The organism is Pseudonocardia parietis (assembly GCF_017876315.1).
GTDB lineage: Bacteria > Actinomycetota > Actinomycetes > Mycobacteriales > Pseudonocardiaceae > Pseudonocardia > Pseudonocardia parietis.
In genome coordinates, this window is sequence record NZ_JAGINU010000001.1 from 4,608,758 (window position 1) to 4,666,428 (window position 57,671).

Annotated in this window: 47 protein-coding genes and 1 pseudogene (2 of these 48 running past the window's edge); 16 read left to right on the forward strand and 32 right to left on the reverse strand. The window is 73.2% G+C overall.

Annotated features, from left to right (window positions below; all coding sequences use genetic code 11):
* Together JOF36_RS21795 and JOF36_RS21800 are read left to right on the forward strand one after the other, a co-directional pair.
* Positions 1-458: the 3' portion of an Lrp/AsnC family transcriptional regulator gene (locus tag JOF36_RS21795; RefSeq protein ID WP_210030229.1), read on the forward strand. The gene continues 58 nt to the left of window position 1, outside the view; 458 of the gene's 516 nt are visible here — the last part of the coding sequence; its start codon lies beyond the left edge, outside the window; it ends in the stop codon at positions 456-458.
* Positions 455-1,609, forward strand: a complete 1,155-nt coding sequence (locus JOF36_RS21800) for an aminotransferase class I/II-fold pyridoxal phosphate-dependent enzyme (protein ID WP_210030231.1) — start codon at positions 455-457, stop codon at positions 1,607-1,609. The genes JOF36_RS21795 and JOF36_RS21800 overlap by 4 nt, the downstream gene beginning before the upstream one ends.
* 7 nt (positions 1,610-1,616) lie before the next feature.
* On the opposite strand, the gene JOF36_RS21805 is transcribed toward JOF36_RS21800, so the two are convergent.
* The gene (locus JOF36_RS21805; protein ID WP_210030233.1) at positions 1,617-1,838 is read right to left on the reverse strand and encodes a DUF397 domain-containing protein; all 222 of its coding nucleotides are present in this window, start codon (positions 1,836-1,838) and stop codon (positions 1,617-1,619) included.
* A 211-nt stretch (positions 1,839-2,049) separates the two neighbouring features.
* On the opposite strand from JOF36_RS21805, the gene JOF36_RS21810 reads away from it, so the two are divergent.
* Positions 2,050-2,865, forward strand: coding sequence for an SAM-dependent methyltransferase (locus JOF36_RS21810; RefSeq protein ID WP_210030235.1), 816 nt, complete (start codon positions 2,050-2,052; stop codon positions 2,863-2,865).
* A gap of 57 nt (positions 2,866-2,922) precedes the next feature.
* On the opposite strand, the gene JOF36_RS21815 is transcribed toward JOF36_RS21810, so the two are convergent.
* The 4 genes from JOF36_RS21815 to JOF36_RS21830 form a co-directional block, all read right to left on the reverse strand.
* A complete protein-coding gene (locus JOF36_RS21815; RefSeq protein WP_443706274.1) occupies positions 2,923-3,861 on the reverse strand; it encodes a Sco1979 family transcriptional regulator in 939 nt (312 codons plus the stop codon).
* Positions 3,862-3,943: 82 nt separating this feature from the next.
* Entirely contained in the window at positions 3,944-5,128 is a 1,185-nt protein-coding gene (locus tag JOF36_RS21820) for a hypothetical protein (protein WP_210030237.1), read from the reverse strand.
* 54 nt (positions 5,129-5,182) lie between these two features.
* A complete protein-coding gene (aspS, locus tag JOF36_RS21825; protein ID WP_210030244.1) occupies positions 5,183-7,027 on the reverse strand; it encodes an aspartate--tRNA ligase in 1,845 nt (614 codons plus the stop codon).
* 100 nt (positions 7,028-7,127) lie between these two features.
* Positions 7,128-9,152: an intein-containing Rv2578c family radical SAM protein gene (locus tag JOF36_RS21830; protein ID WP_443706275.1), complete on the reverse strand. Its 2,025-nt coding sequence runs from the start codon at positions 9,150-9,152 to the stop codon at positions 7,128-7,130.
* Between the two features lie 130 nt (positions 9,153-9,282).
* On the opposite strand from JOF36_RS21830, the gene JOF36_RS41020 reads away from it, so the two are divergent.
* Complete coding sequence (locus JOF36_RS41020) at positions 9,283-10,779, forward strand: YibE/F family protein (protein WP_307862516.1); 1,497 nt, start codon at positions 9,283-9,285, stop codon at positions 10,777-10,779.
* A gap of 23 nt (positions 10,780-10,802) precedes the next feature.
* Here the strand turns inward: JOF36_RS41020 and JOF36_RS21840 are convergent, their stop codons facing one another.
* Entirely contained in the window at positions 10,803-11,348 is a 546-nt protein-coding gene (locus JOF36_RS21840) for a class I SAM-dependent methyltransferase (protein ID WP_210030253.1), read from the reverse strand.
* A gap of 8 nt (positions 11,349-11,356) precedes the next feature.
* A complete protein-coding gene (gene hisS, locus JOF36_RS21845; protein WP_210030255.1) occupies positions 11,357-12,670 on the reverse strand; it encodes a histidine--tRNA ligase in 1,314 nt (437 codons plus the stop codon).
* Between the two features lie 123 nt (positions 12,671-12,793).
* Between hisS and JOF36_RS21850 the strand changes: the two genes are divergently transcribed.
* Positions 12,794-13,636: a peptidylprolyl isomerase gene (locus JOF36_RS21850; protein ID WP_210030257.1), complete on the forward strand. Its 843-nt coding sequence runs from the start codon at positions 12,794-12,796 to the stop codon at positions 13,634-13,636.
* Positions 13,637-13,655: 19 nt separating this feature from the next.
* Here the strand turns inward: JOF36_RS21850 and JOF36_RS21855 are convergent, their stop codons facing one another.
* The gene (locus JOF36_RS21855; protein ID WP_210030259.1) at positions 13,656-14,426 is read right to left on the reverse strand and encodes an alpha/beta fold hydrolase; all 771 of its coding nucleotides are present in this window, start codon (positions 14,424-14,426) and stop codon (positions 13,656-13,658) included.
* Between the two features lie 73 nt (positions 14,427-14,499).
* On the opposite strand from JOF36_RS21855, the gene JOF36_RS21860 reads away from it, so the two are divergent.
* Positions 14,500-15,147: a TetR/AcrR family transcriptional regulator gene (locus JOF36_RS21860; protein ID WP_210030261.1), complete on the forward strand. Its 648-nt coding sequence runs from the start codon at positions 14,500-14,502 to the stop codon at positions 15,145-15,147.
* 463 nt (positions 15,148-15,610) lie between these two features.
* Positions 15,611-15,853: a hypothetical protein gene (locus JOF36_RS21865; RefSeq protein WP_210030263.1), complete on the forward strand. Its 243-nt coding sequence runs from the start codon at positions 15,611-15,613 to the stop codon at positions 15,851-15,853.
* Positions 15,854-15,869: 16 nt separating this feature from the next.
* Here JOF36_RS21865 and JOF36_RS21870 read toward each other — a convergent pair whose 3' ends face one another.
* The 8 genes and pseudogenes from JOF36_RS21870 to ruvC form a co-directional block, all read right to left on the reverse strand.
* Entirely contained in the window at positions 15,870-18,158 is a 2,289-nt protein-coding gene (locus JOF36_RS21870) for a RelA/SpoT family protein (RefSeq protein WP_245352343.1), read from the reverse strand.
* A gap of 129 nt (positions 18,159-18,287) precedes the next feature.
* The gene (locus JOF36_RS21875) at positions 18,288-18,857 is read right to left on the reverse strand and encodes an adenine phosphoribosyltransferase (protein WP_210030267.1); all 570 of its coding nucleotides are present in this window, start codon (positions 18,855-18,857) and stop codon (positions 18,288-18,290) included.
* The gene (gene secF, locus JOF36_RS21880) at positions 18,854-20,017 is read right to left on the reverse strand and encodes a protein translocase subunit SecF (protein WP_210030269.1); all 1,164 of its coding nucleotides are present in this window, start codon (positions 20,015-20,017) and stop codon (positions 18,854-18,856) included. The genes JOF36_RS21875 and secF overlap by 4 nt, the downstream gene beginning before the upstream one ends.
* The gene (gene secD, locus JOF36_RS21885; RefSeq protein WP_210030271.1) at positions 20,014-21,825 is read right to left on the reverse strand and encodes a protein translocase subunit SecD; all 1,812 of its coding nucleotides are present in this window, start codon (positions 21,823-21,825) and stop codon (positions 20,014-20,016) included. Before secD ends, secF begins: the two co-directional genes overlap by 4 nt.
* 167 nt (positions 21,826-21,992) lie before the next feature.
* A complete protein-coding gene (gene yajC / locus JOF36_RS21890; protein WP_210030278.1) occupies positions 21,993-22,370 on the reverse strand; it encodes a preprotein translocase subunit YajC in 378 nt (125 codons plus the stop codon).
* Between the two features lie 396 nt (positions 22,371-22,766).
* Positions 22,767-23,795: a Holliday junction branch migration DNA helicase RuvB gene (gene ruvB / locus JOF36_RS21895; RefSeq protein WP_210036128.1), complete on the reverse strand. Its 1,029-nt coding sequence runs from the start codon at positions 23,793-23,795 to the stop codon at positions 22,767-22,769.
* Between the two features lie 101 nt (positions 23,796-23,896).
* Entirely contained in the window at positions 23,897-24,505 is a 609-nt protein-coding gene (ruvA, locus tag JOF36_RS21900) for a Holliday junction branch migration protein RuvA (protein ID WP_210030280.1), read from the reverse strand.
* A gap of 252 nt (positions 24,506-24,757) precedes the next feature.
* A pseudogene (gene ruvC, locus JOF36_RS21905) lies at positions 24,758-25,309 on the reverse strand (crossover junction endodeoxyribonuclease RuvC); the annotation flags it as partial.
* A 127-nt stretch (positions 25,310-25,436) separates the two neighbouring features.
* Between ruvC and JOF36_RS39325 the strand changes: the two are divergent.
* The 4 genes from JOF36_RS39325 to JOF36_RS21925 all read left to right on the forward strand — a co-directional run bounded on the left by JOF36_RS39325 (position 25,437) and on the right by JOF36_RS21925 (position 29,326).
* The gene (locus tag JOF36_RS39325; RefSeq protein ID WP_210030283.1) at positions 25,437-26,612 is read left to right on the forward strand and encodes an alpha/beta hydrolase; all 1,176 of its coding nucleotides are present in this window, start codon (positions 25,437-25,439) and stop codon (positions 26,610-26,612) included.
* Positions 26,613-26,748: 136 nt separating this feature from the next.
* Positions 26,749-27,864: an acetamidase/formamidase family protein gene (locus JOF36_RS21915; protein WP_210030285.1), complete on the forward strand. Its 1,116-nt coding sequence runs from the start codon at positions 26,749-26,751 to the stop codon at positions 27,862-27,864.
* A gap of 17 nt (positions 27,865-27,881) precedes the next feature.
* Positions 27,882-28,397, forward strand: coding sequence for a hypothetical protein (locus JOF36_RS21920; RefSeq protein WP_210030287.1), 516 nt, complete (start codon positions 27,882-27,884; stop codon positions 28,395-28,397).
* A gap of 2 nt (positions 28,398-28,399) precedes the next feature.
* Entirely contained in the window at positions 28,400-29,326 is a 927-nt protein-coding gene (locus JOF36_RS21925; RefSeq protein WP_210030289.1) for an SCO6745 family protein, read from the forward strand.
* Positions 29,327-29,417: 91 nt separating this feature from the next.
* Here JOF36_RS21925 and JOF36_RS21930 read toward each other — a convergent pair whose 3' ends face one another.
* The 4 genes from JOF36_RS21930 to JOF36_RS21945 form a co-directional block, all read right to left on the reverse strand.
* On the reverse strand, positions 29,418-30,734 hold the full coding sequence (locus JOF36_RS21930; RefSeq protein WP_210030296.1) for a sensor histidine kinase: 1,317 nt from the start codon (positions 30,732-30,734) through the stop codon (positions 29,418-29,420).
* Between the two features lie 85 nt (positions 30,735-30,819).
* Positions 30,820-33,621, reverse strand: a complete 2,802-nt coding sequence (gene polA, locus JOF36_RS21935; protein WP_210030298.1) for a DNA polymerase I — start codon at positions 33,619-33,621, stop codon at positions 30,820-30,822.
* Between the two features lie 113 nt (positions 33,622-33,734).
* Positions 33,735-34,484, reverse strand: a complete 750-nt coding sequence (locus JOF36_RS21940; RefSeq protein ID WP_210030300.1) for a YebC/PmpR family DNA-binding transcriptional regulator — start codon at positions 34,482-34,484, stop codon at positions 33,735-33,737.
* Between the two features lie 162 nt (positions 34,485-34,646).
* Entirely contained in the window at positions 34,647-34,988 is a 342-nt protein-coding gene (locus JOF36_RS21945; protein ID WP_210030302.1) for a DUF488 domain-containing protein, read from the reverse strand.
* Positions 34,989-35,555: 567 nt separating this feature from the next.
* On the opposite strand from JOF36_RS21945, the gene JOF36_RS21950 reads away from it, so the two are divergent.
* Both JOF36_RS21950 and JOF36_RS21955 read left to right on the forward strand, forming a co-directional pair.
* On the forward strand, positions 35,556-36,824 hold the full coding sequence (locus JOF36_RS21950) for a hypothetical protein (RefSeq protein ID WP_210030305.1): 1,269 nt from the start codon (positions 35,556-35,558) through the stop codon (positions 36,822-36,824).
* 96 nt (positions 36,825-36,920) lie between these two features.
* Positions 36,921-39,197, forward strand: coding sequence for an HNH endonuclease signature motif containing protein (locus tag JOF36_RS21955; protein WP_210030307.1), 2,277 nt, complete (start codon positions 36,921-36,923; stop codon positions 39,195-39,197).
* A 239-nt stretch (positions 39,198-39,436) separates the two neighbouring features.
* Here the strand turns inward: JOF36_RS21955 and JOF36_RS40295 are convergent, their stop codons facing one another.
* From JOF36_RS40295 to JOF36_RS22000, 10 genes are all read right to left on the reverse strand, one after another.
* Entirely contained in the window at positions 39,437-39,568 is a 132-nt protein-coding gene (locus JOF36_RS40295; protein ID WP_281071654.1) for a hypothetical protein, read from the reverse strand.
* Positions 39,565-39,708: a hypothetical protein gene (locus JOF36_RS21960; protein ID WP_210030309.1), complete on the reverse strand. Its 144-nt coding sequence runs from the start codon at positions 39,706-39,708 to the stop codon at positions 39,565-39,567. Before JOF36_RS21960 ends, JOF36_RS40295 begins: the two co-directional genes overlap by 4 nt.
* 222 nt (positions 39,709-39,930) lie before the next feature.
* On the reverse strand, positions 39,931-41,181 hold the full coding sequence (locus JOF36_RS40300) for an electron transfer flavoprotein subunit alpha/FixB family protein (protein WP_210030315.1): 1,251 nt from the start codon (positions 41,179-41,181) through the stop codon (positions 39,931-39,933).
* A gap of 3 nt (positions 41,182-41,184) precedes the next feature.
* Complete coding sequence (locus tag JOF36_RS21970; RefSeq protein WP_210030317.1) at positions 41,185-42,000, reverse strand: electron transfer flavoprotein subunit beta/FixA family protein; 816 nt, start codon at positions 41,998-42,000, stop codon at positions 41,185-41,187.
* Positions 41,997-44,513, reverse strand: coding sequence for a GcvT family protein (locus JOF36_RS21975; protein ID WP_210030319.1), 2,517 nt, complete (start codon positions 44,511-44,513; stop codon positions 41,997-41,999). Before JOF36_RS21975 ends, JOF36_RS21970 begins: the two co-directional genes overlap by 4 nt.
* A 25-nt stretch (positions 44,514-44,538) precedes the next feature.
* On the reverse strand, positions 44,539-46,233 hold the full coding sequence (locus JOF36_RS21980; RefSeq protein WP_307862517.1) for a formate--tetrahydrofolate ligase: 1,695 nt from the start codon (positions 46,231-46,233) through the stop codon (positions 44,539-44,541).
* 32 nt (positions 46,234-46,265) lie between these two features.
* Positions 46,266-47,117: a methylenetetrahydrofolate reductase gene (locus tag JOF36_RS21985; RefSeq protein WP_210030324.1), complete on the reverse strand. Its 852-nt coding sequence runs from the start codon at positions 47,115-47,117 to the stop codon at positions 46,266-46,268.
* Positions 47,118-47,122: 5 nt separating this feature from the next.
* Positions 47,123-48,331 (reverse strand): glycine cleavage T C-terminal barrel domain-containing protein, encoded by a 1,209-nt coding sequence (locus tag JOF36_RS21990; RefSeq protein ID WP_210030326.1) that lies wholly within the window; start codon positions 48,329-48,331, stop codon positions 47,123-47,125.
* Positions 48,332-48,468: 137 nt separating this feature from the next.
* Positions 48,469-49,083, reverse strand: coding sequence for a pyridoxal 5'-phosphate synthase glutaminase subunit PdxT (gene pdxT, locus JOF36_RS21995; protein WP_210030328.1), 615 nt, complete (start codon positions 49,081-49,083; stop codon positions 48,469-48,471).
* A 75-nt stretch (positions 49,084-49,158) separates the two neighbouring features.
* A complete protein-coding gene (locus tag JOF36_RS22000) occupies positions 49,159-50,565 on the reverse strand; it encodes an NAD-dependent malic enzyme (RefSeq protein ID WP_210030331.1) in 1,407 nt (468 codons plus the stop codon).
* 121 nt (positions 50,566-50,686) lie between these two features.
* On the opposite strand from JOF36_RS22000, the gene JOF36_RS22005 reads away from it, so the two are divergent.
* A complete protein-coding gene (locus JOF36_RS22005; protein ID WP_210030339.1) occupies positions 50,687-52,816 on the forward strand; it encodes an elongation factor G in 2,130 nt (709 codons plus the stop codon).
* A 51-nt stretch (positions 52,817-52,867) separates the two neighbouring features.
* Here JOF36_RS22005 and JOF36_RS22010 read toward each other — a convergent pair whose 3' ends face one another.
* Positions 52,868-54,133 carry a DUF4032 domain-containing protein gene (locus JOF36_RS22010; RefSeq protein ID WP_210030341.1) on the reverse strand — a complete coding sequence of 422 codons (1,266 nt, stop codon included), beginning with the start codon at positions 54,131-54,133 and terminating at the stop codon, positions 52,868-52,870.
* Positions 54,133-55,164, reverse strand: coding sequence for a LacI family DNA-binding transcriptional regulator (locus JOF36_RS22015; RefSeq protein ID WP_210030349.1), 1,032 nt, complete (start codon positions 55,162-55,164; stop codon positions 54,133-54,135). The genes JOF36_RS22010 and JOF36_RS22015 overlap by 1 nt, the downstream gene beginning before the upstream one ends.
* Before the next feature lie 252 nt (positions 55,165-55,416).
* Between JOF36_RS22015 and JOF36_RS22020 the strand changes: the two genes are divergently transcribed.
* Together JOF36_RS22020 and JOF36_RS39335 are read left to right on the forward strand one after the other, a co-directional pair.
* The gene (locus JOF36_RS22020) at positions 55,417-56,712 is read left to right on the forward strand and encodes an extracellular solute-binding protein (RefSeq protein WP_210030351.1); all 1,296 of its coding nucleotides are present in this window, start codon (positions 55,417-55,419) and stop codon (positions 56,710-56,712) included.
* Positions 56,709-57,671, forward strand: partial view of a carbohydrate ABC transporter permease gene (locus JOF36_RS39335; protein WP_210030353.1) — the 5' portion only. It continues 3 nt past the right edge of the window; 963 of the gene's 966 nt are visible here — the first part of the coding sequence; it begins with the start codon at positions 56,709-56,711; its stop codon lies off the right edge, out of view. The genes JOF36_RS22020 and JOF36_RS39335 overlap by 4 nt, the downstream gene beginning before the upstream one ends.

The window sequence follows — 57,671 nt, forward strand, 5'->3', positions numbered from 1 at the left end:
CGACCATGGTCGGCCTGCCGGTGGAGGAGGTCGACGCCCGGATCGCCGAGTGGGAACGGACCGGCGTGATCCGGCGGCACCGCGCCGTCGTCGACTGGGCCCGGTACGAGGACGGCGGTCACGGCGTCGAGCCGGCCGGCCGCGGCGGCGCCCGGGTCACGGCGTTCATCGACGTCTCGGTGAGCCCGGCCCGCGGGGTCGGGTTCGACGACGTGGCCACCCGCATCTCCCGGTTCGACGAGGTCCGCGACTGCTACCTGGTCTCCGGTGGACACGACCTGCGCTGCACCGTCGTCGGCCCGGACATCCGGTCGATCAGCGACTTCGTCTCGCAGAAGCTGTCCACGATCGACCGGGTGCGCGCCACGGCCACCCACTTCGTGCTGGCCACCCACAAGCGCGACGGCGACTCGTTCGCCGAGCCCGAGCCGGACCACCGCCTGCCGGTGACGCCGTGAAGCCGCTCAACACGACGATCACGGCCATCCCGCCGTCGGGCATCCGGCGGTTCTTCGACATCGCCGCGGAGATGGACGACGTCATCTCGCTCGGTGTCGGCGAGCCGGACTTCGTGACGCCGTGGCGGATCCGCGAGGCCGGGATCTACGCCCTCGAACACGGCTACACGACCTACACGGCCAACGCGGGCCTGCCCCGGCTGCGCGAGCTGATCTGTGCCGACCTGGCGTCGCGCTACGACGCGCACTACGACCCCGGTACCGAGTGCCTGGTCACCACGGGTGTCTCCGAGGGGCTCGACCTGGCGCTGCGGGTGCTGCTCGACCCGGGCGAGGAAGTGATCGTCCCCGAGCCCTGCTACGTCGCCTACCAGCCGTGCGTGTCGTTCGCCGGGGGCACGCCGGTCGGGGTGCCGACGCGGGCCGAGGACGGCTTCGCGATCGACGTCGCCGCCGTCGAGGCCGCGGTGACGCCGCGGACGAAGGCGATCCTGATCGGGTCACCGGCTAACCCGACCGGCGCGGTGCAGCCGCCCGAGGTACTCCGCGCGCTCGTCGCGCTGGCCGAGCGACACGACCTGTACCTGCTGTCCGACGAGATCTACGACCGGCTCACCTACGACGGCACGCACACCTGTCTGGGCGCGGTCCCGGGCGCGCGGGAGCGGACGGTCGTGCTCGGCGGGTTCTCCAAGGCGCAGGCGATGACCGGCTGGCGGGTCGGCTGGCTCGCCGCACCCCGGCCGATCGCGGAGCTGTGCCTGCGGGTGCACCAGTACACGATGCTGTGCGCCCCGCACGTGTCCCAGGTCGCGGCGGTGGAGGCACTGTCGAACGCCGAGGGCGAGGTCGCCGGGATGGTCGCCGACTACGACCGGCGCCGGCGGGTGTTCGTGAAGGGGCTGCGCGAGGCGGGCCTGGAGTGCCCGGAGCCGGCCGGGGCGTTCTACGCGTTCCCGAGCATCCGTTCCACGGGCCTCGACGCCGAGACGTTCGCGGAGCGGCTGCTGCGGGAGGAGTCGGTCGCCGTCGTCCCGGGGAACGTGTTCGGCCCGTCGGGCGAAGGCCACATCCGCTGTTCGTACGCGACGGCGCTGCCCCAGCTGGAGCAGGCCGTCGAGCGGATCGGGAACTTCCTGCGACGCCTGTAGCCGCGGGTCAGCGCGCGATCAGGTCGTCGAACTCGCCGTCCTGCACGCCCTGCACGAACGCCGTGATCTCGGCACGCGTGTAGGTGACGTACGCGCCGTCGGGCCTGGTCGAGTTGCGCAGCGCGGCACCGCCGTCCGGCAGTGGCGCGACCTCGACGCACGCGCCGTTGGGGTTGCTCCGCGCGCTCTTGCGCCACCGAAGACCGTCCGGCAGTGCGATCTCACCCATGACTTTCCTCCCGACGTCCAGTACGAATGCAAATGCAACCGTAGCAGGCATTCGATCATCCGAATGGCTGTGTGCGAGGCCACCGGGTGGCAGGTCCGAGACCTCCGCCGACCGTTACCATCGGCACGCCCGGATCCGATGTGTACCGTGCGTGCGCGAGCGCGCGGATCCGGCGGGCGTGCACGTAGATCGAGGTGAGGAGCGGTACAGGATGGATCGAGCCCGGGCGACCACCCCGTCGGAGGTCGACGTCTCCACGCCGAGCGTGGCGCGGATGTACGACCACTATCTCGGCGGCAAGGACAACTACGAGGTCGACCGGCAGGCGTGTGCCGCGTTGTCCGAGGCCGCGCCCGGCACGGCGGCGCTGGCGATCAACAACCGCCGGTTCCTCATCCGCGCCGTGCGGTACCTGGCCCAGGAGCACGGCATCCGGCAGTTCCTCGACCACGGCTCGGGCCTGCCCACCCAGGACAACGTCCACCAGGTCGCCCAGGCCGTCGATCCCGCGTCGCGGGTGGTCTACATCGACAACGACCCGATCGTGCTGGCGCACGGCCGGGCGCTGCTCGAGCAGAACGAGGCGTCGACGGTCGTCCAGGCCGACGTGCGCGACTTCGCCACCATCTACAGCGACCCGGAGGTCACCGGGCTGCTGGACTTCAGCAGGCCGACCGCGGCGTTGTTCCTGTCGTTCCTGCACTGCATCCCGGACTCCGACGACCCGGCGGGTCTCGTCGAGCAGGTGATGGACCGGCTGCCGTCGGGCAGCGCCGTGATCATCTCGCACCTGGCGAGCGACGACCCGGAGGTCCGCCGGAGCCTCACCGACATGATGCTCACCAACACCCAGGGCAACTGGGGCCGGGTCCGCACGCCCGAGGAGGTCCGTGCGCTCTTCGGCCGGCTCTCGGTCGTGGACCCCGGGCTCGTCGAGGTCTCCACCTGGCGTCCCGACGGCATCGCTCCCGAGGTCCAGGAGACCAAGGAGTGGATCGAGTACGGCGGGGTGGCGTTCAAGCCCTGAGCGAGGTCGCGCCCGGTGCTCCGGCACCGGGCGCTCCGCTCGGAAGACCTGCCGCGCTCAGAACCTGCCGCGCAGCGACGCGATCAACGCCCGCGCCCGGCGCGGGGTGAGGGCCGCCGCGGCGAGCCGGTCGATGAGGACCAGGTAGGTCTCGACATCGGTGCGCTTGTCCAGGTACAGCGCGCTGGTCAGCTGCTCCAGGTACACGATGTCGGGCAGGTCGGCATCGGCGAAGCGCATCAGGATGAAGGGCCCGCCGGTCGCGGCGGCCCCGCTCTGGTTGAACGGCAGCACCTGCAGGGTGACGTTCGGCAGATCCGAGATCTTGAGCAGGTGTTCGAGCTGGTCGCGCATCACCTGGTCGCTGCCGACCGGGCGGCGCAGCGCCGCCTCGTCGACGATCGCCCAGAACTCCGGCGCCGACGGCGACTCCAGGATCTGCTGGCGCCCCATCCGCAGCGCGACCCGGCGGTCGATGTCCTCCGCCGGCCCGGGACGCCCGAGCTCGATCACCGCGCGCGCGTAGCCCTCGGTCTGCAGGAGCCCGGGGACGAACTGCGGCTCGTACGTCCGGATGGTGGCGGCCGCCTGCTCCAACCCGACGTAGGTGGAGAACCACTCCGGCATCGTGTCGTTGAACGGCTGCCACCAGCCCGGCTCGCTGGCCCGCCGGGCGAGCCCGAGCAGGTCCTCGCGCTCGGACTCGTCGGTCTGGCCGTAGAGGGTCAGCAGATCGGCGACGTCGCGCTGCTTGAAACCGACCCGGCCCGACTCCATCCGGCTGATCTTCGCCTCGGAACCGCGCAGCAGGTCGGCGGCGACCGCCCGGCTGACCCCGGCGGCCTCGCGAAGCCGCTTGAGGTGCGTCCCGACGAGGATCCGCAGTGCGACCGGCCCGGTCGAGAAATCAGCGGACGCCGGACCACCCGGACGAGAATCGCCGGTACCCATCAACCACCCCGGAACGTGGACGAACGTGTACGCAGAGTGTGTCACGCGGGCCGTCGTCCACGGACGGCGGCACCCCCTTACTGACGATCACGTCACACCGTCCGGCCGTCGGACCGCGGGGGTTCCGCTACCGCTCGGGTATCCGGAACGCCGGGAACACCGGCAGCTCGGACGGCGCGTCCGGGAACCGGTCGTCCATCGCGTCGACGACGGCGGCGGCCAGCTCCGCGGTCGCCGGACGGTGGGTCACCGCGGCGACCTCACCGAGGCCGCGCCAGTAGTGGCGCAGCGCGGTGGAGATCCGGGGTGAGCGGCCGGCATCGGTGCCGATCGGTCCGTCCCGCTCCAGCACCCGCGGCAGCAGCAGCCACGTCGACCACCACACCCACAGCAGCTGCGCATCGGTGAGCCGGGACCCGAGCATCTCCGGGTCGTCGAGCTCCGGCCAGACCGGGGCGACCTCGGCCCGCCACGCGTCGAGCATCTGGGCGGCCATCGGTCCGGGCAGCCCGAAGCTGGCGGAGCAACCGGGGAACGGGACGCGCACGTAGGCGGCGTCCAGCACCACGTCCCGGAAGCAGCCCCACTCGAAGTCGACGAACCGGACCCCGCGGCTGGTCACGAGGTTGTTGTCCGGGCAGGTGTCGGACGGGCTGAACGCCCGGAAGCCGGTACCGCCGAGCAGCCGGACGCCGCCCCGCGCCTCCAGCACCGCCACCTCCGGCACGTCGACGCCGAGTGCTCCGGCGAGCAGCTCCGGCAGTCCGGCGAGCGCGGCGCGGGCCTGGTCGGCGATCGGGTCACGACGGACCTTCTCCCCCAGCCGCCGCAACAGCGCACCGAAGTCGCCCTCCCGGCCGGCGGTCGCGGCCTGCATCCGGCCGAGCCCGCGGGCCCAGCCGAGCAGGCAGTTGCGCGCGGCCTCCCGGTCCGGGCCGAACAGCTTGTCGGCCAGCGTCATGCTGCGCCCGAGGTCCTCGAGCACGAGCAGCCGCTGCTCGGGATCGTGCGCGATGATCACCGGGCTGGGCCGGACGTCGGTCGGCAGCGCCGTGAACAGCTGGCAGGACGCGACCTCGTAGCGGAACGGGTCGGACGTGCCGGGGTCGCCCTGGTACTGCTTGATCACGACACTGCGCCGGTCCGAGAACGGGTTCTGCGCCATGCGGGCCCGGGCCACGACCGAGGTGCCGCTGCCGCCGAGATCCTCCGGCTCGCAGAGTTCCACCTCGGAACCCGCCCGCCGGGACAGCAGCCGGGCCGCCCCGGCCACCGCCGCGACCGCGCCGGGAGTCGCCTGCGGATCGGTCATCGCAGGAGACCCTACCCTTCGGAATGCGTGCGGCTGGTGGTCCGACGCCGTCGGCTACGCGGCCGGGCCGGGCTTCTCCGGTGCGCCCCCGCCGGTCTCGCCGGGCTTGCCGGGCGCCGATCCGCCGGGCGCGGGCTGCGCCGGCTTGGCGTCCACGCCGGCCTCCTTGCGCTGGGCCGCGGTGATCGGCGCCGGTGCCGCGGTGAGGGGGTCGAAGCCGCCACCGGTCTTCGGGAACGCGATGACCTCACGGATCGAGTCGACCCCCGCCAGCAGGGCGGTGATCCGGTCCCAGCCGAACGCGATGCCGCCGTGCGGCGGGGCCCCGTAGGAGAACGCGTCGAGCAGGAAGCCGAACTTCTCCTTGGCCTCGGCCTCGGTCAGGCCCATGATCTCGAAGACCCGCTTCTGGACATCGGCGTCGTGGATACGGATCGATCCGCCGCCGATCTCGTTGCCGTTGCAGACGATGTCGTAGGCGTAGGCCAGCGCGTCGCCCGGCGCCTGCTCGAACGTGTCGATCCAGTCCGGGGTCGGCGAGGTGAACGCGTGGTGCAGCGCGGTCCAGGCTCCGGCGCCGACCGCGACGTCGTCGGAGTCGGCGGCCGACTCGAACAGCGGTGCGTCCACGATCCACACGAACGACCAGGCGGACTCGTCGATCGCGCCGATCCGCCGCGCGATCTCGCCACGGGCGGCACCCAGCAGGGCCCGCGCCTCGCCCGGCTTACCGGCGGCGAAGAAGATGCAGTCGCCGGGGTTCGCACCGACGGCCGCGGCCAGGCCGGCGCGCTCGGCGTCGGACAGGTTCTTGACGACCGGGCCACGCTCGTCGACGGTGCCGTCCTCGCCGATCAGGACGTAGGCCAGCCCGCGGGCCCCGCGCTGCTTGGCCCACTCCTGCCAGCCGTCGAGCACCTTGCGCGGCTGCGTGGCCCCGCCCGGCATCACGACGGCGCCGACGTAGGGGTTCTGGAAGACGCGGAAGTTCGTGCCCTCGAAGTACGACGTCAGCTCGGTCAGCTCGATGCCGAAGCGCAGGTCCGGCTTGTCCGAGCCGTAGCGGCTCATCGCCTCGGCATAGCTCATCCGCGGGATCGGGCCCGGGATCTCGTAGCCGACCAGCTTCCACAGCGCGGCCAGCACCTTCTCGGCGAGCGCGATGACGTCGTCCTGCTCGACGAAGCTCATCTCGATGTCGAGCTGGGTGAACTCGGGCTGCCGGTCGGCGCGGAAGTCCTCGTCGCGGTAGCAGCGGGCGATCTGGTAGTAGCGCTCCAGCCCGCCGACCATCAGCAGCTGCTTGAACAGCTGCGGGCTCTGCGGCAGCGCGTACCAGGAGCCGGGCCGCAGCCGGGCCGGGACGAGGAAGTCGCGGGCGCCCTCCGGGGTGGACCGGGTCAGGGTCGGGGTCTCGACCTCGATGAAGTCCTCGCCGGCGAGCACGTCGCGGGCGGCCTTGTTGGCATCGCTGCGGAGCTTCATGGCCGCGGCCGGGCCGGCGCGGCGCAGGTCGAGGTAGCGGTGGGTCAGCCGGATCTCCTCGCCGACACCGGTGTGCTCGTCGATCGGGAACGGCAGCGGGGCCGACTCCGAGAGCACCGTCAGCTCGGTGACCGTGACCTCGATGTCACCGGTGGGCAGCTCCGGGTTCTCGTTGCCCGCGGGGCGGCGGATCACCTCGCCGACGACCTGCACGCAGAACTCGGACCGCAGCCGGTGGGCGCGCTCGGCCATCTCGCCCTCACGGAACACGACCTGGGCGGATCCGGACCGGTCACGCAGGTCGATGAAGATCACGCCGCCGTGATCGCGGCGGCGGGCCACCCATCCGGCGAGGGTCACGGTCTGGCCGGCGTTCTCGGCACGCAACGTGCCGACGGGGTGGGTTCGCATCACGGCGGTCAAGGCTATCGGCCCGCCCCGACCGCCCCGCGACCAGGCTTCGGATCGCCCGGCGGGGTGTGGCGCGGCGGCCGGGCGCAGCGGACACACAGCGCTACAGCAGGCTCAGCTGCCGGCACCCGGAGTCCCCCGGTGGTGGCTCGCCGGGGGCTGCGACCGGCGTCCCGGCGCCGACACCGCCCTGCACGGGCCGATCGGGCACCACCCGGTCCAGACCGTGCCGGGCGAGCAGCGGGACGACCCGGCGGTGCAGTGCCTCGCGGTAGTCCCGGCCGGCGTAGGCACCGCGCCGGTACAGCCGCTCGTAGCGCGGCAGCAGCGCCGGGTACTCGCGCCCCAGCCACTGCAGGAACCACTCCCGGGTCCCGGGCCGCAGGTGCAGCGCCAGGACCGTCGCCCCGGTCGCCCCGGCTGCGGCGATCTCGCCGAGCACCGCGTCGAGGGCCTCCTCGGAGTCGGTCAGCCAGGGCAGGACGGGTGCGACCATCACCCCGCACGGCAGGCCGGCGTCGGTGATCCGGCGGACCAGGTCGAGCCTGGCCTGCGGGCTCGGTGTCCCGGGTTCGAGCCGGGCGGACAGCTCGCGGTCCAGCAGCGCGATCGAGACCCCGGTACCGACCTGGACGTCGGCGTGCGCGGCGGCCAGGTCGGGCAGGTCCCGGGTCAGGACGGTCCCCTTGGTGAGGATCGAGAACGGTGTGCCGGACCGGGCGAGCGCGGCGATCACCCCGGGCATCAGCCGGTAGCGGCCCTCGGCGCGCTGGTAGGGGTCGGTGTTGGTGCCCATCGCGACGTGCTCGCGCCGCCAGCCCGGACGCGCCAGCTCCCGCTCCAGCACCCGCGCCACGTTGACCTTCACCACGATCTGCGAGTCGAAGTCGGCGCCCGCGTCCAGGTCCAGGTAGGTGTGCGTGTTGCGGGCGAAGCAGTTGTGGCTGACGACGCCGGCCGCGACGAAGTCACCGGTGCCGGTCGTGATGTCGAACATCGGCACCACCTCGCCGGTGTCGTGGACGTCGACGACGCGCGGGGCACCGTCCGGCGGTTCCTCCACGAGCGCACCCGTGACGTCGCGGACCCGGGCGACGGCCGGATCGGCGACCGCGACCAGCCGCAGCTGCTCGGCGGCGCCACCCAGCACCCGCAGTGCGCGGGTGCCCGCCCGGCCGGAGGGCTCGGACGCGACCCGGAACCGGAGGCGGCGCAGCGCGTCGACCGTCGCCCGGGTGAGCTGCTCGTCGCCGGGCACGACCCGTAGGACGCCCGCGCTCACCTCCCCGCACGCGTCGAGCACCCCACCGAGGAAACCCGCGCTCCACGCGGCGTCCGGCCGGGCCGGCCACGATGCCGGTGACGAGACGCGCTCCGGGGCCGCCGCCACCCCGCCCTGACCGGACACCGGTCCGGGCACGGCTCCGGCCACGTGCCGCGCCGTCAGCAGGTGATGCGCCCGGGCCAGTGCCTCCAGCTCCACCCACGCCGACGGGAACGGCTCGGCCCGGACCCGGGCGCGGACCGCGTCGGCCCGGACCAGGCCACAGAGGTAGCCGGCCCCGTAGCCCTCCGATCGCACACCGGGCGGCACGGTGGCGGCTCCGGGCCCGACGAGCGCCGTCCCGGGGCGCAGGTGCGGCCGGTCCACCGACGACCGGCACCGCCCGGGGCGGACGTGCGCCCAGCCGTCGCGGGTCAGGAAGCGGTGCTCCGCTGAGGTGACCAGCACCGTCCCGTCGTCGAGCGTGACCCGCTGCGCACGACGACGGGTGGACCAGTGGGCGAGCACCGGGGTGCGGACGAACCGGCGACGGTTCTGTCCGTCCGCCACCGTGCCCACGACCTCGTCGCCCGCGCGCAGGTCCGCGATCGGGCGGGACCGGCCGTCGGCGGCCAGCACCGGTGTCGCGCCGTCGAGGCAGTACGTGCACGCGTGCGAGCAGCCCCGGTACGGGTTCACCGTCCAGCCGAACGGCACGGGTGACGACGACGCCACCCGGTTCAGCACCGACCGCGCCTCCACCTCGTGGAACACCGCGCCCGCGAACTCCGGGGTGCGCACGGAGCGCAGCAGCCCGCGCATACCCGGCAGCGCCGCGTCCGCGCCGATCCCGTCGAATCCCACCTGCTGTCCGCTCCACCGCACAGCTCTACTCGAACACAAGTTCGAACACGAGGCAACCGGCCGTCGCCGGGCGGTGCCCTCCGGGCGAGCACCGGTCTCCGAGCCGGTGATCGACTGCGAGGATGGCGGAGTGCACCCGCCCGATCCCCGCAGACCGGCGCCGCCGGAGGGCGAGCCGCGGCACCCGGCCCGGCCGCGGCCGGACGCACGGCCGCCCCGGGGCGGGCGTCGCCGGGCGGAGGACCGGCCCGCCGGGCACGCCCCGGACCCGTCCCCCGGATCGGAGCTCGACCACACGGCGCCGATCGGGCCGCCGGTGCGACCGGGCCCGGGCGAGACCGGACGCCGGGCCGCCCGCCGCCGGGCGGAGGAGGACGACGCCCCCGCACCAGGTGACCCGTCGTCGTGGGCCGACTGCCCCGCGACCACCGGCGGACCTGAGCAGGCCACCGGTGACCGCCAGGATCACGGGCATGGCCACGGCCACGGGCACGGCGCCGCCACCCCGGCCGGACGCCGGGTCCGGAATCTGCTGGTCGCGCTGCTCGTCCCGTGTGCGCTCGCCACCCTGGCCGGGGTGGCGCTGCTGTGGCCGGGCCAGATCCCGGAACCGGACCTGCCGCCGACCCAGCAGGTGCACGGCGACGTGACCGCCGTCCAGGTCGCCGACTGCGCCCCCGGCTCGGGAGACGGTGCCTGTACCGGCGTCACCGTCACCATGACCGACGGGCCCCGCAGCGGCCGCGAGCTCGTGCAGCTGGTGCCGAACGAGCCGTCCAGCCCGCGGTTCACGGTCGGGGATCCGGTCTCGCTCGCCTGGTCCGGCGGGAACCCCGACGAGGCGGGCTCCTACCAGCTCAACGACTTCCAGCGCAGCTCCGCGCTGGCCTGGCTGGCGGCGGCGTTCGCGCTGTCCGTCGTGTTGCTCGGGCGGTTGCGCGGGCTCGCCGCACTGGTGGGTTTGCTGCTGAGCTTCGCGGTCCTGCTGTGGTTCGTGCTGCCGTCGATCCTGTCCGGGAACCCACCGCTCGCCGTCGCCGTCACCGGCGCGTGCCTGATCATGTTCGCGGTGCTGTACCTGACGCACGGGTTCAGCGCGCGGACGTCCTGCGCGGTGCTGGGGACGCTGGCCTCACTGGCCCTGATCGGGGTCCTGGGCTCCGCGTTCACCGCGGCCGCCCGGCTGACCGGGCTGGACGACACGACCGCGAACCTGATCGGCACGCTCGGGCCCGGGGTCCCGATCGACCCGCGCGGGCTGGTGCTGGCCGGCCTGGTGATCGGCGCGCTGGGCGCCCTGGACGACGTCACGGTCACCCAGGCCTCGGCGGTGTGGGAGCTCGGCGCGGCGAACCCGGGGCTCGGGGCGAGGGAGCTGTTCACCGCGGGGATGCGGATCGGGCGCGACCACGTCGCGTCCGCGGTGAACACCCTGGTGCTGGCCTACGCCGGTGCGGCGCTGCCGTTGCTGCTGCTGTTCACCGTCGCCGCCGGCGGGGTCTCCGAGGTGCTGACCAGCCAGGACGTGGCGACCGAGATCGTCAGGACGCTGGTCGGCAGCATCGGCCTGGTCGCCGCGGTCCCGGTGACGACCGGGCTGGCGGCTCTGGTCGTGGCCCGCCGCTGACCCCCAGGCCGACCGGGGCCCGCTCAGGACGGTCGGCGGGCCAGCAGATGGGCCTCTCCGGCGGCCTCGTGGTGCATCACGATCTCCAGCTCACCGAACGCCTGTGCCAGCTCACCGGGCGCGGCGCGGAACCGCCCGCCGGTGTCCCCGACCTCGGAGAGCACGGTGACCACCAGCAGCCCGCCGGGGGCAACGGCCGCCGCCAGCGCCGGGTACAGCTCCGGCACCCGGAACCGCTGGCAGACGACCACGTCGTAGGCGTCGTCCTCGGTCGGGAAACCGCCGTCGAGGTCGGCCTCCACCCACCGGATCCGCCCGGGCGGCTGCTCCGTGGTGGCCAGCGCCGCGCCCGCGGCCAGACCGGCCGGGGAGACGTCCACGGCGACGACGTCCAGGCCCCGCCCGGCCAGCCAGACCGCGACGGTGCCGCGACCACAGGCCACGTCCAGCGCACGCCCCCGGCCCGGCAGCAGGTCGGTCTGTCCGCGCAGCGCGTCCGGGGGCTGCGGGATCGGCGTACCGAGCGCGCGGTGCTTCGCGTCCCAGTGCTCGCGGTCGTCCCGGACCATCGCCGGTCTCAGCCGACCTCGGCCGCGACCGCGGTGACCACGGCGTCGAGCACGGCGTCGAGCGGCACGTCCTGCTGCTCGCCGGACACGAGGTCCTTGAGCCCGATCGAGCCGGCGTCGATGTCGCGGTCCCCCAGCACCAGCGCGAACCGCGCACCGGAGCGGTCGGCGGACTTCATGGCGCCCTTGAGGCCGCGGCCGCCGTAGGACAGGTCGACCCGCACGCCGCGGGCGCGCAGGCCGGCGGCGATGGTGACCAGACGGCGCTTCGCGGCGTCGCCGAGCGGCACCCCGAACACCTCGGCACGGGCGGACGACCACGGCGCGACGCCCTCGACGCCGCAGGCCAGCAGCGTCCGGTCGACGCCGATGCCGAACCCGACACCGGAGAGATCCGGCCCGCCGAGGGTCGCCATCAGGCCGTCGTAACGGCCACCGCCGCCGATCCCGGACTGGGCGCCGAGGCCGTCGTGGACGAACTCGAAGGTCGTCTTCGTGTAGTAGTCCAGGCCGCGCACCATCCGCGGGTTCGGGGTGTAGGCGACGCCGAGGTCGTCGAGGTGCGCCAGGACCGCGGCGTGGTGTTCGGCCGAGGCGTCGGACAGGTGGTCCATGAGCAGCGGCGCGTCGGCCATCGCCGCACGCACCTCGGGACGCTTGTCGTCGAGCACGCGCAGCGGGTTGATCGTCGCGCGCGCCCGGGTCGGCTCGTCGAGATCGAGCCCGTCGAGGAACTTCCGCAGCCGCTCGCGGTAGGCGGGCCGGCAGTCGGCGTCACCGAGCGAGGTGATCTCCAGCCGGTAGCCGGTGAGGCCGAGTGCCCGGAAGCCCTCGTCGGCGACCGCGATGACCTCGGCGTCCAGCGCCGGGTCGTCGATCCCGATCGCCTCGACACCGACCTGCTGCAGCTGCCGGTAGCGACCGGCCTGCGGGCGCTCGTAGCGGAAGAACGGCCCGGCGTAGCGCAGCTTGACCGGCAGGCCCTGCTTGTCGAGGTTGTGCTCGATCACCGAGCGGACGACGCCCGCGGTGCCCTCGGGCCGCAGTGTCACCGACCGATCGCCGCGGTCGGCGAAGGTGTACATCTCCTTGGAGACGACGTCGGTGGACTCCCCCACCCCGCGGGCGTAGAGCCCGGTCTCCTCGAAGATCGGCAGCTCGATGTGGCCGTACCCGGCACGGGCCGCTGCCGTGGCGAGCGTGTCGCGGACATGCGTGAACCCCGCCGACTCCGTCGGAAAGTACTCCGGGATGCCCTTCGGCGCGGCGAACGGCTCGGGCTTGCGCGCCCGGTCGCCCGCCCGCTGCTCGGTGGCGGTCACAGCAGTTCCACGTCCTCTCGTCACGGAACCTCCAGCCTAGAACCGCCGTCTCTCAGAATCCCTCTCAGGTCGCCCCGCTACCCTCCGGACGCGAACGAATGATCAAGCGGGGAGTGGCGGAGCGTGGCGACGAACGAGCAGCGCCGGGAGGCGGCGAAGCGGAAGCTGGCCGCCCAGCAGGCCAACCGGGCCCAGCAGGCGGAGAAGCGGAAGCGGAACACGACGATCGCCGCGGTGGCGACGGTGCTGGTGGTCGCCCTGGTGGCGAGTGGTGTCTACCTGCTGACCTCGGCCTGGGCAGGCCCGGACGACGCGGACCCGGCCGCCGCGGCCCAGGGCGGCGGCCCGGACACCTCCGGCCTGCCGGCCGTGCCGCTGCCGCAGCGCCCGACCGCGCTCCCGGCATCGGTGAACTGTGAGTACCCGGCCTCGCCCGACCCTGCGTCGAAACCGGTGGACCCGCCCGCCGGTGGCCAGGTGTCTGCCGAGGGCACGGTGCCGGCCACGGTGACCACCAGCGCCGGGACGATCGACCTGACGCTGGACCGCGCGCTCGCGCCGTGCACGGTCAACAGCTTCACCCACCTCGTCGAGCAGGGCTACTTCGCCGACACCTCGTGTCACCGGCTCACGACCAGCCCGGGCCTGCAGGTGCTGCAGTGCGGCGACCCGACCGGACAGGGCAGCGGTGGCCCCGGCTACTCGTTCGCCGACGAGGTCTTCCCCGAGCTCACCTACGGCCGCGGCCTGCTCGCCATGGCGAACGCCGGCCCGGGCACCAACGGCAGCCAGTTCTTCATGATCTACGGCGACGCGCAGCTCCCGCCGAACTACACCGTCTTCGGCTCGATCGGTCCGGAGGGTCTGGCGACCCTGGACGAGGTCGCCAAGGGCGGCGAATCCACGGGCTCCGGCGACGGCACCCCGAACATCCCGGTGGACATCCAGAGCGCCACCGTCGGCTGACGCCCGCGGGCGTGCCCGATCAGCCGGCCCGGCAGAACTCCGCGACCACCGGCCCGAGGGTCTCGACGGGCACGCCGTGCCAGCCCCCGGGCAGGCTGCGGTGGCGGGCGTTCGGCAGGGCGGCGGCGATGTCCGCTGCCCACCCGGTCAGGTCATCGCTGCTGCCCTGGCTGTCGAGCACGAGCGTGGGTGTCGCCACCGTAGCCAGCAGCGCGGTGGTGGTCGCGTGTGAGATCAGGCAGTCGTAGACCAGCGTGGGCGCGACCGCCTCGAGCACCGGCATCGACTCCTGCAGCCCGGCGAGCACCTCGGGCCCGAGGTCACCCAGGAAGCGCTCCACCGCCTCGCGACGACGGTCGGTGGCCACCAACTCGGCGATCTCGGCGGTGAAGGCGGCATCATCCGGGTCGTCGTCGGCACCGATCGGGGGCTCCATCAGCACCAGCTTCTCGATGCCGGACCCGACCGCGCCCGCCTGCAGCGCGAGAAGCGCGCCGGAGGAGAACCCGTAGACACACGCGTTCCCGCCGGCCTGCGCGATCACCGCGGCCAGATCGTCGACCTCGCGCTGCACCGTGTACGGCAGCGTGTCCGAGCTGCCGCCGCGCCCTCGCCGGTCGTAAGTGAACACGGTGAACTCGTCCGCGAGCCACTTCCCCAGCCCGCGGACGTTGTCGAAGTCGCGGTAACCCAGCGCCGGGTCGACCAGGACCAGCGCCGGCCCGCTGCCGACGCGCTCGTAGGCGAGCACGGTGCCGTCACTCGACCGGACAGTGCCTGAAACGTCCATCGCCAGCCTCCTCGGCGGGTACTGGACCGTACAGTACTCCCACGGTACTGGACCGTCCAGTACTGTCAGCGGGATGAGCGAGGCGGTGGCACCCGAGACCGGCCGGTCGGCGCGCAAACGCCGGGCGATCCTCGATGCGGCCCGCCCGCTGTTCCTGGCCCACGGCTACGCGGCCACGAGCATGGACGAGGTGGCCGCGCGGGCCGCGGTGTCCAAGCAGACCGTCTACAAGCAGTTCGTGGACAAGCAGCGCCTGTTCGCCGCGATCATCACCGGTGACATCGAGGAGGCCGAGGAGCTCACCCGGTCACTCGTCGACGCCCTGCCGCAGACCCAGAACCTGGAGCGCGACCTGCGCGAGTTCGCCCGCCGGCACGTCGTCGAGGTGCTGGCGCCGCACCTGCTCCGGATGCGCCGCCTGCTCATCGGCGAGGCCGACCGGTTTCCCGACCTCGCCGCGGCCTGGTACTCGCGCGGGCCCGAGCAGGCACACGCCACGTTCGCCGGCTGGTTCACCACGCTGGCCCAGCGCGGCCTGCTCCACGTCCCGGATCCGGCGCTGGCCGCCGAGCACTTCAACTGGCTGATCCTGGCCGCCCCGATCAACCGGGCCATGTTCACCGGCACCGAGGAGCCCGTCGAGCGGCTGCACTACTACGCCGACGAGGCAGTGCGGGTGTTCCTCGCCGCCTACGGCACCGCGCAGCAGAGCGCACGGTAGGGCTTGCGCCCTCCCGGCCCCGACGACCGGTCACGGGGCTACGCCGGTTCGCGAACCATCGGCCACAGCGGTGGGCCGCCCGCGGCGGCGATCGGCGACCGCGCCCGGAATCCGTACCGCTCGTAGACGACCCGGTTCCGTGGGCTCGTCGCCTCCAGCCGGCACCCCGGCCCGGTCGGCCCGGTCCAGCACCGGCAGGATCAACGCGCTCCCGATGCCGCGGCCCCTACGGCGGCGCTTCGACTGGCCGATCGGGCCGCGCCATCGGCGGAGGACAGCCCCGGATCGTCGCGGCCGGCACCGATGAGATCCCGGTGCGGGGGCTGTCCCTACCTGTGTCCGGCGGGTTGAGCCGGAGCGAGGTAGGGGCGGCTCGATGGTCCGGGCGGCTCCTCCGGAACATCCTTGACAGGTCCGGACGATCTCGGAGATCGACCGGCACACACGGAAAGGAGCGGCGATCATGTCCACCTCAGTCCTCCCCCGGTTGAGCCACCGGGACCGAGCCGTGCTGCGCGCGATCGCCGCGGACCGCTGCACCGTCACCGACGACACGTGCCACTCGCTCACCATCGACGGCGTGTGCTTCTGCGACCAGTTCGTCGGGGTGCGACTGGCGGACGTCGGGCTCGTCGAGGCCTCCGGCCCCGCACCGCTGCGGCCGCACCTCACCGACGCGGGCCGCTCGCTGCTCACCGCCGCGTGACCCACGCACCAGGTGCTTACGCCGCGCTGGTGACCCGGTAGACGTCGTAGACACCCTCGATGTTGCGCACCGCCTGCAGCAGGTGCCCCAGGTGCTTGGGGTCGCCCATCTCGAAGGAGAACCGGGACACCGCGACCCGGTCCCGCGACGTCGTCGTCGACGCGGACAGGATGTTGACCTTCTCGTCGGCCAGCACCTTGGTCACGTCGGACAGCAGCCGGTGCCGGTCGAGGGCCTCGACCTGGATCGCGACCAGGAACACCGACTCCGGGGACACCGACCAGGCGACGTCGACCAGCCGCTCCTCACGCGAGGTCAGGTCGCCCGCGTTGGTGCAGTCGGTGCGGTGCACGCTGATCCCGCCGCCGCGGGTGACGAACCCGAGGATCTCGTCGCCGGGTACCGGGGTGCAGCACCGGGCGAGCTTGACGTAGAGGTCGCCCATGGTGTTGCCGTCCACGTCCTGGACGACGACGCCGGCGTTCCCGGACGGGCGCCGGTGCCGGACGGTGGACGGTGTGGCCCGCTCGGCGAGCTCCTCCTCCGCCTCCTCCTCGCCGCCGAACCAGGCGACCAGGCGCTGCACGACGTGCTGGGCGCTGGTCTGGTGCTCACCGACGGCGGCGTAGAGCGCGGAGACGTCGGTGTAGTGCAGCTCGCGGGCGATCGCGGACATCGCGTCGCCGGAGATGAGCCGCTGCAGCGGCATCCCGGTGCGGCGCGCCTCCCGGGTGATGGCCTCCTTGCCCTCCTCGACGGCCTCCTCGCGGCGCTCCTTGGCGAACCACTGCTTGATCTTGGCCTTGGCCCGCGGGGACTTCGCGATGGCCAGCCAGTCGCGGGACGGGCCGGCGTCCTCGGCCTTGGAGGTGAAGATCTCGACGACGTCACCGGAGGACAGCTGCCGCTCCAGTGCGACGAGCTTGCCGTTGACCCGCGACCCGATGCAGCGGTGCCCGACCTCGGTGTGCACCGCGTAGGCGAGGTCGATCGGGGTGGAGCCGGTGGGCAGGGTGACGACGTCGCCCTTGGGGGTGAAGACGAAGATCTCCCGCGCGGCGAGGTCGAAGCGCAGCGAGTCGAGGAACTCGCCCGGGTCGGCGGCCTCGCGCTGCCAGTCGAGCAGCTGGCGCATCCACGCCATCTCCTCGACCTCGACCTCCTTGCCCTGGCCGCCCTTGATCTCCTTGTAGCGCCAGTGCGCGGCGATCCCGTACTCGGCGGTGCGGTGCATCGCGTGCGTGCGGATCTGGACCTCGAGAGGCTTGCCGTCCGGACCGATCACCGTGGTGTGCAGCGACTGGTAGACGCCGAAGCGGGGCTGGGCGATGTAGTCCTTGAACCGGCCCGGCATCGGCTGCCACAGCGCGTGCACCATGCCGATCGCGGCGTAGCAGTCGCGCACCTCGTCGACGAGCACGCGGACGCCGACGAGGTCGTGGATGTCGTCGAAGTCCCGGCCCTTGACGATCATCTTGCGGTAGATCGAGTAGTAGTGCTTGGGTCGTCCCTCGACCTTCGCCGGGATCCGCGCCGAGTCCAGCTGCGAGGTCACCTCGTCGATGACCTGGCGCAGGTAGGTGTCACGCGACGGCGCCCGGTCGGCGACCAGCCGCACGATCTCCTGGTACTTCTTCGGCTGCAGGATCGCGAACGACAGGTCCTCCAGCTCCAGCTTCACCGTGGCCATGCCGAGCCGGTGCGCGAGCGGGGCGAACACCTCGAGGGTCTCGTTCGCCTTCTTGACCTGCTTCTCCGGGCGCAGGAAACGCATGGTGCGCATGTTGTGCAGCCGGTCGGACAGCTTGATGACCAGCACCCGGGGGTCGCGTGCCATCGCGACGACCATCTTGCGGATCGTCTCGGCCTCGGCCGCGTTGCCGAACTCGACCTTGTCCAGCTTGGTGACGCCGTCGACCAGGTGCGCGACCTCGTCGCCGAAGTCGGCGCGCAGCCGTTCCAGGGAGTAGTCGGTGTCCTCGACGGTGTCGTGCAGCAGGGCCGCGACCAGCGTCGTGGTGTCCATCCCGAGCTCGGCGAGGATCGTGGAGACCGCGAGCGGATGGGTGATGTAGGGGTCACCGGACTTGCGGGTCTGCCCCTCGTGCTTGGACTCGGCGACGTCGTAGGCCCGCTGCAGGAGCATCAGGTCGGCCTTGGGGTGCAGCGACCGGTGCACCGCGGCCAGCGGTTCGAGAACCGGCTTGACGATCGCGACCCGCTGCGGTGTCATCCGCCGCGCGATCCGCGCCCGGACCCGCCGTGTCGCGGACGGGCGCGGCGGTTCGTCGTCGGCAGGAGTCAGCGGCCGGGTGGCCGGGTGTGCGCTCGTCCGGTCGACCTCGGTCACCGCACCTCCTCATCGTGCCTGGTAGCGGGAGTGGTCCGGCCCGAGGATAGTCCGCGGGCCGCCGAGGAGCGGAACGCGGCGGTCCTAGGCGCTCAACAGCGCGTCCACCTGCAGGCCACCCAGCTGCGCCCGGCCGTTCAACGCGGTCAGTTCCAGCAGGGTGCCGAACCCGACGATCTCCGCCCCGGCGTCGGCGAGCAGCGCGCAGGCCGCGGCCGCGGTCCCGCCGGTGGCCAGGACGTCGTCGACGACGTACACCCGGGCGCCCGGCTCCACGACGCCGGCCGGGAGTTCCAGCGTGGCCCGGCCGTACTCGAGGTCGTAGGTCCGCGACGCGGCGACGGCGGGCAGCTTGCCCGCCTTGCGGACCGGCACGGTCCCGACCCCGGCGACGAGCGCGACCGCCGCCCCGAGCAGGAATCCGCGGGCCTCGACGCCGATCACGAGGTCGGCGCCACCGGTGTGCGCGGCGAGCTCGGTGCTGACCGTCGCGAACGAGCCACCGTCCGCGAGCACCGGCGTGATGTCGCGGAACAGCACCCCGGGCTCGGGGTAGTCGGGAACCGTGCGGACGAGCTCGGCGACCCGCAACAGGTCGTCGACCGACTCCCCCGCGATGCCCGGCCCGACCCGGATGCTCTCGAAGGCGGTCACCGGCGCCGCCGCCCGGTCTTGCCGGTCGGGCGGGCGCCCGGGCGGGGCGCGGGGGCGGTGCGGGAAGTACTGCTCACGGTCGCGAGCGTATCCGTCGCCTCGGGGGCCTCCTGCTCGACCACCTCCCCGTTGCGGACGGCGGCGGTGCGGGCCCGGCGGGCGGCGACCCGCTCGGCCTGGTCACGGAACCGGCTGTCGCGCATCTTGATGTCGACCAGCACCGGGGTGGCGAGCAGCAGCGACGAGACGACACCGGTGATCATGCCGACGAGCTGGACCAGCGCCAGGTCGGCCAGCGTGCCGACGCCGAGCAGCCCCACCCCGATCACGAGCAGGCCGAGCACCGGCAGGATCGCGATCAGCGAGGTGTTCATCGACCGCATGAGGGTCTGGTTCAGCGCCAGGTTCGCGGCCTCGGCGTAGGTGCGTCGGGTCAGCTTCAGAAGCCCGCGCGAGTTCTCCCGCACCTTGTCGAACACGACGACGGTGTCGTACAGCGAGAAGCCGAGGATCGTCAGCAGGCCGATGACAGTGGCCGGAGTGACCTCCAGCCCGATGATCGAGTAGATACCCGCGGTCACGATGATGTCGTTGACCAGCGCGACCAGCGCGGCCGCGGCCATCGCCCGCTCGAAGTACACGGCCAGGAAGAGCGTGACGAGCACGATGAACACCACCAGCGCGATCAGCGCCTGGGTGGTGACCTCGCCGCCCCAGGTGCCGGAGACCTGGGAGTCGCTGATCGAGCCCACGCTGGGAGCGCCGTCGGCGCCCAGGGGCTGGAGCTGGGTGAACAGTGCGTCCCGCAGCGGGACCAGCTGATCGGGGGTCAGCGGTTCGGACTGCAGCACGATCGACGCCGTGTCCCCGGTGCCGACCGCCTGCGCGGTCTCCGGGGTCGTGCCGATCACGCCCCGGTAGACCTCCTCGACCTGCTCGACGGAGATCGCCCCGTTCGCCCCGTTCGCCGGCAGCTGGATCTGGGACCCGCCGGTGAAGTCGATGCCGAGGTTGAAGCCTCGCAGCAGCAACGACGCCAGGCAGATCGCGAGCAGCACGCCGAAGCCGATGTACCAGAGCTTCGTGCGCCCGACGATGTCGACGCTCGCGGTGCCGGTGGTGAGCCGGGTCCAGCCCGACATCCGCTCCGGGGCGGTCATGCGCCCGCTCCCTTCGAGGTCGAGGCGGTGTTCGCCTTCCGTCCCACGGCGGGGGTCGAGCGACGGTGCCGGGCACCGATCCGGTCGACGGCGCCGAGTGCGGACAGCTCGGGTTTGCCGAGCGTCTTCGACCGGGAGATCAGCACGACCAGCGGGAAGGTCACCAGGAACACCACGACCAGGTCGAGCACGGTGGACATGCCGAGGGTGAACGCGAACCCGCGGACCTCGCCGACGGCGAGGATGTAGAGCACCGCGGCGGCGAGGAAGCTGACCGCGTCCGCGGTGAGGATCGTCCGGCGGGCCCGCTCCCAGGACCGCGGGACGGCCGAGCGGAACGTCCGGCCCTCACGCATCTCGTCCTTGAGCCGCTCGAAGAAGATCACGAACGAGTCCGCGGTGATGCCGATCGCGATGATGAACCCGGCGACGCCTGCGAGGTCGAGGGTGAACCCGATCCACCGCCCGAGCAGGATCAGCATCGCGTAGACGATCAGACCGGACAGGGCCAACGACAGGATCGTCAGCAGGCCGAGCAGTCGGTAGTAGAACATGCAGTAGGCGAACACCAGGGCCAGCCCGACGGCACCGGCGATCAGCCCGGCCTCCAGCGAGGCCAGGCCGAGGGTGGCCGAGACGGTCTGCGCGGTGCCGGAGTCGAACGCCAGCGGCAGCGAGCCGTAGCGCAGCGTCTGGGCGAGGTCCTGGGCGCGTTCCTGGCTGAACTGCCCGCTGATCTGCGTCGGGCCCCAGATCGGCTGGTTGATCGCCGGTGCGGACACGACATCGCCGTCGAGCACGAACGCGGTCTGCTTGCCGACGTTCTCGGTCGTGTACTGGCCCCACGCGTCGGCCGCGGCCTGCTCGAAGGTCAGGCTGACCACCCAGCCCGCGCTGTCCTGGCTCTGCTGGGCCTGGGCCGAGGCGATCTCGGTGCCCTCGATGAACGACGGGCCGAGGACGTACTTGGCGGCACCGTCGGTACCGCAGGTGACCAGCGGCTTCGTCGGGTCGTCGTAACCCTGCAGCGGGTCCGGGGCGGCGCAGTCCAGCGCGAGCAGTGCCTGCAGCTGGGTGGCCTGGTCCTCGCTCTGCCGGGTCGCGCGCAGCTGCGCCACCTCGGCGGCGACCCGCGGGTCGTCCGGGGATGCGGCGCCGGTCGGCGGTGCCGGCGGCTCCGGCGGTGGTGGCGGGTCCTGCAGCGGTGCCGGGTCCTGCAGCGGTGTGGTCTGCGCGACGGGAGCGACGGCGCGCGACTGCTCGGCCGGGTCGCCCTGGCTCTGCGGCTGCGACTGCGGCTGCGGCTGGGCCGGCTCGGCGGGCGGCGGGGCGTTCGGTGCGGGCTGCGGCACCGGCTGTTGCCCGCCGGGGGTCTGGCCGGTCTGGTCCTGGCCCGGTGCCGGCTGCTGCGCGGCCGGCCCGGCCGGGACCTCCTGGATCACCTCACGGAACCGCAGCTGGGCGGTCTGGCCCAGCGAGCGGGCCTGCTCGCCCTCGTCACCGGGGACGGTGATGACCAGGTTGCTGCCGTCCAGCTGCACCTCGGCGCCGCTGACCCCGAGCCCGTTGACCCGCTGCTCGATGATCTCCTGCGCCTGCACCAGCTGGTCCCGCGGCGGCGGCTGACCGTCGGTCGTGCGGGCGGTGAGCGTGACGCGGGTGCCACCCTGCAGGTCGATGCCCAGCTTCGGCGTCAGGTTCCCGCCGCCGGTGAACAGCACCAGCGAGTAGAGGACGACGACGATGCCCAGGAAGGCCGTCAGGTAGCGCCAGGGGCGCAGTCGCTGCTGCCCCGAGGACGTTGCCACGTGTTGATCTCCCGAATCCGGCTCGCGAGGCGGCCACGGCCGGCCTCACGGTCTCGTCGCCCGGCATCGACCGGCCCGGCAGCACGGACCGTCGCCGGCCGTGCACCGGACCCGGCCGCGGTGCCGAGGCCGCCCGGAGCGGGCCCGGCGGCCCGCTCCCGACATGCTCAGTGAATCGTCGGCTTGTTCTCCGACTGCTCCTGCTGCTCCGACTGCTCCGCCTCGGTGTTCTCCTCGGCGGGCTCGTCGGCGGCGACCTTCTCCCGGATCGCGGCGCGCAGCCACGTGGTGACCACACCCTCGGCGATCTCGAGATCGATCGTGTCCTCGTACGAGGCGTCGACGACCGTGGCCCGCAGCCCGGACGTGGTGACGACGACATCGCCGTCCTCCAGCGCCTGCTGCATGGTCTGGGTCTGCTGCATCTGCCTGCGCTGCTTGCGGCCGTTCAGGAACAGCGGAACGAACAGCAGCAGGATGATGAGGAAGGGCAGCAGGGACAACAGGCCCGAACCACCGGCCTCCTGCGCAAGGATCAGATCCATCGTGCGGGTTCTCCGTCTCGTCTCGTAATCGTGAGTGTGCCAGCCGGGACCGACACCGACGGGCGGCCCCTCCCGGCAATGAACCGCTCGTCGCGGGCACTACCGGGCCGAACGGTTCTCCGGACGCCCGGCCCGCGACGTAACGGCCGGGATGCCCGGATCGTTCCACCGAGGTCATCACCGGCCCCCGTGACACCGCGCGGTGTCCGGAACCTCTCGCGCGGTGTGCGGACACCTCAGGATGCCTCGACAGGCGCCCGGCGGGTGCCCGATCCGTTCGGTCCGTCCGGATCCTCCCATGTCAGCCACGGGCGGCCGCGGCCACTCTCACCCACATGCGGCGCCTCGGACCGGCGCACGTCCGCCTTCCCGGCGTGGCCGACCGGCCGGACCGGGTCAGAACAGGGGGTTGATGCGGTGGCCCGCGGGGGCGTCGGCGGGTGGGGTGAGGCCGAGGTGGGTCCACGCCAGCGGAGTGGCGACCCGGCCGCGGGGGGTGCGGGCGAGCATCCCGGCCCGGACCAGGTAGGGCTCGCACACCTCCTCGACGGTGCCCGCCTCCTCCCCCACCGCGACGGCGAGGGTGGAGACCCCGACCGGACCGCCGTGGAACGAGCGGACCAGCGCAGCGAGCACGGCGCGGTCGAGCCGGTCGAGGCCGAGCTCGTCGACGTCGTAGACGGCCAGCGCGTCCCGGGCGACGTCGCGGCGGATGATGCCGTCCGCCCGGACCTCGGCGAAGTCACGCACCCGGCGCAGCAACCGGTTCGCCACCCGCGGCGTACCGCGGCAGCGGCCTGCGATCTCCTCGGCGCCGTCCGGGAGCAGCTCGATGCCCAGGATCCCGGCGGCCCGGTTCAGCACCTGTTCGAGCTCCGCGTCCTCGTAGAACTCCATGTGCCCGGTGAACCCGAACCGGTCGCGCAGCGGCCCGGTCAGCGAGCCGGCCCGGGTGGTGGCTCCGACCAGGGTGAACGGGGCGACGTCGAGCGGGATCGAGGTCGCCCCCGGGCCCTTGCCGACGATGACGTCGACCCGGAAGTCCTCCATCGCCAGGTACAGCATCTCCTCGGCGGGCCGGGCGATGCGGTGGATCTCGTCGATGAACAGGACGTCGCCGGGCACCAGGTTCGACAGCATCGCGGCCAGGTCGCCGGCGCGTTCGAGGGCGGGCCCGGAGGTCAGCCGGATCGCCGCGCCCAGCTCCTGCGCGATGATCATGGCGAGGCTGGTCTTGCCGAGGCCGGGCGGGCCGGACAGCAGGATGTGGTCCGGCGGGTCGCCGCGCCGCTTCGCCCCTTCGAGGACGAGTTCGAGCTGCTCGCGGACCCGCGGCTGGCCGACGAACTCGTGCAGCGACCGCGGGCGCAGCGAGGCCTCGACGTCGGCGTCGCCCGGCTGCGCGGTCGCGTCGATCTCGCGCATCCGGTCGAACGCACCGGCGTACGGGTCGCCGGGACTCGGCTCCGCGACAGGATCGGGCTCCGCGGCAGGGGCGTGCTCTGCGGCGGGATCCGGGTCGGAGGTCATCGCGACCGGCCCAGCGACGACAGGGCGCTGCGCAGCAGCACGCTCGCACCGGTGTCGGGGCGCTCGGCGAGGACACCGTCGACGGCCTGCTCCGCGGACCGCTGCGGGAACCCGAGGCCCAGCAGCGCCTCGACGACCTGCTCGCGGATCCCGAGGACCGGGGACGGAGCCGCTGCGGCGGGTGCCCCGGCCGGCACGGCGGCGGGCGCGGTCACCTTGTCCCGCAGCTCGACGACCAGGCGTTCGGCGCTCTTGCGCCCGACACCCGGGATCCGGGTCAGCACGGCCAGGTCCCCGTCGGCCAGCGCACGGCGCAGCGTGTCCGGCTCGAGCACGGCGATGGTGGCCAGTGCCAGCCGCGGCCCGATCCCGGAGACCGTCTGCAGGAGCAGGAACAGCTCGCGCTCCTCGGCGTCGGCGAACCCGAACAGGGTCAGCGACTCCTCGCGCACGACCAGCGTGGTCGCGAGCCGGGTCTCCTCGCCGCGGCGCAGCCCGCCGAGCGTCGCCGGCGTCGCGTGGACGGCCAGCCCGACCCCACCCACCTCGACGACGGCGTGGTCCAGCCCGATCTCCAGTACCGGCCCGCGCACCGAGTGGATCACTGTCGGAAGCCCCTTCCCGCGAACGGTCGTTCGAGCCGCGACGCTACCGCGCACCCCCGACGCTCCCGCATCCGACACCACCACCGGGCACCGGGACCGGACGCCGCCGGCACCGCCGGATCAGCGCCGTCCGCCGGGTCCCCGCCGGACGTCACCGGACGCCGTCCAGCTACCGGCCGGCCGCGACTGGGCAGCCGCACGGGCCGCCGCCCACTGCTGCGCCGCGGTCGGTGAGCCGTCCTCCTGGGTCGCCCGGGCCTGTGTCAGCCGCGCCTTGTGCACCTCGGCGATCTCCGCGGCACGGGCCTGCGCCTGCGCCATCCGGTCCAGCATCGGCGAGCGCCAGCAGTGGCAGATGGCGAGCGCGAGCGCGTCCGCGGCGTCGGCCGGCTTCGGCGGGGCGTCCAGTCCCAGCACCTTGGTGACCATCGTCGCGACCTGGGCCTTCCCGGCCCTGCCCTCGCCGGTCACGGCGGCCTTCACCTCGCTGGGGGTGTGGAAGGCGACCGGCAGCCCGGCCCGGGCCGCGATCAGCGCGACGACCCCGCTGGCCTGCGCGGTCCCCATCACGGTGCGCACGTTGTGCTGGCTGAACACCCGCTCGACGGCGACGACGTCCGGCCGGAGCCGCGCCACCCAGCGCTCCACCTCGTCGGCGACGGCGAGCAGCCGGCGTTCCAGCGGGAGGTCGGGCCCGCTGCGCACGACGCCGACGTCGACGAAGGTGACCGCACGGCCGGCGCCGGTCTCGACGACACCGATCCCGCACCGGGTCAGGCCGGGGTCGACCCCGAGCACTCGCACCGCGTCACTCCTCCCGCACGTGTGTTCGAACCCCGCACGCTACCGGCCGCGGCACCGCTCGCCGGCGGGGCACGCCGGGCCCGGGCCGACCCGATCGGGCCGGGTGGCCGGGTGGCAGGGTGCCGGAGTGACGTCGTTCCTCCGGGTGCTCGCCCTGCTCTGGTCGGCCGGCCTGCTGGTCGTCCTGGTGGGTGCCTTCCGGCCGGAGACCCCGGTGCTCGGCCTGGCCGGCTCGTTCGTCACCGGCCAGTACCCACTGCACCTCACGCTCGCGGCCGTCCTCGGGATCCTGATCGGGCTGGCCGCCCGCCGGGCCGCGCCGTTCACCGGTTACCTGACGGCGACCGTCGCACTGGCCACGGTCATCGGGATGGTCACGGTCCTGGCCGCGCAGGGCCGCGCCGCGTCCGACGAGGGCGTCCGGCTGGACTGGACGGAGGCGCTGACCGTCCTCGGCCAGCCGTCCGGCGCCCCGGACCGCACCGTCGAGTACGCGCCCGGCCGAGAGCTGGATCTGTATCTGCCGTCCGGGCCCGGCCCGCACCCGACGATGGTGTGGGTGCACGGTGGCAGCTGGGTCGGCGGCGAGCGGGACGACCGGACGGCGTTCAACCGCTGGCTCGCCGACCGCGGCTGGGCGGTCGCCGCCATCGACTACCGGCTGCCGCCGACCGGGTGGGGCTCCGGCGGGACGGGCGCGGGCACCGAGCCGATCGGCCGCGACCAGCAGCGCGACGTGGCCTGCGCGGTCGACTGGGTCCGTGCGCACACCGGCGACGAGCTGGACCCGGCCCGGCTCGTGCTGGCCGGCCAGTCCGCCGGGGCGACGCTGGCGCTGAGCACGACGTCCGGCCTGCTCGACGGCACCCTCGCCTGCTCCGAGGCGCCCGCCGCGCTCGGTGGCACCGGACCGGCCGACGCCCCGCCGCCTGCGCCGGGTCCGCCGCCGGCGGGCGTCGTCGCGTTCCACCCGCCGGTCGACCTCGCGCTGATCGACCCCGACCTGCAGCAGACCCTGCTCGGCGGGGCCGCCGCGGACTCCCCGGGGCTGATGCGCCTGCTGTCGCCCTCGGAGCAGGTGCGGCCGGAGCTGCCGCCGACGCTGCTCCTGCTCGGCTCGGCCGACCACTACGTCGACCCGGCCCGGGTCACCGCCTACGACGCCGAGCTGCGCGCCGCCGGGGTCCCCGGCCGGCTGGTCACCGTCCCCTACGCCGACCACGTCTTCGACCGGCCCTTCGGCAGCCCGGGCGCGCAGCTCGGGCGGGAGGCCGCGATCCGCTTCCTGACCGGCCTGGACTGATCCCGGCGGGCGGCGCGGCCCGCCGTCTACGCGATTTCGGCGATGCACCGGTGCCCCGGACCCGCGGACCCTGGTCCACCCCGGCGGAGGGAGGCACCGTGACCAGCCTCGACCACGGCCCGATCGGTGGCCCCCGATGACCACCCACGAGCTGCGCCTCGCCACCACGAAGCCACTGGCCACGCAGGCCGAGCGCGGACACAACCGGTGGCATCCCGACATCGCACCGGCGCTGCGGATCCGGCCGGGCGACGAGGTCGTCCTGGACACGCTCGACGCGGCCGACGCGCAGCTGCGCCCCGGCGACGGGCTCGACGCGCTCGGCGCCGTGCGCCTCTCCCGGGTCCATCCCCTCACCGGCCCGATCGCCGTCGACGGTGCCCGGCCGGGTGACGTCCTCGTCGTCGAGCTCCTGGAGTGCGTGCCCGCCGGGATCGGCTACACCGTGCAGATCCCCGGGTTCGGCTTCCTGCGCGAGCAGTTCCCCGAACCGTTCCTGGTCCGCTGGCAGCTCGACGGGAACCGGGCGGTCTCCGACGACCTGCCGGGCGTGACGCTCTCGGCGGAGCCGTTCCTCGGGACGTTCGGTGTGGCCCCGTCCCACGACCTGCTGGACCGGATCCTGGTTCGGGAGCAGGCGGTGCTCGACGCGGGCGGCATGGCGCTACCGCCGGATCCGACGGATGCGCTCCCGGGGACCGGCGACGTCCCGGCCCGGGGCCTGCGCACGATGCCGCCGCGGGAGAACGCCGGCAACGTCGACATCCGCCAGACCGGCATCGGCACGACCCTGCTGCTGCCGGTGCACGCCGACGACGCGTTGTTCTCCGCAGGCGACGGCCACTTCACGCAGGGCGAGGGCGAGACGTGCGGCACCGCCGTCGAGATGGCCGGGACCTGGCGGTTGCGCTTCGACCTGCGCCCGGGCGAGGCGGAGCGCACCGGGCAGCGGCGGCTGCGCTTCTCCCGCGAGACGCCCGGCCCGCGTCCGGCCGAGGCCGGTCCGTTCCATGCGACCACCGGCATCTCGGTCGACGCCGACGGCGTCAACCGGGCCGAGGACGTCACGGTCGCGACCCGGGACGCGCTGCGGGAGATGCTCGACCACCTCGTCGTCGAGCGCGGGTTCACCCGGCAGCAGGCCTACGCCCTGTGCAGCGTGGCGGTCCAGCTGCGGATCAGCGCGCTGCCGGACGTCCCGAACGTGTCGGTGACGGCGCTGCTCCCGCTCGACGTCCTCGACCGGCCCTGACCCGGAGGTGGACGGACATGACGACGACGGGTCCCGTTGGTCACCCCGATCCGTTCTCCGTCCGGGGTCTGCGCGAGGTCGGCCCGCTACCGGGGACCCGGCAGGAATGGGTGACGGCGGCCGCGCGGGTCTCGGGCGTGCTGCTCGCCCTGCGCGCCGCCGAGGCCGCGGGCCTGGCCGCCCCGCCCCCACCGCTCGACGGCGGCCGGACGCTGCGGGCGTGGGCCCGTGTGGTGCGGCCGGTACTGGATCGCACCGAGCACGTGACGGTGCCGATCGGGCTCGGCGATCTGCACGTCCTCGCCGCGGCGGCGGCCGCGCTGGGCACGGCGCTGTGCCGGGTCCGGTCGGGCGGCGGCCCCGATCCGGTGGTGGACGTGCTCCGGGCGGACGCCGCGGCGCAGCAGGCGACGGCCGGTCAGCTGGTCATGCAACTGGCCCGGGTACACGGGACGCTCACCGCGGGCGCTCCCGGCACGGCCGGACAGATCTGGCAGGCCGGAGCCCTCTCGCCCGTCGACGACGAGGAGTGACCGTGGACTACCCGACCATGCGTGGACTGTTCTTCTCCCCGCCCGACGGCCCCCGGCCCACCCCGCCGGCCGCCACCTCGCCCTCGCCCGCCCGGGCGCTGCGGGATGCGATCGAACCGCTGGCGTGCCTCTCGATCTGGTCCCCGGAGGCCGCGGAGGGCTACGCGGCACTCGGGCTGGACGACTATTTCGCCGCCTACGTGTGGCAACGCGTCGCCCCGCTGGGCACCCCGCCGGAACCGCTGGCGGTCACCGCGCTCGGCGTGTTCGACGGCGGCCTGATCGGCCCGCAGTACGCCCTCGGCGCGTCCGCCGTGGACCGCGACAAGATCGTCGCGGTGCGGCTGGACGCCCCGGGCCGCACGCTGCGCCGAGTACTCGGCGAGGATCTGCCCGAACTCGGCCGGGAGGCGGCCGCGGCCGTCGTCGCGCTGCGCCGCGGGATCGACGCCGCGGACCGGACCGCCCGGCCGCTGTTCACCGGGCTGCTCGCCGAGCCCTGGCCCGACGACCCGGCCGCCGCACTCGTGCACGCCTGCCACGTCCTGCGGGAGCACCGCGGTGACTCGCACCTGGCGGTCTGCGCGGTCGACGGGCTCGACGCGGTGCAGATGAACGTGCTGACCGAGCTCTGGTGCGGTTACCCGCTCGGGGCCTACACCGCGTCCCGGGGCTGGGCCCCGGACCGGATCGAGGCCGCCGCGGACGAGCTGCGCGCCCGTGGCCTGCTCGACGGGGACCGGCTCTCCGCCGACGGGCTGCGGCACCGGGCGACGCTGGAGGCACGGACCGACGGCATGCAACGGGCCGTCGTCGCCGCGATCGGGGCGGACCTCGATCCGGTCACCCGCCTGCTCGACGGCTGGTCGGACGCGCTCGTCGCGGCCGGGGCGGCACCGCCGGACCCGGCGAAACGCCTCGCCGGATGAGCCGTCCGCCTCCGGTGCGCGCGGAACCTCAGGCGGTGGGTGCTGCACCTCAGGCGGTGGGTGCGGAACCTCAGACGGTGGGTGCTGTACCTCAGGCGTCGGCGCCCACCCCGAGCAACGGGACCTCGGCAGTCAGCACCGTCGGACCGCCGGGCGGGCTCAGGACGTCGAGCGTGCCCTCGACGGTGGCGAGCCGGTCGGCGAGCCCGGCGAGACCGTGGCCCTTGCCGAGATGCGCACCGCCGACGCCGTCGTCGCGCACCTGGACGAGCACCCGCTCGGTATTCGCGCTCACCACGACCGTGCACAGCGTCGCATCGGCATGCTTGGCGACGTTCGTCAGCGCCTCGGTCACCACGAAGTAGGCCGTGTTCTCGACGGCCGCGGCCAGGCGCTGCCCGTCGGGGAGCGCCACGTCCAGGGACACCTCGACCGGGCAGCGGGCCGCGGTCGCCGCGAGCGCCGGCCCGAGGCCACGGTCGGCCAGGATCGGCGGGGCGATGCCGCGGGACAGGGCACGCAGCTCGTCGAGCGCCTCCCGGCTCTGTTCCAGCGCCCCCGCGACGAGCGGCCGGGCACGCTCCGGGTCGTCGTCGAGGCGCCGGGAGACGCTCTCGAGGTCCATGTTGAGCCGCACGAGCCGCTGCTGCGGACCGTCGTGGATGTCGCGCTCGAGGCGCCGCAGCGTCTGCGCCTCGGCATGCACCGCCGCTCGGCGGCTGGTCTCCAGCTGAGTGGCACGGGCCCGCAGCGCCGCGGTCTGGTTGGTGAGCAGCCCGCGGGCCAGCCCGGCACGCACGAGCACGAGCCCGCGCACGACCAGCGGCGCGGTGAGCACCATGACCACGCCGATCGTGGTGTTCAGGGCGATCTCCGCGGGGCGCGAGTCGACGCCGGTGAGCAGACCGACCAGGCCGTTCGAGCCGGCGTCGCGGGGAAGCGCCCATTCCCACATCACGTAGAGCAGCGCACCGAGCCCGCCCACCGTCCAGGTCACCGCGATGACGAACGTGGCGATCCGGACCGGGAAGGCCACCACTGCGTGCAGCAGATCCCGCCACGACTGCGGCTCAGCGAGCGAGCGGAGCAACCGCGACATGCCGCTGCCCGTCGGCGTCCGGTAGTGGTGCGGGGGCAACGGTCGTCCGGTCGCCCACTCGGTGGCCCGCCGCTCCACTTCCGCCAGGCCGCGGCTCGCCCGCAGCGTCAGCACCAGGATCGGCAGCCCGAGCCAGACGACGAGCGTGCTCACCCCGGCCGCGAAGCCGGCGACGGCCACGACGAACGCGACGATGCACAGCGGCAGCCCGCCCAGGAGGTACCCCATCCCCCGGCGCAGCCGGACGACCTGGGCCGGCGCGGGTGCCGGCGCCGGTACGACGGGCCGGGTGGATGTGGTGGCGGTCATGACACCAGCTTCGTACGCTGCCGTGCCCGGTCCCAGCCGGTGCGCTCCAGCACGACGGTGGGGTATACCCGAACCGCGGCGTCGCTCAGTGCGCCGCGGCGTCCCAGCTCCGGCCGTAGCCGACCGACACCTCCAGCCGCACCGACAGCTCGGCCGCGGCCGCCATCTCCCGGCGGACCAGCGCCTCGAGGACCTCACGCTCGCCGTCGGCCACCTCGAACACGAGCTCGTCGTGCACCTGCAGCAACATCCGGCTGCGCAGGCCCTCCGTCTGCAGCGCCCGGTGCACCCCCAGCATCGCGACCTTGATGATGTCCGCGGCGCTGCCCTGGATGGGCGCGTTCAGTGCCATCCGCTCGGCCATCTCCCGGCGCTGCCGGTTGTCGCTGGTCAGGTCGGGCAGGTAGCGGCGGCGACCGAGGATGGTGGCGGTGTAGCCGTCCTTGCGGGCCTGGTCGACGACCCCGGCGAGATAGTCCCGCACCCCGCCGAACCCGGCGAAGTAGTCGTCCATGAGGCCCTTGGCCTCCTCGGTGGTGATCCGCAGCTGCGCGGACAGACCGTACGCGGACAGACCGTAGGCCAGGCCGTAGTTCATCGCCTTGATCTTGGCGCGCTGCTCGACCGACACCGCAGCGGCGTCGACGCCGAACACCCGGGCGGCGGTCTCGGCGTGGAAGTCGTGCTGCGACCGGAACGCCTCGATCAGCGCGACGTCCTCGGACAGGTGCGCCATGATCCGCATCTCGATCTGGCTGTAGTCGGCGGTGAGCAGCTCCCGGTACGCGGTGCCCTCGGAGCCCGCCCCGCCGTCCCGGCCGACCACGAACGCGTCCCGGATCCGGCGCCCGGCGGCGGTGCGGATCGGCACGTTCTGCAGGTTCGGATCCGTCGACGACAGTCGCCCGGTCGCCGCGATCGTCTGCGAGTAGGTGGTGTGGATCCGGCCGTCGTCGGCGACGGACTTGGTCAGCCCGTCGACGGTGACCTTCAGCCGCGTCGCGTCCCGGTGCTGCAGCAGGAACTGCAGGAACTCGTGCCCGGTCTGCTCGTAGAGGCTCTGCAGCGCGTCCGCGTCGGTGGTGTAGCCGGTCTTGGTGCGCTTGGTCTTCGGCATCTCCAGCTCGTCGAACAGCACCACCTGCAACTGCTTCGGCGACCCGAGGTTGATCTCCTTGCCGATCACCCGGTACGCGTTCTGCGCGGCCTCGCGGACCTGGCCGCCGAAGTCCGACTCGAGGTCCGACAGCGCCTCGGCGTCGACGGCGATACCGGCCGCCTCGCAGTCGGCGAGCACGAACGCCAGCGGCAGCTCCAGCCCGGCCAGCAGCTCGGTCCCGCCCCGGTCGGCCAGCTCGGCGTCGAGTGCGTCGGCCAGCTCGGCGACCGCCGACGCGGCGAGCATCTCCTGCTGCGCGGCCTGCGCGTCCGCCTCGTCCTCACCTCCGAGCAGTGACAGCTGCCCGTCGGCCGGCTCCTCGGTGCGCAGCTCGCGACGCAGGTACCGCAACGCCAGATCGGCGAGGTCGAACGTCCGCTGCCCGGGCCGCGCCAGGTACGCCGCGAGCGCGGTGTCGCTGGTCAGCCCGGCCACCGACCAGCCACGCGCACGAAGACCGTGCAGCACCGCCTTGACGTCGTGCGCGGCCTTCGGCACCGAGGCGTCGGCCAGCCACTCCCCCAGCGCCTTCTCGTCGTCCGGGGTGAGGCCGGTCAGTGCCAGGTAGCCGGCCTGCGGCACCCCCGCCGCGGCGCCGGCGGCGCGCTGCTCGACGGTCGGCTCGCCGACGGCCAGCGCGATCCCGGCGAGATCGCGCCCGGCGATCGGCCCGGTCACCCCGGCGAAGCTCAGGGCGACCCGGCGCCCGTCGCGGGCGTGTGCACTCAGCCAGGCCCGCACGGCGCCCGGTTCGAGCACCGTGCCGGAGACCTCGAACGCGGAATCGGCCTCCGGCTCGGCCGAGGACAGCGTGGAGAACAGCCGCTCGCGCAGCACCCGGAACTCGAGCTCGTCGAACAGCCGGTGCACCGCGTCCCGGTCCCAGGGCCGCGCCTCGAGCTGCTCGGGCTCGACACCGAGGTCGACGTCGCGGACCAGCTCGGTGAGCTGGCGGTTCAGCAGCACGTTGGCCAGGTTGGCGCGCAGGTTGTCGCCCGCCTTGCCCTTGACCTCGTCGACCCGGTCGGTCAGCTCGGCGAGCGATCCGAACTCGCGGACCCACTTCGCCGCGGTCTTCTCCCCCACCCCCGGGATCGACGGCAGGTTGTCCGAGGGGTCGCCGCGCAGCGCCGCGAAGTCGGGGTACTGCGCCGGCGTGAGCCCGTAGCGCTTGTCCACCTCGGCCGGGTCGATCCGGCCGAGGTCGGAGACGCCGCGCTTCGGGTAGAGCACCGTGACATCGTCGGTGACCAGCTGGAACGCGTCCCGGTCGCCGGTGGTGACGAGCACCTGGAAGCCGCGGCGCTCGGCCTGCGTCGCTAGGGTGGCGATCAGGTCGTCGGCCTCGTACCCCTCGACGGCGAACACCGGGATGTTCAGGGCGGCGAGGACCTCCTTGATGAGGTCGATCTGGCCGCGGAAGTCGTCCGGCGTCGCGCTCCGGTTGGCCTTGTACTCGGCGAAGCGCTCGGAGCGGAACGTCTTGCGGGACACGTCGAACGCCACCGCCAGGTGGGTCGGCTCCTCGTCCCGCAGCTGGTTGATCAGCATCGACGTGAAGCCGTAGACCGCGTTGGTGGTCTGGCCGGTGCCGGTGCGGAAGTTCTCCGCGGGCAACGCGAAGAACGCCCGGTAGGCCAGCGAATGGCCGTCGAGCAGCAGCAACCGTGGGCGGTCGGAGGTCGGCTTCGCCGCCTGCTTCGCGGCGGTCCGTGTGGCGGGGCTCATCAGCGGCGAGTCTAGAACCGACCCCCGACAACGAACGCGGCCGCGCCCCGGTGGGACGCGGCTGCGCAGGGTGTAGAGGGGTTCAGTGCAGATGTTCGCTCCGCAAGCTCCGCTCAGCCCACCTCGGCCATGACCTCGTCGGACACGTCGAAGTTCGACCACACGTTCTGCACCTCGTCGGAGTCCTCCAGCGCCTCGATCAGCCGGAAGATCTTCTTGGCGCCCTCGGCGTCCAGCTCGATCTGCATCGACGGGATGAAGGTCAGGTCCGCCGAGTCGTAGTCGATCTCGTTCTGCTGCAGCGCGGTGCGCACCGCGACGACGTCGGTCGGCTCGGAGACGACCTCCCAGCTCTCGCCGATGTCGTTGACCTCCTCGGCGCCGGCGTCGAGGACGGCCAGCAGCACGTCGTCCTCGGCCAGGTCGCCCTTGGGCAGCAGGACGACGCCCTTGCGGGAGAACAGGTACGCCACCGACCCCGGGTCGGCCATGGTGCCGCCGTTACGGGTCATGGCCGTCCGCACCTCGGTCGCGGCCCGGTTCCGGTTGTCGGTCAGGCACTCGATCAGGACGGCGACGCCGTTCGGCCCGTACCCCTCGTAGGTGATCGACTGGTACTCGGCGCCCCCCGCGTCCGCACCGGAGCCGCGCTTGAGGGCGCGGTCGATGTTGTCGTTCGGGACCGAGCTCTTCTTCGCCTTCTGGATCGCGTCGTAGAGCGTCGGGTTGGCGTCCGGGTCACCGCCGCCGGTACGCGCCGCGACCTCGATGTTCTTGATCAACTTGGCGAACATCTTGCCGCGGCGGGCGTCGATCACGGCCTTCTTGTGCTTGGTCGTCGCCCACTTGGAGTGGCCGCTCATCGGCTCGTCTGCCCACCTCTCGTGCTCGGGCCGCACGCGCCGCGGCGGCCGGGGCAGACCTCCGCCGTGCCGCAGAACCTGCTGCGACGGCGGTGGCCTGCGGGAACCCTTCGATGCTACCGGCGGTGCACACCCGGGCCCGGGCCGCCCCTTCCGTGTCGGTCACTGCTCGAGCAGCTCGCGCAGCACCTCGGCGTGGCTGTACTCCGGCGACCTGGTCGCGGTGAGCAGGATGAGGCCGGGGTCCCGGACCTGTTCACGCAACCGGTCCAGTGCCGGCGAGCCGTCGAGCTCGTCCCGGTAACGCCGGCGGAACTCGGCGAACCGGTCCGGGTCGTGCCCGTACCACTTGCGCAGCTCGGCGCTGGGCGCGACGTCCTTGACCCACTCGTCGTAGCGTGCGTCCTGCTTGCGCACCCCGCGGGGCCACACGCCGTCGACGAGGACCCGCGTGCCGTCGCTCTTCTCGGGGGCGTCGTAGATGCGCAGAACCTGGACCGTCATGGTCGGGGATACCGCCCCACCCGGACGGCGAAACACTCCGCCAGGGCAGCAACCGAGCCCGGTGACTCGCTCGTCGCGCTTCCGGCGCCGAGCGTCCGTCGTCCGGGCCCACCGGCGATTCCTGAGAGCCGGGTGTCCGTCCGGGCGTAAGGACTGCGCTGGAACGACCACCGTGCTCGCCACTGGGCGCGGCGGCCGGGCCGGACGGCGGCAGCGGCGTTCAGGAAAGCAGCCCCGCATCGGCCCTCTTCCTAGTGTCGGGCCCCGGTCGCGTCGGGGTCGCTCCCCCGCTGTTCCGCCGACGCACCCCCTGGTGGCGCCGTCGCTCCAGGGCCCCCGACACGGAAAAGACCGATGCCCGAACTTCGATCAGTGCTGCCTCGACGCGGTCCCCGAGCCGTCCCCGCCACTGCCGTACGAGACGCGGATCGCCCACCGCACCGCCGGGCCGGCCCCGCCGGACCCACGCCGCCTGCCGGAACCCCGGCGACCGGCCCCGACGCCTCCGACGTCCGCGAACCGGGACCGCCGCCGTCCGCCGGACGGTGCCGGCCGGGCCTGCTCCGGGTGGGGCTGCACGTCCTGCTCGCCGGAATGCCGTTGCTGGCGATCTCCGCGCACGTGTTCGACCTGGTGCCGATGCAGCTCTCGGCAGCGATCCTGGTGATCCCGCTGGCGACGACGATGATCGCGCTCACCGTGTTCGCTCCACACCCCGGTGACCGGGTCATCGCTCACGGGCTGGTCTGGGGCGTGGTGGCCTGCGCGATCTACGACGTGTTCCGGCTGGACACGGTCTACCTGCTCGGGCTGTGGGGCGACTTCATCCCCACCATGGGTACGTGGATCACCGGCCGCCCCGACGACCTGGCCGGCGGAGCCGTGGTGGGCTACCTGTGGCGCTACATCGGTGACGGGGGCGGGATCGGGCTGACCTTCTTCGTCGTGGCGTCGGCGTTCGGGTTGCATCGGCGCTCGCGCGCCTTCGTCGTGCTCACGGCGGTCGGGTTCGCCGTGGCACCGGTGTGGGCCGGACTGATCGGCACCGTCGCGCTGGCGCCGCGCGGGGAGGAGCTGATGTTCCCGCTGACGCCCGCCACGGTGCTGCTGTCGCTGATCGGTCACCTGATCTTCGGTCTGATCCTCGGGCTGGGGTTCTGGTCCTCGAGGAGCGAGCAGGCCTACTGGCCGTGGGAACCGCTGCGCGTGGAGCAACTGGTGCGGGCGGCGGTTGTGCGGAGCGAGTCGTTCGCCGCGGGTGTCCGGGAGGTCCTGCGGAGCGGGTCGATCGCCGCGGGAGTCCGGGCGGTCGCGCGTCCGGCACCGGTCCCGCGGGCCGCTTCGGCGGCGTTGGCTCGGCCGGTGGCCGCGCCGGGACCGGTGCCGACGGCCGCTCCGCCTGCACCGGCTCCGGCGGCCGCTTTCGCGGGACCGATCGCTCGGGCCACTTCGTCGGGGCCGGTTCCGCGGGCCGCGTTGTCAGAGCCGGTTTCGCCAGCCACTTCGTCGAGCCCGATTCCGTACGGCGCTTCGTCCGAGCCGATTCCGTACGGCGCTTCGTCCGGGCCGGTTTCGTACGGCGCTTCGTCCGGGCCGGTTTCGTACGGCGCTTCGTCGGAGCCGGTTCCGCACGGCGCTTCATCACGACCGGTCCCGACGGCCGCGGCGGAGCCGGCCCCTGCTGCGATCCCCCGGCAGCGCACGTCCTCGACACCGCCCGGCGCCCGGACCCTCGACCCAGACACCTGGGAGCAGTGGCAACGGCGGCTCGAGTCGACCCAGCCCGGCCGGCGGGCACACGGCGGACGTCCACCGGTCCCCGCGCAGCGGGGGTAGGCATGATCGCGCCGGACGGAACGGTGCCCGAAACAGTTCTCCGCAGCGTGCCGCCGGAGACCCGAAACTGTCGGACCTCGAATGTATGTTCGTCTCATGTCGGCGACAGGGACTCCCGAAGGCCTGGCGGATACCCCGCCGGGCCCGGCCCTGTGCGCATTGCTCGCCGGCCTGACCCCGGACCGGCTCCCGAACGACGACGTCGTCGATGCACTACAGGCCTGGCGGCGGCTGCGGTCCTATGCCGATGCCCATGAGCTGGCGATGATGGCCGAGGTGGGGCGCTGCGATCCGCGCGCCCCGTCGGGTGCAGCGGTCCGCCTGGTGGAGCCGGACCCCGAGTGCGGCCGGGAGATCGCCGCCGCGCTCACCCTGACCGAGCTCACGGCCTGGCGCGAGCACGCGTTGGCCGAGATGCTGGTGCACCGCCTCCCGGACGTGCACGCCGCCCTGGCCTGCGGGGACATCGACCGCGGTAAGGCCCGGGTGTTCGCCGATCTACTCGAGCCGCTCAACGACGCGCAGGCCGAACGCGTCTGCGCCGCGCTGTTGCCCACGGCGCCGGGCCTGACGACCGGCCAGCTCCGCGCCCGCATGCAACGCATGGTGATCGCGATCGACCCGGACGCCGCCCAGCGCCGCTATCGCAAGGCGCTGAGTGAACGGCGCGTGGTCTGCTATCTCGACGACACCGGCACTGCCACCCTTTCCGCGATCGGGCTGGACCCGGGCGCGGCCCAGGCCGCCTGCGAACGCCTCGACGCCCTGGCCCGCGACGTGCGTGCAGCCGGGCACCCGGATCCGCTGCCGCGCATCCGTGCCGATCTGGCCACCGCCCTGCTCGACGGCAGTGTCCACGCCCTGAGCCACGACCAGATCATCGCCACGATGCTCGCCCGCGCCGCCGAGGCCGACGACCGGCCGGAAGGCGAGAGCGAGGGCGGCAACACCAGCCACCGCAATGGCGACGGTGCCAGTATCGAGGTCGCTCGCCGTACCGCCGGGGGCCATGACGACGGTGGCAGCGGTGATGGTCGTGGCACCGGCGCTACCGGTGACGGCGCACCCGGTGACGGTGGCGCCGGTGACAGCGGGCTCGGTGGCGGTGGCTCGCACGGTGATGCTGAGGCCGGCGGTCCCAGTACCGACGACCTCCACAACGACGGCAGCGACCCCGGCACCGATGACTCCGGTACCGATGGCCCGGGCGGCGACGACCTCGATACTGATGACCCGTGCGGTGAGCGCTCCGGTACCGACGACCCGGCCGGTGCGGACTCCGGCACGGATGACCCGGGCGGTGCGGACTCCGGCACCGATAGCCCGGGCGGTGCGGACTCCGCTACCGATGGCCCGGGTGGCGATGACCCCGGCACCGACGACCCGGGCGGCAACGGGCGCGACACCGACGGACCTGGCGGCCCCGACGGCCCGGACAACAACGGGCCGCAGAACCCCGACAGCGGCCCCGCCGGTTCCGCTGGCCCCGATGGTGGTCGTGGCGCGGAAAGGGCCCGGCCCGGCATCGAGATCCGGGTACGGCTGTCCACCCTGCTGGGCCACGACGACCACCCCGGCGAGATCCCCGGGCTCGGCCCCATCCTCGCCCCCACCGCCCGCGCCTGGACGGCCCGTCTACGCCACGCCGAATGGCGCTTCGCGATCACCGACCCCGACGGCTACCTGATCCTGGCCGGCACCACCCGCCGGCGCCCACCCCGGCAGCCCGAGCATCCACTGATCCGCCAGGCCCACGGTGGCGTCGTCGAACTCCAGGTCCCCGCCGAGCTCCTCGAACGACTCGCCGTGCACCCGCCGGCCGGGTGGGCCCCGTTGATCGCCGACCTGACCACCCAGTACGCCCAACGCGACCAGCTCCACACCGACCTCGACGAGCACCCGGACAACCGGTTGCCGCACTCGGCGCTGCGCCGCCACGTCGAGATCCGCGACCGCACATGTGCTTTCCCGGGGTGCCGCCGCTCGGCCCACAAAGCCCAGCAGGACCACACCGAGGAACATCAGCACGGCGGCCCGAGTGTGACCGACAATCTGGGCCCATTGTGCATCCTGCACCATGCGATCAAGACCACCGGGCGCTGGCGCCTGGAACAGCCCGCACCCGGGTCCTTCCGATGGCAGAGCCCACTGAAGCGGATCTACTGCACCCGCGGCGAACCCGTATGCCCACCCGTGCCCGAACCGCTACCCGAGCCCGTCAGCCCGGAACCGGCGCCCGCACCCCGGAGCCGGGTCCAACGCGAAGCCGACGCCCTTCCCACCTATCCCACCGCACCCGATGCGGCGACCGTGCCGGTCCCCAGCAGCCCGACGACCAGCCGCGCCCCACCCGACGACGAGCCACCGTTTTGAGAGCGAGGTATCGGGACCCGGTCGAGACGCGACCGGGTCCGGGTACCGGCTGCTCGGCTCACGGCATCGATTCGGACGCCCGTGCGGAAGCGGTGCCGGGTAGCGGGAAGCACTCGGCTCGGCTCGGCCGAGACTGCGCTGTGCCATGCCCGTACACCCGCACGAGTGCGACGGGCCCGACGCCTCCACGGTCCGGCGGCGGGTAGGTCCCGCACATGCGCGTGTCGCTGCATGTTGGTCTACAACTTCCGCAGCCGGGCCCGGTAGGCGGCGGTCATGTCCGGGCCGGCCACATCCGGACCGGGCGGGTCGTCGTCCCAGAGCTGGTTGGTGATGATCTGGTGCAGAGCGAGGTGCAGCCGGGGTTTCACGCCCTCCACCCGCTCGTCCGACGTCGGTCGTCGAGCACGGTTCGGCACTCCGGGTGTTCGGCGACGGTCAGCAGCTCGCGCTCGTCGGCCAGGTCGGACACGGCCGACGGGTCGATCCCGTCGAGGTAGCGCGTCGCCATGTCGGCGTCGGCCCGTCCCCGGCATCCACCTCGTCTGCGGACCGGTCGGATTACAGCTTCCGAGCCGGTCCGGGCCTGTCCGCCTTCCGCCGCGCCTGCCGGGTGTTTCCCGGCGACCTCCTTCCGCCGGCCCTGACCGGACCCGTACCTCCGACCCCGCCGGACCACGACACCGGCAGGCGAGCCGAGCGGCTCACCGCGCCGGCGTGTCGGCCGTGGGCGTCACCGAACTCCGCGGGTGGTCCCCGCCGGCATCGGCCGCACGGGGTGGGCCTCCGTTTCCGGCCCGGCCTCCGTCGGGCGGGATTCCAGTGGCTGCGCTCCCGCTGGCTGCGTTTTCGGAGGCTGCGACCCCGGTGGCTGCGCTCCCGCTGGCTGCTGCGGTCCCGACGGCTCCGAGACAAGCGACTCCGAGGCAGGCGACTCCGTGGCAGGCGACTCCGAAGCAAGCAGCTCCGAGGCAGGCAGCTCCGAGGCAGGCAGCTCCGAGGCAGGCGGCTTCGAAGCTCCAGCCGAGCGCGCCCGCAGCGCGTCGATCACCGCGGGCAGCACCTCGTGCAGGTCACCGAGCACGGCATAGGTCGAGCGGGTGACCATCGGCGCCTCGGGGTCCGTGTTGATCGCGAGGATGGTGCGCGCGTTCATGCAGCCGACCCAGTGCTGGGTCGCGCCACTGATCCCGCAGGCGATGTACAGGTCCGGGGCGATCTGCGTGCCGGTCAGGCCGACCTGGTCGCTGTGCGGACGCCACCCGTTGTTGGTGGCCACCCGCGAGCAGCCCACGGCGCCACCGAGCAGCTGCGCCAGCTCGTCCAGGGCGGCGTAGCCCTCCGCGCTGCCGACACCACGCCCGCCGGAGACGACGATCGGTGCGGTGGCCAGCGAGACGCCGCCCGAGCTCGGCACCCGCTCGACCACCCGGGTGCGGGCCAGCCCGGGATCCAGCTCCGGAATGAACTCGACGACGTCCGGGTCACCGACGACCGGCGGCGGCCGCTGTCCCGACGCCGCGCCGGGCGCGACGGTCGCGAGCACGACCGGTGCGGTCAGCTCGGCGTCCTCGAGCAGCATCCCGCCGCCGCGGACCCGGGTCAGTGACCACGGCTCGCCCGGCGTCAGCGCCACGCAACGGGTGGCCAGCGGCAGCCCGGCACGCGCGGCGGTCTGGGCCAGCACCTCGTCACCCCGCTCGGTCGCCGCGGCCAGCAGCGCGGACGGCCTCGTCCGCGCGACGAGCTGGGCCAAGCTCTCGCCGAGTGCCTCCGGTGCGTGGTCGCCGAGCAGATCGTGGCGGATCACGTGCACGCGCTCCACGCCGAGCCCGGCGGGCACGGTCCCGACCGTGACCGCGTGGACCGGCAGGCCGGTGCCGTATGCGACGGCGAGCAGGTCGTCGGTACCCGGACCCGGCACGCCGTCGCCGGCGGTGTCCTTACAGGTATCGAGACAGGTGTCGATCAGGACCAGCAGCACGGTTCACACCACCCCGATACGCGTCAACATCTCCACCACCGCCGGTGCGGCCGCCGCCCCGCTGCCGAGCACGACGGTCTCCGGCCGCTCCTCGCGCGGTCGCCGCAACGCCACCGTGCGCAACCCGCCGGGCAACGACTGCTGCCCGGCCACGGTGCGCAGTGCTGCCTTGCGGGCCCGCATCCGCCCGGTGATCGTCGGGTACCGCGGCAGGTTGATGCCCTCCTTCACCGCGACCGCGGCGGGCAGCGGCACCCGGTAGATCTCGACGCCGCCGGGTGTCTCGCGGCGCAGCGCGAGGCCCGGATCGTCGCCGGTGGCGTCGTCCTCGATGCCCTTGATCCCGGTGACCATCGGCAGCCCGAGCGCGCAGGCGACCCGGATCCCGACCTGGGCGTTCCCGGCGACGGCGGAGTCGGTGCCGAACAGCAGCAGGTCGTAGCGAGTCCCCTCGGCGGCCCGGATCCCGGCCAGGATCGACGCCGCCGTCGACTCCGGGTCGAGCTCCTCGGTCGGGACCTCGACCAGCACACCGTCGTCGGCGCCCATGGAGATCGCGTACCGGAGCTGCTCGGCGGCCTCCGGTGGCCCGACGGTCAGGACGGTGACGCGTGCGGTGCCGCCGGCGTCGCGGCGTCGTCCGGCGATCCGGACGGCCTCCTCGACCGCACACTCCTCGTGCGGGCCCATCGTGAACCCGAGATGGTGGGTGTCGATGGCCAGCCGGTCGTCGGTGAGCGTGATCTGCGCCCCGACCGCCGGGGTGCGCTTCACACATACCAGGACGTCGCGGCGGTCCGGCTCCTCGTCGGTGCTCATCGCCGCATCCGGGTGTCGTCCGGGTCGAACAGCGGGGTGCGGCCGGCGCGCGCGACCGTGACCGGGTGGTCGTGACCCATGTAGCGGACGGCCAGCCGGGTCCCCTCCTCGGCGCGTTCCGGCGGCAGGTAGGCCATCAGCAGGTGGCGGCCCAGCGACGGGGCCGCGCCGGCCGTCGTCACCACCGAGGGGCGCCCCTTGCGGTCGACGATCCGGGCGCCATCCAGGGTGATCACCGGCTCGCCACCCTGCGGGACACGGCGCGTCCCGTCGGCGCCGGCGTGGTCGTCGACGACCAGGGTGCACAGCGTCGCGGCGGGTGCCTGCTCCCGGGCGCGCAGATAGGCCGCCTTCCCGACGAAGTCGTGCGGCTTCACCCGCGGCAGCGCGAGCCCGGCCTCGACCGGGTCGTGCTCGGAGTCCAGCTCGGCGCCCATCAGCCGGTAGCCCTTCTCCAGCCGGCCGGTCGTGCCGTACACGCCGATCCCGGCCGGGACGACGCCGAGCGGGCGCCCCGCCGCCCACAGCGCGTCCCACAGCCTGCGCCCCTGCTCGAACGGCGCGTGCAGCTCCCAGCCCAGGTCACCGACGTAGGACACGCGCAGCGCGAGCACCGGCACCCCGTCGATCGTGATCGGGCGGGCGTGGCCGAAGGGGAAGCCGTCGGCCGACACGTCGTCGGTGGTGACGGCGGCGAGCAGGTCGCGCGCCCGCGGCCCCCAGACGCCCACGGTGCACACCGCCGAGGTCACCTCGGTCAGCACAGCCGTGCCGCCGGCGGGCAGGTGCTCGGTGAACCAGGCCAGGTCACGCGGCCCGTCGGCGGCGCCGGTGATCACCCGGAACCGGTCGTCGGCGAGCCGCACGATCGTCAGGTCGGAACGGAAGCCGCCGTTCGGCGCCAGTACCGGCGTGTAGATCATCCGCCCCACGGGCCGGTCGACGTTCGCCACCACGAGACCCTGCAGGTACTCGCAGGCTCCCGGGCCGGTCACCTCGAACTGGGTGAACGCGGAGAGGTCGATCATCGCGACCCGCTCGCGCATCGCCAGGTGCTCGGCATCGATGATCGGCGACCACCAGCGGGCGTCCCACTCGTGCGGCCGCTGCCCCACCCGGTCGCCGAACTCGTCGAGCAGCCCCCGGTTGGACTCGTACCACTGTGGACGCTCCCAGCCCCCGACCTCGAAGAACACCGCACCCAGGTCGACCTCGGCGGCGTGGAACGGCGAGAGCCGCCGGTCCCGGTCGGAGCTCCACTGCTCGCGGGGGTGCACGATCCCGTAGATCTTGTTGAACCCCTCCGAGGTGCGGGCCCGCACGTGCGCGGGCGTGCGCTGGTGCGGGCCGAACCGGGCGATGTCGGCGCCGTGCAGATCGATCTCGGCGACCCCGTCGGTCATCCACTGGGCGAGCACCCGACCCACCCCGGGCCCCTCCTTGATCCACACCGCGGCCGCCGACCACAGTCCGCCCACCTCGGGGACCGGCCCGAGCAGCGGGGCACCGTCCGGGGTGAGCGAGAGCAGCCCGTTGATCGCGTGCCGGATCCCGGCGCCGGGCCGGGAGAGGATCTCGCCGAACAGCTCGAGGGCCTGCTCGAGCTGCGGGTCGAAGTCCTCCTCGGTGAAGGGCAGCTGGGTGGGCGAGAGCGCCGCGGTCGCGAGCGACGGGATGTCGCCGGGCTCGTGCAGGATCGGCCGGTGGGCGTACGAGCCGATCTCCAGGTCGGGCCCGGACTGGCGCTCGTACATCAACGCGTCCATGTCGCGGACGATCGGGTAGGCGATCTCGGTGCGGGTCCGTTCCAGCTCCGGGATCGGCCCGACGTCGATCATCTGGTGCACCGCGGGGGTGAGCGGGATGTGCGCCCCGGCCATCCGCGCGATCCGCGGGCTCCACACCCCGCACGCCACGACGACGGTGCCGGTCTCGATGTCGCCGGCGTCGGTACGTACCCGGGTCACGTGCCCGGCGTCGGTGTCGATGCCCAGCACCTCGGTGTTCGCACACACCGTCAGCGCGCCGAGCTCCTGGGCCCGCTCACGCATCAGCGCCCCGGTCCGCAGCGGGTCCACCACCGCCACCGACGGCGTCCAGAACCCGCGCAGCACCAGCGAGGGATCGAGGAACGGCACCCGCCGGGCGACCTCGTCCCGCGAGATCAGCTCGGCGGCGACACCCCACGCCAGGGCCGACGACATCCGCCGGTCCAGCTCGTCGACCCGCTCGGGCGTGCGGGCGATCTCGATCCCGCCGCAGGTGGTGAGCGTGCCGAACTTCTCGTACTGGCGCATCGAGTCCAGCGTCAGCGCGGTGATCTCCTGCGAGTGGTCGACCGGGAAGATGAAGTTCGACGCGTGCCCGGTGGAGCCGCCCGGATCGGGCAACGGCCCCTTGTCCAGCAACACGATCCCGCGCAGGCCGCGCTCGGCGAGGTGGTGCGCCAGCGAGTTGCCGACGATGCCGGCGCCGATCACCACGACGTCGGCCCGGTCCGGTGGTGTGGTCATGGCGATCCTCCTACGACTCCTGAGATCAGGACAGGCCGACGATCTCGCCGTCGGGTCCGATGTCGATGTGCTCGGCGGCCGGGGACGACGACAGACCCGGCATCGTGCGCATGTCGCCGCAGATCAGGTAGACGAACCCGGCGCCGGCCGAGACCCGCACCTCCCGGACCGGCAGCCGCCAGCCGGTGGGTGCCCCGGGCCGCGTCGGGTCGGCGGTCAGCGACAGGTGGGTCTTGGCGATGCACACCGGGAGGCCGCCGAAACCCTGCCGCTCGCAGGCCTCGAGCTGACGGCGCGCGAGCGGGCTGGGGTCGACCCCGTCGGCGCCGTACATCTCCCGCGCCACCGTGTCGATCTTGTCCAGCAGCGGCAGGTCGTCGGGGTAGAGCGGGTGGAACGCCGCCGTGCCGTCCTCGCACGCCTCCTCGACCGCCGTCGCCAGGTCGGCGGCGCCGATCCCGCCCTTGGCGACGTGCTGGGTGACCGCCGCACGCACGCCCTCCTGGGCCGCGATCTCCAGGACGGCCCGCAGCTCGCTGTCGTAGTCGCCGGGGAACGCGTTGACCGCGACCACCGGCGGCACCCCGTGGGCCCGGATGTTCGCCAGCTGCCGGCGCAGGTTCGCCGCCCCGGCGAGCACGTCGTCGGGATTCTCCCGGGCCATCGCTTCGGGCAGCGGCCGCCCGGCAACGACCCGGTACCGGCCGGAGTGCGCCTTCAGCGCGCGCACCGTCGCGACGACGACGGCCGCGTCCGGCACCAGCCCGGACGACCGGCACTTGATGTTGAAGAACCGCTCGGCGCCCATGTCCGCGCCGAACCCGGCCTCGGTGACCAGGTAGTCGCCGCACCGGATGCCGATCAGGTCCGCGACCACCGACGAGTTCCCGTGCGCGATGTTGCCGAACGGTCCGCAGTGCACGAACGCCGGCGTGTTCTCGGTGGTCTGCATCAGGTTCGGCTTGATCGCCTCGCGCAGCAGCACGCACATCGCCCCCGCCGCCTTCAGTGCCTCGGCGGTGACCGGGGCGCCGTCGCGGTCGGTGCCGACGACGATCCGGCCGAGCCGCGCGCGCAGGTCGGGCAACGATGTGCACAGTGCGAGCACCGCCATCACCTCGCTGGCCGCGGTGATGTCGAACCCGGTCTCACGCGGGATGCCGTCGGCGTGGCCGCCGAGGCCGGTGACGATCCGGCGCAGGTCGCGGTCGCACAGGTCCAGCACCCGGCGCCAGGTGATCGAGTACGGGTCCAGACCGGACGCGTTGCCCTTGTGCATGTGGTTGTCCAGCATCGCGGACAGCAGGTTGTGCGCCGCGGTGACGGCGTGTAGATCGCCGGTGAGGTGCAGGTTCACCGTCTCCATCGGGACGATCTGCGAGTAGCCGCCCCCGGCGGCTCCGCCCTTGATGCCGAGCGTCGGCCCCATGGACGGCTGCCGGACGGCGATCACCCCGCGCCGTCCGATGTGCCGGAACGCCTGGCCGAGCCCGACCGTGGTCGTGGTCTTGCCTTCGCCGAGCGGCGTCGGGGTGATCGCGGAGACCACGACGTAGCGGCCCGGCGGCCGGTCGGCGAGATCGTCGACGGCGTCGAGCGAGACCTTGGCGGCGGTGTGCCCGTAGGGCTCCAGCCGGTGCGGCGCGAGCCCCGCCTCGGCCGCGATCTCCGGCAGCGGCCGCAACCTGGCCTGCCGGGACAGTTCGATATCGGACGACACGACCCACCCCCTCGTGGTGTCGCCGCCGCGGGTCAGGCGGCCGTGCGACGTCGCGCCTGCTGCACCCATCGCAGCGTGGCGTCGATCTGGTTGAACGTGTAGACGTGCAGGCCCTCCACAGCGCAGCGGCCCGCCGCGACGTGCGCGCCGAGCCGGCGCACCAGCCCGTCCGGCCGGTAGCCGTTCGGGCGCAACAGTTTTCCGGCGATCGAGCGGTGCGAGCGCAGGAACCGCGCGGAGTCACCGACGCCGACCCGCACGCTCATCCGGAGCAGCCGCCCGATGTCCACCGCTCCCGGGACCCCGGCGACGACCGGCAGCGTGACCCCCCGTGCCCGGGCCCGCGTGGCGAACCCGCAGACCGCGTCGGCGTCGAAGCAGAGCTGGGTGACCGTGTAGGTCGCGTGGCGTTGCTTGTCGCGCAACGCCGCCCAGAGGACGTCGTCGGCGATCAGCGGATGTCCCTCCGGATAGGACGGCACCCCCACGCTGGTCATCCGGTGCCCCAGCTCGGCCATCGCACGCAGCAGCGTGAGCCCGTCCGGGAACTCGCCCGCCGGTTCCCGGGCGTCACCCGCGACCACGAACACGTCCCGCACGCCTGCGGCGTCGAGCCGCTCCAGCGTCGCGGCGAGTGCGGCGCGGTCGGTGACCTGGCGGGCAGCCAGGTGGGGCACCGCGCGGAAACCACTGTGGGACAACGCTTCGGTCAGCGCGAGGGTGGCCTCGGGGCCGAGGCGTGGTGACGCCGTCACCGTCACCGTCGACCCCGGCGGCAGGGCGACCGCCCGGTCGAGCGTCCCGGGTAGCGGGAGCAGCTCGAACCGGGGGCCGGTGAGCAACCGCGCGGTGGCGCCGCGGCGGCCAGAAGTCGGTCCGCCCATCGTGCTCAGCCCTTCGGGGTCTCCTTGGACGGGTCCACGAACGGCTTCGGCACGACGACGGCCCGCCGCACACCACCCGGCAGACGCACGTCCAGTTCGGTGCCGAGGCCGGCCAGATCCACCGGCAGCATCGCCAACCCGATGTTGCGCTCCAGCCGGGGCGAATAGCAGGCGCTGGTCACCCGGCCCACCGCGGCGCCGCCGTGCTCGACCGGGAACGGCTCGATCATGGAACCGTCGTTGAAGGACCCGAGCCGGGCGCCGTCGATCTCGACACCGGCCAGCTGCCGGGTCACGCCCTCGGCCTTGATCCTGGTCAGCGCCTGCTTGCCGACGAAGTCCGCCTCCTGGTCGAGGTCGACCATCCAGCGGTAGTCGTAGCCGACCTCCAGCGGGTTCGTGTCGAGGGTGATGTCGCAGCCGTAGGCGAGCATCCCGCCCTCGATCCGGCGGATGTGGCACGGGCCGATCGTCCGCATGCCGTGCGGGCGCCCGGCCTCCCAGACGCGGTCCCACAGCGCACCGGCGTTGCGGGTGGCGTCGTGCAGGTAGATCTCGTAGCCGATCTCTCCGGTGTAGCCGGTGCGGCTCACCACCACGTCCATGCCGTCCACTGTGTACGAACGCATCCCGTAGTACGGGATATCGAGCACGCCGTCGCCGAACAGGTCGGTCAGCACCGGTTTGGCCAGCGGCCCCTGGATCTGGACCGGCGCCACGTCGACCTCGCGGATCGTGACGTCCCAGCCGCCGGCGTGGGCCAGACCCATCGCCCACAGCCGGGCGTCACTGTCCGCGAGCGAGAGCCAGAAGCGGTTGTCCTCCAGGCGGAGCAGGACCGGGTCGTTGATGATCCCGCCGTCCGGGGCCGTCATGAACACGTACTTGCACTTACCCACCGGGCAGGTGGTCAGGTCGCGCGGCACCAGGTAGTTGGTGAAGTCGAACGCGGCCGGGCCGGAGATCTCCAGCTGCCGCTCCACGCCGACGTCCCACAGGGTCACGGCGTTCAGGAGTGCGTGGTACTCCGCGATCGGATCACCGTAGTGACGCGGGTGGTAGGTGTGGTTGTAGACGCTGTACATCGCCACGCCGTGGGCGCGTGACTTCCAGAAGTACGGCGAGGTGCGCAACCGGCTGTAGAGCAGGATCCCCGGCGCGTCAGCGGTCCCGATCCCTGGCGACGACGATTGTGGATCAAGCACGTCCGTCATACGGATCGCCTCGTTCATCCAGATCGAAGGGAATCAGAGAGTTGCGTATTACGCACTCGTTCTGAAGAGGCGCAACAAGTGTGCGCAGGCGTCAGAGCGGGCGTCAAGAGTCGATTCGCCCGGATCGCACCCCTGTGTCAGGAAGTGCGCACCATGTCCACGAACAGGTCGTGCACCCGGCCGTCGCCGGTCAGCTCGGGATGGAACGAGGTGGCCAGCACCGCCCCCTGGCGGATCGCGACCGGCCGGCCCGCGGCCGCCCCCGCGACGTCCACATGGGGCACCGAGGCGAGGACCTCGACCTCGCCCCCGGTCTTCTCCACCCACGGCGCCCGGATGAACACCGCGTGCACCGGGCCGCCGGGGAGACCGTCGAACTCCAGGTCCGTCTCGAACGAGTCGGCCTGGCGGCCGAACGCGTTGCGCCGCACGACCACGTCCAGGCCGCCGAGCTGGTGCTGGTCCGGGCGGCCGTCGAGGATCTCCTCGGCCAGCAGGATCATCCCGGCGCACGAGCCGTACGCCGGCATCCCGGCGCGCAGCCGCGCCCGCAACGGCTCCAGCAGCTCGAACACGTCGAGCAGCTTCGACATCGTGGTCGACTCCCCGCCGGGCAGCACGATCGCGTCCACGGCGTCGAGTTCGGACGTGCGGCGCACCGGGACGGCCGTCGCGCCGGCCGCGGTCAGCGCGGCGAGGTGCTCACGGACGTTGCCCTGCAGGGCCAGCACACCGACGGTCGGGGAGGTCATGGGGTCGAGGGTAGTACGGCCCCACCTGCGGTAACCGGCGCTGCGGGCGTGAGCCGGGGCACCCGCGACACCCGCTCAGCCGGCCGCGACCTCGCCCGTGCGCGCCTGCTTCCCCGCGGCCGTACGCACCGCCTCGGCGACGGCGGGCGCCACGTTGTGGTCGAACACGCTCGGCACGATGAACGACGGGTTCGGCTCGGCGACGACGTTCGCGATCGCCTCGGCCGCGGCCAGCAGCATCTCGTCGGTGATGTCGTGCGCCTGCGCGTCGAGCAGGCCGCGGAACACCCCCGGGAACGCGAGCACGTTGTTGATCTGGTTCGGGTAGTCGGAACGACCGGTCGCGACGACGGCGGCGTGCTGCATCGCGAGCGTCGGGTCGACCTCCGGATCCGGGTTGGCGAGGGCGAAGACGATCGCGTCGTCCTTCATCGTGGCGAGCTCGTCGGCGCCGAACAGGTTCGGCGCGCTGACCCCGATGAACACGTCCGCACCGACGAGTGCGTCGGCCAGGGTCCCGGTCCGGCCGCCGGGGTTGGTCTTCGCCGCGATCGCGCGCAGGTTGTCGTCCATCCCGTCGCGTCCGGGATGGACGATGCCGTCGACGTCGACCGCGACCACGTCCGCGGTCTCCTCCGAGCCGAGCAGCCGGATGATCGCCGAGCCGGCCGCGCCGACCCCGCAGACGACCACGCGCACGTCGGAGAACTTCTTGCCGACCACCCGCAGCGCGTTGCGCAGCGCCCCGAGCACGACGACGGCGGTGCCGTGCTGGTCGTCGTGGAAGACCGGGATGTCGAGCAGCTCGCGCAGCCGGCGCTCGATCTCGAAGCAGCGCGGCGCGGCGATGTCCTCCAGGTTGACGCCGCCGTAGCCGGGGGCGATCAGCTGCACGGTGCGGATGATCTCCTCGGTGTCCTGGGTGTCCAGGCACACCGGCCAGGCGTCCACGCCGGCGAACTGCTTGAACAGTGCCGCCTTGCCCTCCATCACCGGCATCGCCGCGGCGGCGCCGATGTTGCCCAGCCCGAGCACCGCGGACCCGTCGGTCACGACGGCGACGGTGTTGCGCTTGATGGTCAGCCGGCGCGCGTCGGACGGGTTCTCCGCGATCGCCATCGACACCCGCGCGACACCCGGGGTGTAGGCGCGGGACAGGTCGTCACGGGTGCGGAGGTTGACCTTGGAGTGCACCTCGATCTTGCCGCCTAGGTGGAGCAGGAACGTCCGGTCGGAGACCTTGCGGACCGAGAAGCCGTCGAGGGCCTCGATCGCGACCTTGATCTCCTCGACGTGCTCGGTGTTGCGGGCGTCGACCGAGATGTCGACGACGAGATGCTCGGTCCGCGCCTCGACGACGTCGAAGGCGGTCACGACGCCGCCGACGTGGCCGACGGCGGCCGTCAGGTCACCGGCGGTGCTGGGGCGGGCAGGGGCGTCGACGCGAGCGGTGATGGCATAACCGGGACCTGGAATGGACACGGGGCGGAAGGCTACCGCCGGACGTGTGGTTACCGACGGGTCATCGATGTGACGACCGCCGTCACGTCCGGGGTTGTGATCTTCCCGTCACCGGGTGTGTGATCGAGGTCATACCCTGGAGGTGGTCGGCGTGGCGGTCAAGGCGGGTCGCGCACCGACCGGGACGCCCGTCCACACGGCGGTGACCGACCCGGCCCTGGTGCGCAACGTGGCTCTGGTGGGCCCCTCCGGGGCGGGGAAGACGACGCTCGCGGAGATGTTGCTGGCACGCGCCGGCGCGATCTCCCGGGCCGGCTCGGTCACCGAGGGCAGCACGGTCTGCGACCACGACGCGGCGGCGGTGCGCCAACACCGGTCGGTCGGGCTCACGCTCGCCCCGCTGCGCTGGCGGGACGTGACCGTGAACCTGCTCGACACCCCCGGCTACGGCGACTTCCGCGGCGAGCTGCTGGCCGGGTTCCGCGCGGCCGACGCGGCGCTGTTCGTCCTGCCCGCCTCCGAGGGCCGGGACGGCACCCTCGAACCGGGCACGGTGACACTCTGGGAGGAGTGCGCCGGGATCCCGCGCGCGGTCGTGCTCACCCGCTGCGACAGCGCCCGCGCCGACATCGAGGCGACCGTGGCGGCCTGCCGGGACGCGTTCGGCCCGGGGGTCGTGCCGATCCGGCTGCCGGTGCGCGACGGCGCGGGCGACCTGACCGGCCTGCACGACCTGCTGGCAGTACCGGACGGCACCGGGCCGCCAGGTGCCGACGACGCCCGGTCGGCACTGATCGAGCAGATCATCGAGCAGTCCGAGGACGAGGACCTGCTCGAGCGCTACCTCGGCGGCGAGGACCTGCCCGCGGCCGCGCTGGCCGCCGGGGTGCACACGGCCCTGCTCCGGGGCTCGTTCCACCCGGTCGTCCCGGTGTCCGCCGCAGGCGCCGCCGGCGCCGACGAGCTGCTGGACCTGCTCCTCTCGGCGTTCCCGGCCCCGGCCGAGCGGACCCCGCCGGATCCCGTCGAGCCGTACCCCGCCGAGCCCGGCCCGGCGGCGCTGCGCGCCGACCCGGAGGGCCCGCTGGTCGCCGAGGTCGTGCACACCGGCGCCGACCCCTACGTCGGGCGGATCTGCCTGGTGCGGGTGTTCTCCGGGACGCTGCGCCCGGACAGCGCGGTGCACGTCGGCGGCCCGGTCCCCACAGCGAGGGACGGCGCCGGCGTGGAGGACCCCCGCGACGAGGCACCGCGGGAGAGCGACGAACGGATCGGGCGCATCCACTCCCCGCTCGGTGCCGTGCTGCGCGAGACCGGCGCCTGCGTGGCCGGGGACCTGTGCGCCGTGCCCCGCCTGGAGGCGGCCGTCGGTGACGTCCTCTCCGACCCCGCCCACCCGGTGCACCTCGCCGCCCGGTCCCGCCCCGAACCGCTGCTGCCGATCGCGGTCGCCGCCCGCGACCGCGCCGACGAGGACGCCGTCGCGCGCGGGCTCGCCCGGCTGGTGGCGACCGATCCCGGGCTGCGCCTCGAACGCGACCCGGAGACCCACCAGACCGTGCTCTGGTGTGCGGGTGAGGCACACGCGGACGTCGCGCTGGGCCGGCTGCGCGACTCCGGTGTGGAGGTCGACCTGGAGGAGGTGCGGGTCCCGCTGCGGGTCACCCCGGCCGGGCCGGGGCGGGCCACCGGGCGGCACGTCAAGCAGTCCGGCGGGCACGGGCAGTACGCCGTCTGCCACGTCGAGTTCACACCGGGCGAGCCGGGCTCCGGGTTGGAGTTCAGCTCCGCGGTGGTGGGCGGCGCCGTCCCGACCCAGTACGTGCCGAGCGTCGAGAAGGGGATCCGCGCGCAGCTCGAACGGGGCCTGCCCGCGGCCGAGGGCGAACCGCTGCACCCGGTGGTGGACGTGGTCGCGCGGCTGGTCGACGGGAAGGCGCACAGCGTCGACTCCTCGGACGCCGCGTTCCAGACGGCCGGTGCCCTCGCCGTGCGGGCCGCCGCGCAGGTGTGCGGGCTGCGCCTGCTGGAGCCGGTCGACGAGGTCCGGATCCGGGTCCGCGACGAGCACCTGGGCGCGGTCCTCGGCGACCTGTCCGCGCGGCGCGGGAAGGTGCTGGCCACCGAACCGGACGGCGCCGGGCACACCGACGTGCGGGCCGAGGTGCCGCGGGCGGAGCTGCTGCGCCACGCGGTCGACCTGCGCTCGCTCACCGCGGGCACCGGTTTCGCCGCGCGCTCGTTCGCCCGCTGGTCGGAGCGGCCGCGCTGAGCGCGGTCCGGCTGAGCGCGGTCCGGCTGAGCGCGGTCCGGCTGAGCGCGGTCAGTAGGGTTCGTCGTCGTCGCGGATCCGGGGCAGCGGGCCGGTCGGGCTGTCCGCGACCGCCGTCTTCGCGGCGGAGTCGGTGGGCGCGCTCCCCCCGAGCGCCGCCAGCGCGGCCTCGTTGCCGACATCGCGCCCGGCCCGCTCGGACAGCAGCCAGCGGACCTCGAGCAGGTCGCAGTAGGCCTGCACGGGCGAGCCCGCCCCGCCGAGCACGGCGTGCGCGGTCCGCATCCCCGGCGTGAGGCAGGTGTCGGTCCAGCTGCGGGCCGCGGCCTCGTCCGGCACCTCCGCGCCGGCCCGCCGGGACATCCACGCCCGGTGCGCGCGCAGGTCGCCGAGCAGGATCCGCGCCTGCCCCTCCCCCACCTCCAGCCCGGTCAGCCTGCGGAGCTGGTCGCAGTGGAAGTTCCGGTCGCCGACGGTGACCTGCAGCCGGGCCCGGTCGCCCTCCACCGGTCGCAGCGACACCTCGTCGACGGCGAAGCCGAGCTCGTTCAGCTCGCGGATCGTGCCCTCCACCCGGTACCGGTCACCGAACGCGAAGACCGGCGCGGCGTGCAGCACGTCCCACAGGTCGCGGTAGCGGTCCGGGAGCGCGGTCACCTCGTCGATCAGCTGCGGGATGATCTCCGGAGGGCGTTCGAGCCGGGTCGCGAGATCGATCATCCCGGCGGCGACGTTCTCCACCAGGATCGTCAGGTCGTGCTCGCGCTGGCCGTCCGAGAGCTCGGGGTGGATCTCGCTGGTCTCCGCGTCGACCAGGTAGGCCTGCAGGCTCTGCCCGTCCCGCATGAACAGGGTGTTGGCCAGCGAGCAGTCGCCCCAGAACACGCCGTTGCGGTGCAGGTCGACCAGCAGCGAGATCATCCCGTCGAACAGCCGGGCGCGCTGGAGCGGCCGGTTCGGCGGCAGTCGCATGATCAGCCGCCGGTACTGCCACGAGCCCTGCAGGTAGCGGGTCACCAGCACCGCCGTGTCGTGCTCGGGCTGGCGCACCAGGCCGGCGGGCCGCACGGCGGGCAGGCACTCGTCCTCCAGGTGACGCAGCACGTCGTACTCGCGGCGGGCGATGCGCTCGGGCATGTCCTTGAGCGCCCACAGCTCGCCGTCGGCCTCCACGAACCGCACCAGGTGCCGGCTCGGCCCGACGGCGATGTCGCGCAGCGGCACCTCGGTCGCCTGCCACTCGGCCAGCGGCAGGTCCCACGGCAGGGCGAGCAGTCCGGGGCAGGGCGCGCGCAGGGTCAGTTCGGGCAGGGCCATCACGGTCTCCTGTTCGCGGGGCGGGGGGCCGGCGGCCGGCCGCTGCTGCCCCGGATCACCAGCCGGGTCGGGACCGTGATCACCGGGTCCACCGGCTCGCCCGCCAGACCGGCGAGCACCATCCGGCCGGCCAGGTCGCCCTGCTCACCGACCGGTTGCGCGACGGTGGACAGGTCGGTCGTCGCGGCCAGCGGGTGGTCGTCGATGCCGATCACCGACACGTCCTCGGGCACCCGCAGCCCGGACCGGCGCAGCGTGCGCACCGCACCCAGCGCGATCTCGTCGGAGTGCGCGTAGACCGCGGTCGGCGGGTCGGGCGACCCGAGCAGCTCGCCCATCGCCCGCGCACCGTCCTCCGCGCTCCAGCTCACGGTGACGGTCAGCGCCGGGTCCGGGGTGATGCCGGCGTCGGCCAGCGCCGCCCGGTAGGCCGACGAGCGCCCGGCGGGCTGCGCCAGATCGACCTCCGGGTCCGCCGCCACGATCATCCCGATCCGGCGGTGCCCCAGGTGCACCAGGTGATCCATCGCCTGGCGGCCCGCCGCGTACTCGTCGATCGACACCGACGGGTGCGAGCCGACCCGGGTACCGGCCGCCACGATCCCGACGCCGATCCGGTCCAGCCGCTCGCGCTCCCGCTCGTCGACCCCGAACCCGAGCAGCACGACGGCGTCGGCACGGCGACGGGTCGGCAGCTCGTCGAAGAACGCCTGCCGGGACACGGCGTCGCCGAGCCGATAGAGCAGCAGGTCCCGCCCGGCCTCCCGGAGCACCTCGCTCAGCCCCTCCAGGGCCGCCCCGAACCACCATCGCGCCAGGTGCGGGACGACGACGGCGATCCGCCCGGTCGTCCCGCGGGCCAGCCCCGACGCGTCCGGGGACACCACGTACTCGAGGGCGCGGGCGGCCTCCCACACCCGCTCCCGGGTGGTCCCGGCGACGTGCGGATGGCCGCTGAGCGCGCGCGACGCGGTGGCCTGCGACACGCCGGCGCGGCGCGCCACGTCAGCCAGGTTCACCGGTCCGGACACGGGTCCATGTATGCCGAAGACTGGAAGCGATTGCAAGTAGCAGCGTTACCCGGTCGAGCTGGACCGGCGCCGACCGATCAGCCATGATCGTGCACCGATGGACCGCGACCTGTGACCCTTGACACGATCGTGTCCGGAACGCACAGTCACGTCTGCAAACGCTTCCAACGCCGTTCCGACGGCCGGGGGCGATGCCGGCCCCTGCGGCCCGGTGATACCGGCACTATCGGACACGGGAGTTCGGAGTTGACCATGCGTCGCGCACGGTGGAGAAGGGCGCTGGCCGTCGGGGTGGCCGCCGCGGCACTCGTCGGCCTGGCCGGTTGCGGGGGTGCACCCGCCGGCCCGCCGGTCCTGAACTGGTACATCAACCCCGACGACGGCGGGCAGGCCGAGATCGCCCAGCGCTGCACCGCGGCGTCCGGCGGGGCGTACACGATCTCGGTGTCGACCCTGCCGCGCCAGGCCGGCGAGCAGCGCCAGCAGCTGATCCGTCGCCTCGCCGCGGGCGACTCGTCGATCGACATCATGAGCATCGACCCGCCCTACATCCCGGAGTTCGCCGAGGCCGGCTTCCTCGCCCCGGTGCCCGAGGGTGTGGCACAGCGGACCACCGAGGGCATCGTGAACTCGGCGAAGGAGGGCGCGAGCTGGGACGGCAAGCTGGTGACGGTCCCGTTCTGGGCCAACACCCAGCTGCTCTGGTACCGCAAGTCGCAGGTCGCGGGCACCGGGCTGGACCTGTCGAAGCCGGTGACCTGGGACCAGGTGATCGCCGCCGCGCAGGGCGCCGACTCGACGATCGCCGCACAGGGCATCCGGGCCGAGTCGCTGACCGTGTGGCTGAACGCCCTGGTGGAGTCGGCCGGCGGGGAGATCGTCACCAACCCCTCTCCCGGTGACCCCGAGGGCGTCGAGCTGGGGCTGGACTCACCGGCCGCGACGCGCGCCGCCGAGGTCATGAAGGCCGTCTCCGCGGTCGGCGGGCCCGGCTTCTCGACCGCGTCGGAGGACGAGAACTCCAACGCCTTCCAGGACGGCAGCGCGATGTTCCAGGTGAACTGGCCGTTCATCTGGGGCAAGGTCAACAGCGCGGTCGAGGAGGGCTCCGCGGAGCAGGCCACGGCCGACGACTTCGGCTGGGCGCTCTACCCGCAGGTCACCGCGGGCACCCCGTCGGCGCCGCCGTACGGCGGCATCAACCTCGGCGTCGGCGCCTTCAGCCCGAACGTGGACCTGGCCTACCAGGCCACCGAGTGCATCGTGTCCGAGGAGAACCAGAAGCAGTACTTCCTCACCAACGGCAACGCGGCGGCCAAGCTGTCGGTCTTCACCGACCCCGAGGTGGTGGAGAAGTTCCCGATGGCCCCGGTGATCGCGCAGTCGCTGCAGCAGGCGAAGCCGCGCCCGCAGACCGCGTACTACAGCGAGGTCTCCGAGTCGATCCAGCGCAACTACCACCCCTCGGCCGGCATCGACCCGGCCACCGTCGGTCCCGCGACCGCCGCGCTGATCAAGGCGGTCCTGGCGAAGGAGGAGCTGCTGTGAGCACGACGGCGGTGGAGCCCGGGACCGGGAGCGGCACGACGCCGACCCGGGCCGGCAACGGCGCCAGCGACCGGGCGCGGGCCGAGCAGCGGCTGGGCTGGATGCTCGCCGGCCCGGCCTTCGTGGTCATGCTGCTGGTCACGGCGTACCCGATCGCCCAGGCGGTCTACTACTCGCTGTTCGACTACCGGCTGACCGACCAGGACAACATCTCGTTCATCGGGCTGAACAACTACGCGGTGGTGCTCACCGACCAGATCTGGTGGATCTCGTTCGCCGTCACCGTGTTCATCACCGTGGTCACGGTGGCGGTCGAGCTGGTGCTCGGCTTCGCCCTCGCCCTGGTGATGATGAACGCGCTCCAGGCGATCCGGCCGGTCCTGCGGGCGGCGATCCTCATCCCGTACGCGGTGATCACGGTCGTCTCCGCGTTCGCCTGGCAGTACGCCTTCTCGCTGGACTCCGGGTTCGTCAACGCGTGGTTCGACTGGGTGCCCGGCGTCGCGGCGGACACGGACTGGTTCGGCGGGACGTACTCGTCGCTGTTCGTGATCTGCCTGGCCGAGATCTGGAAGACCACGCCCTTCATCTCGCTGCTGCTGCTCGCCGGGCTCGCCCAGGTACCGGACGTGCTGCAGGAGGCCGCCAAGGTCGACGGCGCCACCTGGTGGCAGCGGATGCGGAAGGTCACGATCCCGAACATGAAGGCCGCGATCATGGTGGCCCTGCTGTTCCGGACCCTGGACGCCTTCCGGGTCTTCGACACGGTGTTCGTGATGACCAACGGCGCGAACAACACCGAGACGGTGTCGTTCCTGGCCTACCGGCAGACGATCGCCCGGGTCGAGATCGGGCTCGGCTCGGCCGTGTCGGTGCTGCTGTTCCTGTCGGTCGTGATCATCTGCGTCGGCTTCATCAAGGGGTTCAAGGTCGACCTGTCCCAGACCCGAGGGGAGAAG

What these genes read in the sequence shown, in the direction of transcription:
- JOF36_RS21805 (WP_210030233.1), bottom strand. Translation starts at nt 1,838, where the DNA reads ATGGGTGAGATCGCACTGCCGGACGGTCTTCGGTGGCGCAAGAGCGCG.
- JOF36_RS21975 (WP_210030319.1), bottom strand. Translation starts at nt 44,513, where the DNA reads ATGACCACACCACCGGACCGGGCCGACGTCGTGGTGATCGGCGCCGGC.
- pdxT (WP_210030328.1), bottom strand. Translation starts at nt 49,083, where the DNA reads ATGACCTCCCCGACCGTCGGTGTGCTGGCCCTGCAGGGCAACGTCCGT.
- yajC (WP_210030278.1), bottom strand. Translation starts at nt 22,370, where the DNA reads ATGGATCTGATCCTTGCGCAGGAGGCCGGTGGTTCGGGCCTGTTGTCC.
- secF (WP_210030269.1), bottom strand. Translation starts at nt 20,017, where the DNA reads ATGACCGCCCCGGAGCGGATGTCGGGCTGGACCCGGCTCACCACCGGC.
- JOF36_RS21960 (WP_210030309.1), bottom strand. Translation starts at nt 39,708, where the DNA reads ATGGCGACGCGCTACCTCGACGGGATCGACCCGTCGGCCGTGTCCGAC.
- JOF36_RS21920 (WP_210030287.1), top strand. Translation starts at nt 27,882, where the DNA reads ATGACGACGACGGGTCCCGTTGGTCACCCCGATCCGTTCTCCGTCCGG.
- polA (WP_210030298.1), bottom strand. Translation starts at nt 33,621, where the DNA reads ATGAGCCCCGCCACACGGACCGCCGCGAAGCAGGCGGCGAAGCCGACC.
- JOF36_RS21930 (WP_210030296.1), bottom strand. Translation starts at nt 30,734, where the DNA reads ATGACCGCCACCACATCCACCCGGCCCGTCGTACCGGCGCCGGCACCC.
- JOF36_RS21860 (WP_210030261.1), top strand. Translation starts at nt 14,500, where the DNA reads ATGAGCGAGGCGGTGGCACCCGAGACCGGCCGGTCGGCGCGCAAACGC.
- JOF36_RS21840 (WP_210030253.1), bottom strand. Translation starts at nt 11,348, where the DNA reads ATGGTCCGGGACGACCGCGAGCACTGGGACGCGAAGCACCGCGCGCTC.
- JOF36_RS21865 (WP_210030263.1), top strand. Translation starts at nt 15,611, where the DNA reads ATGTCCACCTCAGTCCTCCCCCGGTTGAGCCACCGGGACCGAGCCGTG.
- JOF36_RS21955 (WP_210030307.1), top strand. Translation starts at nt 36,921, where the DNA reads ATGTCGGCGACAGGGACTCCCGAAGGCCTGGCGGATACCCCGCCGGGC.
- JOF36_RS21985 (WP_210030324.1), bottom strand. Translation starts at nt 47,117, where the DNA reads ATGGGCGGACCGACTTCTGGCCGCCGCGGCGCCACCGCGCGGTTGCTC.
- JOF36_RS21970 (WP_210030317.1), bottom strand. Translation starts at nt 42,000, where the DNA reads ATGAGCACCGACGAGGAGCCGGACCGCCGCGACGTCCTGGTATGTGTG.
- JOF36_RS21915 (WP_210030285.1), top strand. Translation starts at nt 26,749, where the DNA reads ATGACCACCCACGAGCTGCGCCTCGCCACCACGAAGCCACTGGCCACG.
- JOF36_RS21820 (WP_210030237.1), bottom strand. Translation starts at nt 5,128, where the DNA reads ATGACCGATCCGCAGGCGACTCCCGGCGCGGTCGCGGCGGTGGCCGGG.
- ruvB (WP_210036128.1), bottom strand. Translation starts at nt 23,795, where the DNA reads ATGCGCGAGATCGACGCGACCGCGCAGCCGGGCGACGCCGACGTCGAG.
- JOF36_RS21855 (WP_210030259.1), bottom strand. Translation starts at nt 14,426, where the DNA reads ATGGACGTTTCAGGCACTGTCCGGTCGAGTGACGGCACCGTGCTCGCC.
- JOF36_RS22020 (WP_210030351.1), top strand. Translation starts at nt 55,417, where the DNA reads ATGCGTCGCGCACGGTGGAGAAGGGCGCTGGCCGTCGGGGTGGCCGCC.
- JOF36_RS22010 (WP_210030341.1), bottom strand. Translation starts at nt 54,133, where the DNA reads ATGGCCCTGCCCGAACTGACCCTGCGCGCGCCCTGCCCCGGACTGCTC.
- JOF36_RS21945 (WP_210030302.1), bottom strand. Translation starts at nt 34,988, where the DNA reads ATGACGGTCCAGGTTCTGCGCATCTACGACGCCCCCGAGAAGAGCGAC.
- JOF36_RS21940 (WP_210030300.1), bottom strand. Translation starts at nt 34,484, where the DNA reads ATGAGCGGCCACTCCAAGTGGGCGACGACCAAGCACAAGAAGGCCGTG.
- JOF36_RS21990 (WP_210030326.1), bottom strand. Translation starts at nt 48,331, where the DNA reads ATGACGGACGTGCTTGATCCACAATCGTCGTCGCCAGGGATCGGGACC.
- JOF36_RS21810 (WP_210030235.1), top strand. Translation starts at nt 2,050, where the DNA reads ATGGATCGAGCCCGGGCGACCACCCCGTCGGAGGTCGACGTCTCCACG.